The sequence below is a fragment of the Streptoverticillium reticulum genome (genome assembly GCF_047456005.1).
Taxonomy (GTDB): domain Bacteria; phylum Actinomycetota; class Actinomycetes; order Streptomycetales; family Streptomycetaceae; genus Streptomyces; species Streptomyces reticulum.
Genome location: NZ_CP179755.1, coordinates 4,391,682 through 4,447,834, shown reverse-complemented (window position 1 = coordinate 4,447,834; position 56,153 = coordinate 4,391,682). Strand labels below are relative to the sequence as shown.

51 protein-coding genes and 5 tRNA genes (2 of these 56 cut by a window edge) are annotated in these 56,153 nt (G+C 72.3%); 20 read left to right on the top strand and 36 right to left on the bottom strand.

Features of this window, described 5'->3' with window-relative positions; genetic code table 11:
• On the bottom strand, positions 1–242 hold the 5' portion of the coding sequence (gene purS / locus ACMATS_RS20250; protein WP_006604673.1) for a phosphoribosylformylglycinamidine synthase subunit PurS. 4 nt of this gene lie to the left of the window's left edge; only the first 242 of its 246 coding nucleotides appear in the window; the start codon lies at positions 240–242; its stop codon lies off the left edge, out of view.
• A gap of 329 nt (positions 243–571) precedes the next feature.
• On the opposite strand from purS, the gene ACMATS_RS20245 reads away from it, so the two are divergent.
• The 10 genes from ACMATS_RS20245 to ACMATS_RS20200 all read left to right on the top strand — a co-directional run bounded on the left by ACMATS_RS20245 (position 572) and on the right by ACMATS_RS20200 (position 5,368).
• Positions 572–889, top strand: coding sequence for a histone-like nucleoid-structuring protein Lsr2 (locus ACMATS_RS20245; protein ID WP_336410140.1), 318 nt, complete (start codon positions 572–574; stop codon positions 887–889).
• A gap of 137 nt (positions 890–1,026) precedes the next feature.
• A tRNA-Gly gene (locus tag ACMATS_RS20240) sits at positions 1,027–1,098 on the top strand.
• A 44-nt stretch (positions 1,099–1,142) separates the two neighbouring features.
• Positions 1,143–1,214, top strand: a tRNA-Gly gene (locus tag ACMATS_RS20235).
• A 44-nt stretch (positions 1,215–1,258) separates the two neighbouring features.
• Positions 1,259–1,330 (top strand) — tRNA-Gly (locus ACMATS_RS20230).
• Positions 1,331–1,423: 93 nt separating this feature from the next.
• Positions 1,424–1,496: transfer RNA gene (locus ACMATS_RS20225), tRNA-Gly, on the top strand.
• A 134-nt stretch (positions 1,497–1,630) separates the two neighbouring features.
• On the top strand, positions 1,631–2,584 hold the full coding sequence (locus ACMATS_RS20220) for an ABC transporter ATP-binding protein (RefSeq protein WP_414168646.1): 954 nt from the start codon (positions 1,631–1,633) through the stop codon (positions 2,582–2,584).
• The gene (locus ACMATS_RS20215; RefSeq protein WP_414168645.1) at positions 2,584–3,387 is read left to right on the top strand and encodes an ABC transporter permease; all 804 of its coding nucleotides are present in this window, start codon (positions 2,584–2,586) and stop codon (positions 3,385–3,387) included. The genes ACMATS_RS20220 and ACMATS_RS20215 overlap by 1 nt, the downstream gene beginning before the upstream one ends.
• Entirely contained in the window at positions 3,360–4,637 is a 1,278-nt protein-coding gene (locus ACMATS_RS20210) for a sensor histidine kinase (RefSeq protein ID WP_414168644.1), read from the top strand. Before ACMATS_RS20215 ends, ACMATS_RS20210 begins: the two co-directional genes overlap by 28 nt.
• Positions 4,634–5,260, top strand: coding sequence for a response regulator transcription factor (locus ACMATS_RS20205; RefSeq protein ID WP_390781353.1), 627 nt, complete (start codon positions 4,634–4,636; stop codon positions 5,258–5,260). Before ACMATS_RS20210 ends, ACMATS_RS20205 begins: the two co-directional genes overlap by 4 nt.
• Positions 5,261–5,295: 35 nt before the next feature.
• Positions 5,296–5,368, top strand: a tRNA-Gly gene (locus ACMATS_RS20200).
• 48 nt (positions 5,369–5,416) lie between these two features.
• Here the strand turns inward: ACMATS_RS20200 and ACMATS_RS20195 are convergent.
• The 6 genes from ACMATS_RS20195 to purD all read right to left on the bottom strand — a co-directional run bounded on the left by ACMATS_RS20195 (position 5,417) and on the right by purD (position 13,414).
• The gene (locus tag ACMATS_RS20195; protein WP_414168643.1) at positions 5,417–6,772 is read right to left on the bottom strand and encodes a sensor histidine kinase; all 1,356 of its coding nucleotides are present in this window, start codon (positions 6,770–6,772) and stop codon (positions 5,417–5,419) included.
• A complete protein-coding gene (locus ACMATS_RS20190) occupies positions 6,769–7,476 on the bottom strand; it encodes a response regulator transcription factor (RefSeq protein WP_390781351.1) in 708 nt (235 codons plus the stop codon). Before ACMATS_RS20190 ends, ACMATS_RS20195 begins: the two co-directional genes overlap by 4 nt.
• 129 nt (positions 7,477–7,605) lie before the next feature.
• Entirely contained in the window at positions 7,606–8,505 is a 900-nt protein-coding gene (locus tag ACMATS_RS20185) for a phosphoribosylaminoimidazolesuccinocarboxamide synthase (protein WP_414168642.1), read from the bottom strand.
• A gap of 71 nt (positions 8,506–8,576) precedes the next feature.
• On the bottom strand, positions 8,577–10,055 hold the full coding sequence (locus ACMATS_RS20180) for a N,N-dimethylformamidase beta subunit family domain-containing protein (protein WP_414168641.1): 1,479 nt from the start codon (positions 10,053–10,055) through the stop codon (positions 8,577–8,579).
• Positions 10,056–10,230: 175 nt separating this feature from the next.
• Complete coding sequence (locus tag ACMATS_RS20175) at positions 10,231–11,892, bottom strand: hypothetical protein (protein ID WP_391150485.1); 1,662 nt, start codon at positions 11,890–11,892, stop codon at positions 10,231–10,233.
• 274 nt (positions 11,893–12,166) lie between these two features.
• Positions 12,167–13,414, bottom strand: coding sequence for a phosphoribosylamine--glycine ligase (gene purD / locus ACMATS_RS20170; protein WP_390781347.1), 1,248 nt, complete (start codon positions 13,412–13,414; stop codon positions 12,167–12,169).
• A gap of 287 nt (positions 13,415–13,701) precedes the next feature.
• Here purD and ACMATS_RS20165 point away from each other — a divergent pair, with 287 nt between their 5' ends.
• On the top strand, positions 13,702–14,442 hold the full coding sequence (locus ACMATS_RS20165) for an SLATT domain-containing protein (RefSeq protein ID WP_336410151.1): 741 nt from the start codon (positions 13,702–13,704) through the stop codon (positions 14,440–14,442).
• 117 nt (positions 14,443–14,559) lie between these two features.
• Here ACMATS_RS20165 and ACMATS_RS20160 read toward each other — a convergent pair whose 3' ends face one another.
• From ACMATS_RS20160 to ACMATS_RS20145, 4 genes are all read right to left on the bottom strand, one after another.
• Positions 14,560–15,210: a hypothetical protein gene (locus ACMATS_RS20160; RefSeq protein ID WP_390781346.1), complete on the bottom strand. Its 651-nt coding sequence runs from the start codon at positions 15,208–15,210 to the stop codon at positions 14,560–14,562.
• Positions 15,211–15,283: 73 nt separating this feature from the next.
• The gene (locus ACMATS_RS20155; RefSeq protein ID WP_414168640.1) at positions 15,284–17,761 is read right to left on the bottom strand and encodes a dolichyl-phosphate beta-glucosyltransferase; all 2,478 of its coding nucleotides are present in this window, start codon (positions 17,759–17,761) and stop codon (positions 15,284–15,286) included.
• 57 nt (positions 17,762–17,818) lie between these two features.
• Positions 17,819–18,514, bottom strand: a complete 696-nt coding sequence (locus tag ACMATS_RS20150; RefSeq protein WP_390781344.1) for a GntR family transcriptional regulator — start codon at positions 18,512–18,514, stop codon at positions 17,819–17,821.
• A 92-nt stretch (positions 18,515–18,606) separates the two neighbouring features.
• Entirely contained in the window at positions 18,607–19,971 is a 1,365-nt protein-coding gene (locus ACMATS_RS20145) for an aspartate aminotransferase family protein (RefSeq protein WP_391150479.1), read from the bottom strand.
• 322 nt (positions 19,972–20,293) lie between these two features.
• Here ACMATS_RS20145 and ACMATS_RS20140 point away from each other — a divergent pair, with 322 nt between their 5' ends.
• Both ACMATS_RS20140 and ACMATS_RS20135 read left to right on the top strand, forming a co-directional pair.
• A complete protein-coding gene (locus ACMATS_RS20140; RefSeq protein ID WP_390781342.1) occupies positions 20,294–20,497 on the top strand; it encodes a cold-shock protein in 204 nt (67 codons plus the stop codon).
• A 147-nt stretch (positions 20,498–20,644) separates the two neighbouring features.
• Complete coding sequence (locus tag ACMATS_RS20135) at positions 20,645–22,303, top strand: serine/threonine-protein kinase (protein ID WP_414168639.1); 1,659 nt, start codon at positions 20,645–20,647, stop codon at positions 22,301–22,303.
• A gap of 68 nt (positions 22,304–22,371) precedes the next feature.
• Here the strand turns inward: ACMATS_RS20135 and ACMATS_RS20130 are convergent, their stop codons facing one another.
• Positions 22,372–23,658 carry an adenylosuccinate synthase gene (locus ACMATS_RS20130; RefSeq protein WP_390781340.1) on the bottom strand — a complete coding sequence of 429 codons (1,287 nt, stop codon included), beginning with the start codon at positions 23,656–23,658 and terminating at the stop codon, positions 22,372–22,374.
• 178 nt (positions 23,659–23,836) lie between these two features.
• Between ACMATS_RS20130 and ACMATS_RS20125 the strand changes: the two genes are divergently transcribed.
• Complete coding sequence (locus ACMATS_RS20125; RefSeq protein WP_390781339.1) at positions 23,837–24,673, top strand: diacylglycerol kinase; 837 nt, start codon at positions 23,837–23,839, stop codon at positions 24,671–24,673.
• A 98-nt stretch (positions 24,674–24,771) separates the two neighbouring features.
• Here the strand turns inward: ACMATS_RS20125 and ACMATS_RS20120 are convergent, their stop codons facing one another.
• From ACMATS_RS20120 to ACMATS_RS20065, 12 genes are all read right to left on the bottom strand, one after another.
• Entirely contained in the window at positions 24,772–25,434 is a 663-nt protein-coding gene (locus ACMATS_RS20120; protein WP_390781338.1) for a response regulator, read from the bottom strand.
• Positions 25,431–26,723, bottom strand: coding sequence for a sensor histidine kinase (locus ACMATS_RS20115; RefSeq protein ID WP_414168638.1), 1,293 nt, complete (start codon positions 26,721–26,723; stop codon positions 25,431–25,433). The genes ACMATS_RS20120 and ACMATS_RS20115 overlap by 4 nt, the downstream gene beginning before the upstream one ends.
• 144 nt (positions 26,724–26,867) lie before the next feature.
• A complete protein-coding gene (locus ACMATS_RS20110; protein WP_414168637.1) occupies positions 26,868–27,521 on the bottom strand; it encodes an alpha/beta hydrolase in 654 nt (217 codons plus the stop codon).
• Complete coding sequence (kynU, locus tag ACMATS_RS20105; protein ID WP_414168636.1) at positions 27,518–28,723, bottom strand: kynureninase; 1,206 nt, start codon at positions 28,721–28,723, stop codon at positions 27,518–27,520. Before kynU ends, ACMATS_RS20110 begins: the two co-directional genes overlap by 4 nt.
• Complete coding sequence (locus tag ACMATS_RS20100; protein ID WP_390781334.1) at positions 28,716–29,534, bottom strand: tryptophan 2,3-dioxygenase family protein; 819 nt, start codon at positions 29,532–29,534, stop codon at positions 28,716–28,718. The genes kynU and ACMATS_RS20100 overlap by 8 nt, the downstream gene beginning before the upstream one ends.
• A gap of 109 nt (positions 29,535–29,643) precedes the next feature.
• Positions 29,644–30,057 (bottom strand): DUF3151 domain-containing protein, encoded by a 414-nt coding sequence (locus ACMATS_RS20095; RefSeq protein WP_336410165.1) that lies wholly within the window; start codon positions 30,055–30,057, stop codon positions 29,644–29,646.
• Between the two features lie 231 nt (positions 30,058–30,288).
• Positions 30,289–31,773 carry a DHA2 family efflux MFS transporter permease subunit gene (locus tag ACMATS_RS20090; RefSeq protein WP_390781333.1) on the bottom strand — a complete coding sequence of 495 codons (1,485 nt, stop codon included), beginning with the start codon at positions 31,771–31,773 and terminating at the stop codon, positions 30,289–30,291.
• Positions 31,774–31,865: 92 nt separating this feature from the next.
• Positions 31,866–32,888, bottom strand: coding sequence for a class II fructose-bisphosphate aldolase (gene fbaA, locus ACMATS_RS20085; RefSeq protein WP_390781332.1), 1,023 nt, complete (start codon positions 32,886–32,888; stop codon positions 31,866–31,868).
• A 146-nt stretch (positions 32,889–33,034) separates the two neighbouring features.
• On the bottom strand, positions 33,035–33,580 hold the full coding sequence (pyrE, locus tag ACMATS_RS20080; RefSeq protein ID WP_414168635.1) for an orotate phosphoribosyltransferase: 546 nt from the start codon (positions 33,578–33,580) through the stop codon (positions 33,035–33,037).
• A gap of 4 nt (positions 33,581–33,584) precedes the next feature.
• Positions 33,585–34,385, bottom strand: a complete 801-nt coding sequence (locus tag ACMATS_RS20075) for an aldose 1-epimerase (RefSeq protein ID WP_414168634.1) — start codon at positions 34,383–34,385, stop codon at positions 33,585–33,587.
• A 174-nt stretch (positions 34,386–34,559) separates the two neighbouring features.
• Complete coding sequence (locus tag ACMATS_RS20070; protein WP_391150466.1) at positions 34,560–35,345, bottom strand: SRPBCC domain-containing protein; 786 nt, start codon at positions 35,343–35,345, stop codon at positions 34,560–34,562.
• Positions 35,346–35,443: 98 nt separating this feature from the next.
• The gene (locus tag ACMATS_RS20065; RefSeq protein ID WP_390781328.1) at positions 35,444–36,094 is read right to left on the bottom strand and encodes an NAD(P)-dependent oxidoreductase; all 651 of its coding nucleotides are present in this window, start codon (positions 36,092–36,094) and stop codon (positions 35,444–35,446) included.
• A 90-nt stretch (positions 36,095–36,184) separates the two neighbouring features.
• On the opposite strand from ACMATS_RS20065, the gene ACMATS_RS20060 reads away from it, so the two are divergent.
• Positions 36,185–37,159, top strand: a complete 975-nt coding sequence (locus ACMATS_RS20060; protein ID WP_390781327.1) for a helix-turn-helix domain-containing protein — start codon at positions 36,185–36,187, stop codon at positions 37,157–37,159.
• Here ACMATS_RS20060 and ACMATS_RS20055 read toward each other — a convergent pair.
• The 3 genes from ACMATS_RS20055 to ACMATS_RS20045 form a co-directional block, all read right to left on the bottom strand.
• A complete protein-coding gene (locus tag ACMATS_RS20055) occupies positions 37,074–38,630 on the bottom strand; it encodes a polyamine aminopropyltransferase (RefSeq protein ID WP_390781326.1) in 1,557 nt (518 codons plus the stop codon). The genes ACMATS_RS20060 and ACMATS_RS20055 overlap by 86 nt on opposite strands.
• Positions 38,631–38,785: 155 nt before the next feature.
• Positions 38,786–39,304, bottom strand: a complete 519-nt coding sequence (locus ACMATS_RS20050; RefSeq protein WP_390781325.1) for a DUF2617 family protein — start codon at positions 39,302–39,304, stop codon at positions 38,786–38,788.
• 319 nt (positions 39,305–39,623) lie between these two features.
• Positions 39,624–40,793 carry an aminotransferase class I/II-fold pyridoxal phosphate-dependent enzyme gene (locus ACMATS_RS20045; RefSeq protein WP_390781324.1) on the bottom strand — a complete coding sequence of 390 codons (1,170 nt, stop codon included), beginning with the start codon at positions 40,791–40,793 and terminating at the stop codon, positions 39,624–39,626.
• A gap of 195 nt (positions 40,794–40,988) precedes the next feature.
• On the opposite strand from ACMATS_RS20045, the gene ACMATS_RS20040 reads away from it, so the two are divergent.
• Complete coding sequence (locus ACMATS_RS20040) at positions 40,989–42,200, top strand: hypothetical protein (protein WP_414168633.1); 1,212 nt, start codon at positions 40,989–40,991, stop codon at positions 42,198–42,200.
• A 25-nt stretch (positions 42,201–42,225) separates the two neighbouring features.
• Here the strand turns inward: ACMATS_RS20040 and ACMATS_RS20035 are convergent, their stop codons facing one another.
• Both ACMATS_RS20035 and clpB read right to left on the bottom strand, forming a co-directional pair.
• Entirely contained in the window at positions 42,226–42,759 is a 534-nt protein-coding gene (locus tag ACMATS_RS20035) for a YbjN domain-containing protein (protein ID WP_390781322.1), read from the bottom strand.
• An 84-nt stretch (positions 42,760–42,843) separates the two neighbouring features.
• Positions 42,844–45,501, bottom strand: coding sequence for an ATP-dependent chaperone ClpB (gene clpB, locus ACMATS_RS20030; protein ID WP_414170753.1), 2,658 nt, complete (start codon positions 45,499–45,501; stop codon positions 42,844–42,846).
• A gap of 191 nt (positions 45,502–45,692) precedes the next feature.
• Between clpB and ACMATS_RS20025 the strand changes: the two genes are divergently transcribed.
• Together ACMATS_RS20025 and ACMATS_RS20020 are read left to right on the top strand one after the other, a co-directional pair.
• Complete coding sequence (locus tag ACMATS_RS20025) at positions 45,693–46,280, top strand: Uma2 family endonuclease (RefSeq protein WP_414168632.1); 588 nt, start codon at positions 45,693–45,695, stop codon at positions 46,278–46,280.
• Between the two features lie 28 nt (positions 46,281–46,308).
• Positions 46,309–46,713, top strand: a complete 405-nt coding sequence (locus ACMATS_RS20020; RefSeq protein WP_414168631.1) for a pyridoxamine 5'-phosphate oxidase family protein — start codon at positions 46,309–46,311, stop codon at positions 46,711–46,713.
• 87 nt (positions 46,714–46,800) lie between these two features.
• Here the strand turns inward: ACMATS_RS20020 and ACMATS_RS20015 are convergent, their stop codons facing one another.
• From ACMATS_RS20015 to dnaK, 4 genes are read right to left on the bottom strand one after another with little or no spacing between them, the layout of a single operon-like run.
• On the bottom strand, positions 46,801–47,241 hold the full coding sequence (locus tag ACMATS_RS20015) for a heat shock protein transcriptional repressor HspR (RefSeq protein WP_414168630.1): 441 nt from the start codon (positions 47,239–47,241) through the stop codon (positions 46,801–46,803).
• 1 nt (position 47,242) lies between these two features.
• Positions 47,243–48,418 (bottom strand): molecular chaperone DnaJ, encoded by a 1,176-nt coding sequence (dnaJ, locus tag ACMATS_RS20010; RefSeq protein ID WP_391150458.1) that lies wholly within the window; start codon positions 48,416–48,418, stop codon positions 47,243–47,245.
• A gap of 51 nt (positions 48,419–48,469) precedes the next feature.
• A complete protein-coding gene (grpE, locus tag ACMATS_RS20005) occupies positions 48,470–49,147 on the bottom strand; it encodes a nucleotide exchange factor GrpE (protein WP_414168629.1) in 678 nt (225 codons plus the stop codon).
• Positions 49,144–51,000: a molecular chaperone DnaK gene (gene dnaK, locus ACMATS_RS20000; RefSeq protein WP_390781312.1), complete on the bottom strand. Its 1,857-nt coding sequence runs from the start codon at positions 50,998–51,000 to the stop codon at positions 49,144–49,146. Before dnaK ends, grpE begins: the two co-directional genes overlap by 4 nt.
• A 276-nt stretch (positions 51,001–51,276) precedes the next feature.
• Here dnaK and ACMATS_RS19995 point away from each other — a divergent pair, with 276 nt between their 5' ends.
• Positions 51,277–53,553: a heterodisulfide reductase-related iron-sulfur binding cluster gene (locus ACMATS_RS19995; RefSeq protein WP_414168628.1), complete on the top strand. Its 2,277-nt coding sequence runs from the start codon at positions 51,277–51,279 to the stop codon at positions 53,551–53,553.
• A gap of 161 nt (positions 53,554–53,714) precedes the next feature.
• Positions 53,715–54,734, top strand: a complete 1,020-nt coding sequence (locus tag ACMATS_RS19990) for a Yip1 family protein (RefSeq protein WP_390781310.1) — start codon at positions 53,715–53,717, stop codon at positions 54,732–54,734.
• A gap of 96 nt (positions 54,735–54,830) precedes the next feature.
• Here the strand turns inward: ACMATS_RS19990 and ACMATS_RS19985 are convergent, their stop codons facing one another.
• The 3 genes from ACMATS_RS19985 to ACMATS_RS19975 form a co-directional block, all read right to left on the bottom strand.
• Positions 54,831–55,328 (bottom strand): phosphoribosyltransferase, encoded by a 498-nt coding sequence (locus ACMATS_RS19985; protein ID WP_336410185.1) that lies wholly within the window; start codon positions 55,326–55,328, stop codon positions 54,831–54,833.
• Positions 55,329–55,342: 14 nt separating this feature from the next.
• Positions 55,343–55,918, bottom strand: coding sequence for a dCTP deaminase (gene dcd / locus ACMATS_RS19980; RefSeq protein ID WP_390781309.1), 576 nt, complete (start codon positions 55,916–55,918; stop codon positions 55,343–55,345).
• An 80-nt stretch (positions 55,919–55,998) separates the two neighbouring features.
• A protein-coding gene (locus tag ACMATS_RS19975) for a hypothetical protein (RefSeq protein WP_390781308.1) crosses the window boundary here: on the bottom strand, positions 55,999–56,153 show its 3' portion. It continues 10 nt past the right edge of the window; 155 of the gene's 165 nt are visible here — the last part of the coding sequence; its start codon lies beyond the right edge, outside the window; the stop codon is at positions 55,999–56,001.

Genomic DNA, 56,153 nt, shown 5'->3' with positions numbered 1-56,153 from the left:
GAGTCGACCCGCACGGTGAAGTCCTCGATCACGGTGTTCGCGAGAAACGTTTCCGCCATCTCGTGGATACGGGCGAGGGCGGCGTCGTCGACCGGCCCCTCCACCTCGAGTTCAAAGCGCTTGCCCTGACGGACGTCGGCGATCCCCTCGAAGCCCAGGCGTGGCAGTGCGCGCTGCACCGCCTGCCCCTGCGGGTCGAGGATCTCCGGCTTGAGCATGACGTCGACTACGACGCGTGCCACTGGCACTCCCGGTGTGTGGTGCGTGAGCTGAAGCGGTGAGGCCCACAGTACCGCCCCGAAAAATCTACGCGCATAGATATGCTGGAACCGCCCGGCGTGTTTTCGCGTCACCACCGATGACGCCCGGGAAAAAATTCCGGAAAAATGCCGGGCGAACACCCGGTTCCCATTGCACCGGGCGGCCCGGACGGAATTAACTGGGCTTCACTCCGCAATGCCCTTTGCTGTACAAATGAATATGTATTGGCCGAGAACACGTCGGCAAACCATAGAAACCCCTGCATCGCCGCAGGTCACCGCGGCGATACCGGCCGAAAGGACCGATTTCCGTGGCGCAGCGCGTAGTGGTCACCCTCTCCGACGACATCGACGGCGGGGAAGCCGCGGAGACCGTCGCCTTCGGGCTCGACGGCAAGTCGTACGAGATCGACCTGAACACAGCCAATGCGAAGAAACTGCGAAAGCTGCTCGCGCCTTACGTGGCGGTCGGCCGCAAGAAGTCGCGGTCGGGGCGTGTCTACCACCGCACGGCCGTCTCCCCGGACCCGGCGGCGGTGCGCGCCTGGGCCCGCTCGCACGGCATGGACGTGCCGCCCCGCGGGCGCATCCCCAAGAAGGTCTACGAGGCGTTCAACGCCGGGGCCTGACGGGCCCCGGCCGCCGCGTCCCCGCCCGGCCGGCCCCGGCCGGGCACCGATTTGCCAAGCACCCCCGGTGATCAGCTAGAGTCTGGATCAACGCCGAGGGGCAAGTCCGGGAAACCGGGCGGCACTTCGGAGGTCACGCGGGTGTAGCTCAGTAGTAGAGCGCCCCCTTTCCAAGGGGGAGGCGCAGTGTGCGATTCCTGTCACCCGCTCTGACCGTTCACCGGCCGCATCCGCGGCCGCGCTGGACGGACGCGCGGGTGTAGCTCAGTAGTAGAGCGCCCTCTTTCCAAGAGGGAGGCGCAGTGTGCGATTCCTGTCACCCGCTCTGACCGTTCACCGGCCGCATCCGCGGCCGCGTCGGACGGACATGCGGGTGTAGCTCAGTAGTAGAGCGCCCCCTTTCCAAGGGGGAGGCGCAGTGTGCGATTCCTGTCACCCGCTCTCATCGCTTACCGACCACTCCCCGGAGTCCGGTACAGTGGTGTTCGCGCCGCCCGGTGGCCCCTCTTCTTGAGGAGCGTCGGTCGGAGGCATGCGGACGTAGCTCAGTTGGTAGAGCACCACCTTGCCAAGGTGGATGTCGCGAGTTCGAGTCTCGTCGTCCGCTCGGAGAATGAAGGCCCCGGTCACTGCGACCGGGGCCTTCGTCGTGTCCCGGGCCGGTCGCCGATGACATTCGTCATCCCAAGTCGTGACAGCTCGCACTGCCTCCCGCCCGGATCCACCGGGAGGCTTGGGGACATGAACCACGGGGACAGTGTGATCACGGCCTCAGGGCTGCGGCGGCGCTACGGGCCGGCCGGGGACAAGGGGTACGAGGCGGTACGGGACGTCTCCTTCGACGTCCGGCGCGGGGAGCTCTTCGCGCTGCTGGGGACGAACGGTGCGGGCAAGACCTCCACCGTCGAGCTGTTGGAGGGCCTCGCCCGGCCGTCGGGCGGCTCGGCGCGGGTGCTCGGCCACGATCCGTACGCCGAACGCAAGGTCGTGCGGCCGCGGATCGGGATGATGCTGCAGGACGGCGGCTTCCCGGCCGAGCTGACGACCGCGGAGACGGTGACGATGTGGGCGGGCTGCACGAGCGGCGCCCGGCCCGTCGACGAGGCGCTCGGCCTCGTCCGGCTCGGCGGGCGGCGCGACGTGCGCGTCAAGCAGCTCTCGGGCGGCGAGCGGCGGCGGCTGGACCTCGCGCTGGCCCTGCTCGGGAGGCCCGAGGTGCTCTTCCTCGACGAGCCCACGACCGGGCTGGACCCGGAGGCCCGGCACACCACCTGGGAACTCGTCCGGCAGCTGCGCGCGGAGGGCACCACGATCCTGCTCACCACGCACTACCTGGAGGAGGCCGAGGCCCTCGCCGACCAGCTGGCGATCATGCACCGGGGGCACATCGTGGCCTCCGGGACGCCGGGCGAGGTGATCGGCGCGTACCCGGCGCGGATCCGCTTCGCGATGCCGGACGGCTGGTTCGTCGGCGATCTGCCGCCGCTGGCCGAGCTGGGGGTGCTCCGGCACGAGGAGACGGGCGGACGGGTGGAGCTGCAGACCCGGGAGCTGCAGCGGACGCTGACCGGGCTGCTGCTGTGGGCCCGGGACAAGGACGTCGAGCTCGAGGGGCTCGACGCACGGACCGCCTCGCTGGAAGAGGCGTTCCTGGCGATAGCGGGTACGGCGGCGGAGTCCGGGAGGGACGCGTGATGGCGGTGGGCACGACGGGTACGGGGGTCTCGACGAGCACGACGACCGTCGCGGGACGGGCGCTGGCGCTCGGCCGGGCGGAGATGAAGCTGCTGGGACGCAACCGGGTGGCGCTGTACACGGCCCTGGTGATGCCGGTCCTCATGATCTACGCGCTGCGGTCGGCGACGAAGAACGTCGACCTGAGCCGGGCGGGGATGTCCCTGGCCGAGGTGACGATGACGGGCGCCTTCGGTTACGTCCTGATCTTCGTCGTCCACACCAGCCTCATCACCGTCTACACCGCGCGGCGCCAGGAGCTCGTGCTCAAGCGGCTGCGGACGGGCGAGGCGAACGATGCGGAGATCCTCGCGGGGACGGCGCTGCCCTCCGCGGCCATCGCCCTCGTGCAGTGCGTCCTGCTGGTGGTCGTGGGTTCGCTGTGGCTGCACATGCGGGCGCCGGTCCGGCCCGAACTGCTCGTGGCGGGCATGCTGTTGGGGATCGTGCTGCTCGCGGCGCTGGCCGCCGTTTCCACCCGGTTCACCAAGAACTCGGAGAGCGCCCAGCTCACGGCGATGCCGTTCGTCATGGTCTCGATGTTCTTCTCCGGGATGTTCTGGCCGCTGGAGGCCATGCCCAGTGGGCTGGCGACGTTCTGCGAGGTGCTGCCCATGACGCCGGTGCTCCAACTGGTGCGCACCGGCTGGCTCGGCGGTGCGGACACGGCCTCGGCGCTGGGGCACCTCGGGGCCGCGTTGGCCTGGACCGTGGTGGCCGTGTTTGCTGTACGCCGGTGGTTCCGCTGGGAACCGCGGCACTGAGCGAAGCAGCAGGGGGACGGTTCGTGGTCGGGTGGGTGCGGACGTTTCGCAGCCGGAACAAGGTCGGACAGATCGACCTGTACATACGCTGGGCGCTGAACGTCGTCCCGTGGTTCTCCTTCGCGGTCCAGGCGGTCGCCATCGTGGCCAGCGCGGACGGCAGCATGGCGGGCCGGACCGCCCTGGCACTGGCGGCCGGGACCGCAGCACAGTGCTGGATCGGCATGGGCCTGCTGCAACGGGCCCTCGACCGCTACCTCGGCAAGCCGGCCGAGCTGCGCCGGCGGATGGCCTGCTCATTGGTGCTGCTGGCGGTGACGACGGGCCTCATCATGGCGCTGCCCTCCCCGACGGAGCCGGGCGTGCACCCCGGACTCATGATGACGATGTCCACCGCCACGCCGCCCCTCGGCGCCTACTGCCTGCTCGTCCGCAAGCGCGTCTACGCAGCGGTGACCACGGTGGGCTCGGTCCTGACGGCGCTGTTGTTCGCCGCGACCGGGGCGACGGCGCCGGAGACGGTGGGCGACGCGGTCTTCCTGCTGTTCATCTGCGGATGGATCATGCTGGTGGTGCGCATGTCCGGCTGGATGCTCGCCATCGTCTGGGAGGTCGACGCCGCCCGCGAGATCCAGGCCCGGCTCGCCGTGGCCGAGGAACGGCTGCGGTTCTCGCGGGACATGCACGACGTGATGGGCCGCAACCTCGCGGTGATCGCGCTCAAGAGCGAGCTCGCGGTGCAGCTCGGGCGGCGCGGTTCGCCCGCCGCGCTGGAGCAGATGGCCGAGGTGCAGCGCATTGCGCAGGAGTCCCAGCGCGAGGTCCGCGAGGTCGTGCGCGGGTACCGGGAGGCCGATCTGCACACGGAACTGGAGGGCGCGCGCGGGGTGCTGAGCGCCGCCGGGATCGAGTGCCGCATCGACGGCTCGGGCAGCGACCGGCTGCCGGCCCCGGTGCAGTCGGCCCTGGGGTGGGTGGTGCGCGAGGCGACCACCAACGTGCTGCGGCACGCGGAGGCGACCCGCTGTGCGGTGCGGCTGCGCGTGGTGGACGCGGGGGCGCGGGCGGTGCTGGTCATAGAGAACGACGGCGTCCGGGACGGGGGCCCGGCGCCGGCCGGAAAGGGGGGCTCGGGGATCGCGGGGCTCCGGGAGCGGCTGGCGGTGCTGGGGGGCACGCTGGTGGCCGGGCCCGGGGACCGGGGTACGTTCCGGCTGACGGCGGAGATCGGGGAGGGGACGGCCGCATGACCGGGGAGCCTCAAGAACCACTGCGCGTACTGCTCGCCGACGACGAGCACCTGATCCGCGGCGCCCTCGCCGCCCTGCTGGGGCTCGAGGACGATCTGCAGGTCGTCGCCGAGGCCGCCTCGGGCCCGGAGGCGCTCGCCATGGCGCGGGTGCACCGGCCCGACGTGGCGGTGCTGGATCTTCAGATGCCGGGTGCCGACGGTGTGACGGTGGCCACATCCCTGCGGGCCGAACTGCCCTCGTGCCGCTCGATGATCGTGACGAGTCACGGCCGCCCCGGACACCTCAAGCGGGCCCTGGAGGCGGGGGTGCGCGCGTTCGTCCCGAAGACCGTCTCGGCCCAGCGGCTCGCCGAGATCATCCGCACCGTGCACGCCGGAAACCGCTACGTGGACCCGGAGTTGGCGGCCGACGCGATCAGCGCGGGCGACTCGCCGCTGACCGCGCGCGAGGCCGAACTGCTGGAACTGGCCGAGGACGGAGCCCCCGTCGCGGAGATCGCGGAGCGGGCCTCGCTGACGCCGGGAACGGTCCGCAACTACCTCTCCTCGGCCGCCGCGAAGCTGGGCGCGGAGAACCGTCACGCGGCAGCGCGCACAGCACGGGCTCAGGGTTGGCTATAGTGGTTCTCGCACCGCACGGAAGAGCGGCGCGAAATGCGGACGTAGCTCAGTTGGTAGAGCACCACCTTGCCAAGGTGGATGTCGCGAGTTCGAGTCTCGTCGTCCGCTCGGAAAGCGAAGGCCCCGGTCACTGCGACCGGGGCCTTCGTCGTGTCCTCAGCTTCCCGGGAAGCTGAGCCGGAAGCGCGCTCCCCCGCCCTCGGCCCGTTCCGCCGTGAGCTCCGCCCCGTGGGCCCGGGCGATCTGCCGGGCCATGGCCAGGCCCAGGCCGGAACCGGGCAGGGCACGGGCCTGGCGGGAGCGGTAGAAGCGGTCGAAGACGTACGGCAGGTCCTCCGCGGAGATGCCGGGGCCGTGGTCGCGAACGGTGAGGTCGGCGGCGCCGTCCGTACGGGCCAGGCGCACTTCCACCATCGCGCCGGCCGGGCTGAACTTGGCGGCGTTGTCGAGCAGGTTGGACAGCAGCCGGGCCAGCCGGGCCGGGACGCCGAGGATGGTGACCTCGGTCACGTCGACGGTGAAGACCGTGTGCGGCCAGTGGCCGCGGGCCTGGGCCACGCAGCGCTCGACGAGGCCGTCGAGGCGCACCTGCTCCACCAGCGGCTGCGGCTCCTCGTCGCGGGCCAGCTCGATCAGGTCGTTGACCATGCCCGTCACCTCGCGCATCTGGCGGCTCAGACTCTCGGCGGCACGGTCGCGCTGGGCGACGGAGAGCCGGTCGGCGCGGGCGAGGAGTTCGGCGTTGGTACGCAGCGCGGTGAGCGGGGTGCGCAGCTCGTGGGAGGCGTCGGCGACGAGGCGGCGCTGGGCGGCGACCGCCTCCTCCAGCTCGCCGAGCATGGTGTTGAAGCTGGTCGCGAGGCGGGTGATCTCGTCCTGGCGGCGCGCCTCGTACGGGAGCAGTTCGATGCGGTGGGCGGGGTCGCGGGTGGCGGCGATGCGCTCGGCGGTGGCCGTGAGACGGGTGACGGGGCGCAGGGACGTCCGGGACGTGGCATAGCCGAGGCCCGCCGCGAGCAGGACGCCGGCGCCGCCGACCGCGCCGAGCAGCAGGCCCGCCTGCCGGACGCCCTGGTCGACGGTGTCGGAACGGACGGCCACCTGGAGGGCGAGGTGACCCGGGTACTGCTGTGTGTACATGCGCAGGGCGCGGCCGTTGTGGCTGATGTTGCTGTAGTACGGGCCCAGGGTGCCGGCCGCGACGCGGCGGGTGGCACCGGTCACGGGCAGCACCAGGCCGCTCTGGCCGGGGGCCGTGGGGTCGGCGGGCACGAGCTGGGCGCAGGCGGGTGCGGCCAGCCAGGAGCACTCGCCGTAGAGCGCGCCGTGGGCGTTGCTGCCGCGGTTCTGCTGGGTGATCAGGGAGGCCTGCTGCTTGAGCTGGAGGTCCAGCTGGCGGCCGAGCTCGTAGCGGATGACGACGTACGCGGCGGCCAGGACGCCGAGCGCGACGAGGGCGACGGCCGCGGAGGTGACCAGGGCCAGGCGGCCGCGGAGGCGGAGGCGTCTCACCGGTCGCCCGGCTCGCTGAGGCGGTAGCCGACGCCGTGCACGGTGTGGATCAGGCGGGGCGCGCCGCCCGTCTCCAGCTTGCGGCGCAGGTAACCGATGTAGACCGCGAGGGAGTTGGACTCCGGGCCGAAGTCCGTTCCCCAGACCCGCTCCTGGATCACCTCGCGGGGCAGCACCTGCCCCGGGTGCCGCAGGAACACCTCCAGCAGGGCGAACTCGGTGCGGGTGAAGTCCAGTTCGGCGCTGCCGCGCACGCCGGTGCGGGTGACCGGGTCGACACGGAGGTCCGCGAAGGCGAGGTCGGTGCCCTCGGCTTCGAGGGTCTCCGGGGGTGCCGCACGGCGGAGGAGGGCCCGGAGGCGGGCCAGGAGCTCGTCCAGGGCGAAGGGTTTGACGAGGTAGTCGTCGGCTCCCGCGTCCAGGCCCGCGACCCGGTCGGAGACGGCGTCGCGGGCGGTGAGGACGAGCACGGGGGTGCGGTCGCCGAGCGAGCGGAGGCGGCGGCAGACGGCGAGGCCGTCGAGGACGGGCATGGCGAGGTCGAGGACGACGGCCGCCGGGGCCCTTTCGGCGATCGCCGAAAGGGCCTCCAGGCCGTCTGCTGCCGAGCGGACGTCGTAGCCCTCGACGGTGAGGCCGTCGACGACCGCTGCGCGGACGTCCGGGTCGTCGTCGACGACCAGGACGACTGGCGTCGTGGGCATGCGAGCCTCCGTGATCGTGCGGGCACCGCCCACTCTGGCACGCCGTGTCTGAGAGCACTCTTATCCGGTGCGGGCCGCCTGTGGCTTGTCGCGCAGCCGAAGAACGCACTGTCCGGCGGTGCCGGGCCGTCAGGCCCACTTGGTGCCCGTGAGGCGTTCGTACGCCTCCGCGTACTTGGCATGTGTGCGTTCCACGACCTCCGCCGGGAGCTCGGGCGGAGGGAGTTCGCCGTCGCGGTCCCAGCCGGATTCCGGGGACGTCAGCCAGTCGCGGACGAACTGCTTGTCGTAGGAGGGCTGCGCCCTCCCCGGCTGCCATTCCTCCGCCGGCCAGAAGCGGGAGGAGTCGGGGGTCAGGACCTCGTCCGCGAGGACCAGGTCCCGTCCCCCGAAGCCGAATTCGAACTTGGTGTCCGCGACGATGATGCCGCGGTCCCGGGCGATGTCCCGGGCGCGCCCGTAGACCGCCAGGGTCAGCTGCCGCAGCTGCGCCGCCGTCTCGGCGCCCACCCGGCGGGCGACCTCCTCGTACGGGACGTTCTCGTCGTGCTCGCCGACCTCCGCCTTGGTGGCGGGCGTGAAGATGGGGGACGGGAGTTCGGAGCCGTCCTCCAGGCCCTCGGGGAGGGCCAGTCCGCAGACCGTGCGGGTCTGCCGGTACTCGGCGAGGCCGGAGCCGGTCAGGTAGCCGCGGGCCACGCACTCGACGGGGAGCATGTCCAGGGAGCGGCAGACGAGCGTGCGGCCGGCCCAGTCCGCGGGGGCGCCGGCCGGGACGTCGGTGGAGATCACGTGGTTCGGGACGAGGTCCGTGAGGCGGTCGAACCACCACAGGGACAGCTGCGTGAGGATGCGGCCCTTGCCCGGGATCTCGGTGGGCAGCACCCAGTCGTATGCGGACATCCGGTCGCTGGCGACCATCACCAGATTGCCGTGCTCGTCGCGGTAGAGGTCGCGGACCTTGCCCGTGTGCAGGTGCACGAGCCCCGGCACCTCGACCGGTTCGGGCTTCTCGACGAATCCGGACACGCAATCCTCCTGGTGGTTTGTCCAAGCCCCTCGATTCTGCCGCATGGGTCCGGACGGCGGCGGGGCGGGGATCAGCAGCGTTTGCAGATGCGGTCCAGGAGGTTGGCCGTGGCCCGCTGGACGCGGGCGTCCGTGTGGCCGGGCCGGTCCAGGGCGGGGGACCAGGCGAAGGTGCCCGCGGCGAAGACCAGGGCGCCGCTCGGGGCCCGGTACAGCGAGGTCTCCTGGTGGCGCACGGCGCCCTCGCCGTCCTTGTAGGGCGAGTGCGCCAGGAGGATCCGGCGGGTGTGCTCGGGCAGGGCCGTCCGGGGGTAGTAGCGGTCGGCCTCGCCCGCGACGAGGCCGGGCAGCTCGTCGCCCTCGCCCGCGCCGGTGGCCTCCCACAGCCAGTGGTCGGCGTTGCGGACGACCAGGGGGGCGGGCTCCGGGACCCGGCCCGCGTACTGGATGCCGAGGAACTGCTGCTCAGGAGGAGAAACGTCCCTCCAGAGGGCCGAGCGCCCGGGCCCACGGCGCTTGCGGCAGCTGAGCAGGTGGTCGGGCCCGGCCGGCGAGGGGGCGAGCTCGACCTGCCAGTACATGGTGTTGGCGGAGAGGAAGACCAGCGACGTGCCGGCGTCCCGCGCGGCCTCCACGGCCTGCCGCATGGGCACCGACCAGTACTCGTCGTGCCCGGGGAAGACCATGCCCCGGTAGCGGGAGGGGTCGATGCGGCCCGCGTGCAGGTCGCGGGTGTCGGCGTAGGCGAGGCCGTAGCCGTAGCGCTCGGCCCAGCGGATGAAGTCGTAGGCGTGGCCCACGTGCAGCGGCAGGCCGGCGCCCGCGAAGGGGCGGTCGAAGGAGACCGTGGTGGCCGCGCCCTCCTCGCCGAGCAGCCGGCCGTCCGCGTCCCACGCGTGGTAGAGGCTGGCGCCCGTGTGGCCGTCCTCCGGGTAGAGGTTGTAGGCCTGCCAGGTGATGTCGGGCAGGACGAGCAGCAGGTCGGCGGGGGTGGCGTCGCGGATGAGGAAGGGGATGTGGCTGCGGTAGCCGTCGGCGGTGGTCAGGACGGCCACATGGGCGCCGGTGCTCCAGTAGCCGGGGATCTGCAGCCGCCAGGAGAGCCACCAGTGGTGGCAGGAGACCGTGCGCTCGACCGTGAGCGGCGGCGGCTGGACGATGCCGGAGAGCCGGGGGCTGCTGCTGATCTTCGCCGCGCCGTCGCCCCCGTAGTGGCCGATGCGGTAGATGTCCACGCCGAACTGCTGCGGGGGGTCGACGGTGATGCGGAAGTCCACGGCCTCGCCGGGCGCGACGGTGCTCGCGGTGGCGAAGCCCTTGATCTGGCGGTGGACGTCGTCGGCCGTGCGGGGGCCGGGGCGGCGGGGCGCGGGCACGCCCGGGCCGGCCCGGTCCGGGACCGGGTCCACGTACCAGGGGATGATCTGGCCGGTGTCGGCGAAGTAGTACTCGTCACCACGCAGCCAGGGCAGCGGGCCCTGGCCGAAGGGATCCGAGACGGCGTGCGCGAGCGCGCCGGACTCCCAGCGGCGGATCTGGTCCGTACCCATCTGCGCTCCCTCCCCTGTGCCCCCGTGGCGCCGGTTCCGTCCCGCCTCAGCCGTCCCAGCAGAGCACATGGACGGTCCGGCTCGTCACCGGTCGTCGCGAAATTCCCCGAAAGTGATGGTCCGAGCCCATACGCAGCGTCACATCGTCACATCAGCCAGGCCTGTTCGCCAGGGGTCAGACCAGCCGTACCGGCTTCTCCGACCGCACGCCGACCTCGCCGAGCCAGGCACGCAGCGGCTCGCCGTCCCCCTCCTCGACCAGACTCAGCACCGTACGGACCAGGTCCGCGCGGCGGGCGCCGCCGACCAGCAGGGCCGGGCCGTCCAGCCAGTCCAGGCCGGGGACGGCGCCGGCGGTGTCCACGGCGGCGCAGCACACCATGGCCGTCACGTGGTCGGTGAGCAGCTCGCGGCCGCTGCGCGGCGGCTGGAGCGGGAACAGCGGGGCCAGGCCGTCGCACCGGGGGTCGCCCGCGGGGACGGCCGCGCCGGGGTACTCCGGGCGCTCCTCCAGGGCGGCCTCGCGGGCCACTTCGGCGCTCAGCCGCACCCCCAGCTCCTCGCCGAGGCCGCTGCCCGCCGGGCCGCTGAGGCGCTCCAGGACGCGGGCCACGGTGGGTGCCGCGGGGGTGGCGTCGGGGCCGGGGCCGGTCAGGGCGCCGGCGGCGCCGTAGGAGGCCAGGTCGTCGACAACGTCGAGAACACGGTGCAGCCGGGCGGCCTCCAGCCGCCACTTGCGGTCCACGACCTCCTCCGGGTACTGGCTCCAGGCGACCGGGGACCAACCGGGGCCGGGCTCCTGCGGGCCGCCGTGGAAGAGCCGGGCGGCCAGCAGCGAGGCGGCCTCGTCGATGACGCCGGGCTCCTCCAGCAGATCGCACGCGGGCCGCTCGCCCAGCCGGGAGGCGAAGCCCTCCGCCAGCCGGTCGCGGCGGGAGAGCTCGGTGAGCGCGGAGACCACGCCCGCGTCCAGCCGGGAGGGCCAGCGGCCCATCCGCCAGGCGGGCAGGGCGACCCGGTTCAGCAGCCGGTCCCAGCCGGCGTAGGCGAGGCCGACCTGCTCCTGGGCGACGATGCGCAGCCCGTAGTCCACGGTCTGGGCGCGCTCGGAGGCGGCTGCGGCCACACCGCGCTCCATCTCGGCGGCGTGGCCGCGGCAGGAGCGCAGCAGCAGCCGGGCGGCCCAGCCCACGAAGGCGAGGGCGGGCCGCCCGGCCGCGACCGCCACCGCGGCGTCCAGCCCGCGGACGAAACGGCGCGCGGCCGCTATGTCGGGGTGGGCGGAGGGGCCCGTGCCCGCCACCACGGGGGCGAGCAGGGCGCGCAGTTCGGCGACCCGCATCCACCAGAGGAACGGGGAGCCGATCACCAGCACGGGGGCCGCGCAGGCCCGCCCGCGGGACGGCAGGACGCCGCGCGCGGAGGCGTGCGCGGGATGCGTGCGGTCCTCCAGCCAGCTGTCGCAGTCGGGGGTGAGGGCTATCGCGGAGGGCGCCGGGACGTCCAGCCGGTCGGCGAGGTCGCGGACCAGGCGGTAGAGGTCGGGGGCGGTCTCCTCGGGGATCGGGACGGTGGGGCTGAGGGCCGGTCTCGCCCGGGCGACCACGGCGGCCACGGCGGCCGCCAGCAGCAGCACGGCGACGGCGAGGACGCCCACCGCCCCGCGGAGCGTCTCCCAGCCGGAGCCGTCCGGGATGTGGCCGGTGAGCCGGCCCGTGAGCAGCACGACCGCCGCCGCCGCGGGCAGCAGGGCGACGGCCAGCGCGGCGCTGCGCACGCGCAGCACGGCGAGGGCTCGGGTGCGCGCGGCGTGCGCGCCGGTTTCGGGAACTGCCACGGGACCTGATCACCCCCAGTTGCCGGTAGTGCTCCGCCGAGGTGTGCGGCGCGGGCCCGACGGGGCCCGTGCCGCAGTCCTTTGCCTGTCTCCCCCACTGTGGCACCGGCCTCCGACATCGCAATGCCGGTGGGCCAGTTGGGCCGCCCCGTCAGTCGGACGGCAGGCGGCCTCCGCCGACCCTAGATTGCGGGCACGGCATCCGTCAGCCGGTTGGGGGATCGGTCACCCGATCGAATGGCTTTGGGCAGAGGTTGTACGGCACCGGTCCCGTTCAGCCCCGCGCGGCCTGCTCCGCGATGTCCGTGCGGTGGTGCGAACCCTCCAGCCGGATCCGGGACACCGCCGCGTACGCCCGGTCCCGGGCGGTGGCCAGGTCGGCGCCGGTCGCGGTCACGGACAGGACCCGGCCGCCCGCGCTGACGACGCGGCCCTCGGCGTCCCGGGCGGTGCCGGCGTGGAGCACGTACGCCTCGTCCTTCTCCGCGGTCTCCGGCAGCCCCTCGATCACGTCGCCCGTGCGCGGGGTGCCCGGGTAGTTGTGCGAGGCGATCACGACGGTGACGGCCGCGCCGTCGCTCCAGCGCAGCGGCGGCACCTCGGCCAGGCCGCCCGTCGCGGCGGCCAGCAGCAGTCCGGCCAGCGGGGTCTTCAGGCGGGCGAGCACGACCTGGGTCTCCGGGTCGCCGAAGCGCGCGTTGAACTCGATCACCCGCACCCCGCGCGAGGTGAGCGCCAGGCCCGCGTAGAGCAGCCCGGAGAAGGGCGTGCCCCGGCGGCGCAGTTCGTCCACGGTGGGCTGCAGCACGCTCTCCAGCACCTCGTCGACGAGCTTCGGCGACGCCCACGGCAGCGGCGAATAGGCGCCCATGCCACCGGTGTTGGGGCCCTCGTCCCCGTCGAGGGCGCGCTTGAAGTCCTGCGCGGGCTGCAGCGGGACGACCGTCTCGCCGTCCGTGAGCGCGAAGAGCGAGACCTCGGGCCCGTCCAGGAACTCCTCGATCACCACGCGGTCACAGGCCAGCGCATGCTCGCGCGCGGCCTTCAGATCGGCCGTGACCACGACGCCCTTGCCCGCCGCGAGGCCGTCGTCCTTGACGACGTACGGGGCGCCGAAGGCGTCCAGGGCCTCGTCGACCTCCTCCGGGGTGGTGCACACGTAGCTGCGGGCCGTGGGGACGTTCGCGGCGGCCATGACGTCCTTGGCGAAGGCCTTCGAGCCCTCCAGCCGCGCCGCCTCGGCCGACGGGCCGAAGACGGGGAAGCCGCGCTCCCGGAGCGCGTCGGCCACGCCCGCCACCAGGGGGGCTTCCGGGCCGACCACCACGAGGTCCGCGCCCAGCGCCGCGGCGAGCTCCGCCACGGCGGCGCCGTCGAGGGCGTCCACCGGGTGCAGCTCGGCGACGTCGGCGATCCCGGCGTTGCCGGGGGCGCAGTGCAGCGCGCTGACGTCGGGATCGAGGGAGAGAGCGCGGCACAGGGCATGTTCGCGGGCGCCGCCGCCGATGACGAGGACCTTCACAGGGGTCACCCTACGGCCTGCCCTGTCGATCACTACGACGCGGGCCCCGGGCCCTGCTCGTAGGAACCTCCGTGGGAGCTCCGTCACCTCTCCGGCCCACTCTTTCGAGTGAGGGTGCGAGCGCCCTATACCCGATTCCCCTGCACTTACGGACGGAAAAGGCCGGATCTTGCCTCCAACGCCAACCGTTCGGCGGTAGGAAGGAAGCTGCGCACAGCTATGACGCCATGGCGGCAACGCGACAAGGCGACAAATCAAGACGGACGACAGATCAAGGGAGAGCAGGGGTGAGCCAGCCTGAGATGCAGCCCGAGGGGCCTCCGCGGGAGCAGGGAGGCCAGGGAGGGCAGCACCGGGGCGACCTGCGCGGCCGGACCTTTCCCCAGGGGGACTGGGGCGAACCCGCCGTGCGGCTCGACGAGCTCTACCGGTGGGTGGAGAGCGGCGCACTGTATCTGGCCGACTGGTACCTCGCCGACCGTGCCTGGAAGCGCCGTTGGGCCCGTGCGCTGCGGCTCGCGGCGGCCGTGTGCGCCGTGATCGGGGCCGCGCTGCCGGTGCTGGAGCTGACGAAGGCGCTGCGCGGGGGCACGGCCTGGGCGTTCCTCTTCCTGCTGGGCGCGGTGGCGTGCGTGGCCTGCGACCGCTACTTCGGGCTGACGACGGGCTGGATGCGGGCCGTCGCGACGGCGCAGGCGGTGCAACGGCGCCTGGAGGCCCTGCAGTTCGACTGGGCGTCGGAGTGCGTGCGCGAGGTTCTCGGGCCGACGGAGGGCACGGCCAGCGAGGCCGCCGAGCGGTGTCTGACCGTGCTGCGGCGCTTCTCGGAGGACGTGTCCGAGCTGGTACGGGCCGAGACGGCGGACTGGATGGTGGAGTTCCGGGCCGGGCCGGCGCCGCTGCTGACGCAGTCGCTGGTGGCGTGGTCGCCTCGTGGTGATGCCGGGGGGGCAATCGGTCGGTTCCCATTGCCCCCTGGGACGCGGCCCAATATGCCGCGGCAGCGGCCGCCGGAGTCGCCGCGCTAGCGCGCCGCGGGGCCCCTGGGGGGCAGTTCTTCGGCTGCGGGCCGGTGGGGGCTGGTCGCGCCCACGCGGCGGAGCCGCAAATCGAAACAGCCCCGCGCCCCTTCGGCGCACGCCCCCTCAGCTGAACACGATCATCGACCCCTGCCCCAGACTCCTCGTCGCCGCCGCGTGCAGGCCCAGCCATACGTGGCGTTCCCTCGCGAACGGGCTGTCGTCCTCCGGGGCGGGGGCCACGCGTTCGTCCAGGCGGGTGGGGCGGCCGGGGGACGCCGGCGCGGGCGGGGGGTTGTCGGGGTCGATGCCCAGCGCCGGTGCCACCGTGCGGAGTTCGCGCAGCAGGCCGTGGCTGGAGCCCAGCGGGCCGCCGCCTTCGAGGAGTTCGTCGGTGGACAGCGGGTGCGCGAAGTCCACGGGGACGTACGCCCCCGCGTGGTCGTAGTGCCAGACCAGGTGCGACTGCTGCGCCGTGGCCTCGAAGATCTCCAGCAACTGCTCGTAGTCCCCGCCCAGTTCATCCACCGGAGTGACCTCCAGGCCGCACAGGTTGAGCAGATGTGCGCGCCGCAGGAAGTGCAGGGCGTCGTAGTCGAAGCCCGCGACCGGTGCCACGTCGCCCGACAGGCCCGGCATGTAGCCGAAGACCGGGACGGGCGGCAGGCCCGCCTCGCCCAGGGCCTTGTCGTACGCGGCGATCTCCTCCGCGAAGGGGTTGTCGGGGCTGTGGCAGAGCACGTCGACGAGGGGCACTAGCCAGAGGTCACAGGCCACGCGAGCTCGCTCTCGTAGGTGGGCGTCGAGCCAGAGTAGTGCCGCTCAGCCGGTTGTCATACCGCGCCGGGGGTCAATCCTCGGCCATCGCGTGGACGTCCCACACCCACGTGTCACCCGTCCACTGCGGTTGCCGTCCCGTCAGCCGGGTGACCGTCTCGCGCAACGGCAGTTCGTGGTCCTGGGGCGCGAGGACGAAGGCGTCCGCGCGCCAGAAGGCGAGGTCCTTGCGGAAGGCGCTGCGCTCCTGGTCGCCGATGGCCGGCGCCTTGCCCGTCTCCTTCACCTTGCTCAGCAGGTCGGCGGTGGGGCGCCGCTCGGGCCCGTAGATGCCGATGTGCTCCGGGCCCCACGGGCCCATGAAGTAGCCGCCGGGGAAGGCGAATCCGAGGCCGGCCTGCACCTGCCAGCCCAGGGCGGTGGTGTCCTCCGGGCTCGGCACGGGGACGGGCACCAGGGTGTGGCCGGGGCGTACGTACTGGCGCCAGGTGCCGTCCGCGACGAACGCGGGTGCCGGGGCGTGGCCCGCCGTCGGGTACGGGGTGGGGACGAGCGGGACGACGGCCGCGGCGAGGGCCGCCCAGCCGAGCAGCCGGTGCGAGGTCTCGCGCTCGCTGCGCAGGCGCTTGGCGGCGAGCCGGTCGCAGGCGAGGGCGAGCAGGATGCCGAGGGGGGCCACGCAGACCATGGCGACGCGGGACTCGATGACCGACTCGTAGAACGGCATCCCGGCCAGCAGGCGCCAGGGGCCCGGCAGCGTCTTGTCGGTGCCCAGCAGCGGGATGTTCTGACCGAGCGAGAGCACGGCGGCGGCGAGGGCGGTGAAGCCGAGGGCGCGGACGCGCGGCTGGTCGCGCAGGCGGACGACGATGGCGACGGCCACGACGACCAGCGGCCAGCCGAAGAAGGCGTTCTCCTCGGTCCGGTTGAGCGACAGGGAGGCGGCGACCTTCGGGTCGCCGGCCAGCGAGCGGGTGGCGAACTCCAGCAGGGCCATGGGGTTGTTGCCCACCTGCCCGTGCAGCACGCTGTGGTAGCTCTGTGCGCCGTGGAACTGCCGGAGCAGCGGGTAGGCCACGAGCGGCACGCAGACGAGGGCGGCGACGCCGAGTCCGCGCAGCAGCGGCCGGGCCACGGCCCGGGCGACGTCGGGGGAGGCCACGGCGTAGCCGAGGGCGAAGAGGCCGCAGCCGGTCATGGCCAGCAGCAGGGCCTCCTCGCCGAGGAAGAGCTGGTAGGCGAGGAAGAGACCGAGGACGGCGCCGTCCCGTCCGGTGCGGCGGCCCTCGCAGAGCCGCAGCATCCGGTCGACGATGAGCGGCATCATGAACAGCACCGCGAAGTTGGGGTGTGCGGTGCCGTGGGAGACCATCGGCGGGGCGAAGGCGCAGAAGGCGCCGCCCAGGGCGGCCGCCCAGCGGGAGCGGACGAACCACTTGGCCATCAGCCAGTACCAGGACAGTGCGGTGGCGGCCAGGCCGCCGGTGAGCACGACCGCCCAGGTGACCTGCGGCCCGAAGGCGAGCGTGACCGGGGCGAGGGGCACGGAGAGGCCCAGCATGGCGGTGTTCGCCATGAGGTTCACGCCGAGCGGGAAGTTCTGCAGGTCGGTGAAGAGCGGGTCGCGGAAGTGGGCGACGTTGTCGGCCGTGACCGCGAAGAACCACTCCCACTGGCGCTGGTCGGAGCCCGAGTCGGTGAGGTAGCCGCCGCCGGGGGCGTCCCCCCACAGGCCGCCGTAGAGGACGAACGCGAAGCCGAGGTAGAGGAGTCCGACGAGCAGGGTCGACGGGCGGACGGAGCGGGCCCGCAGGCGCAGGACGTCGGCGAGGACGGCGGGATAGGCCAGCGGCCGGACCTTGGAGCCGGGTTGGTGGGCCCAGCGCACGGGCACTTCGGCGACCTCCCAGTCCTGCTGGTGGAAGTGGCGCAGTATCTCCACGTCGTAACTCCAGCCGTCCAGGCGGGAGTCGGCGAAGGCGGCGCGCACCTTGTCGCCGTCGAACAGCTTGAACCCGCACTGGGTGTCCCGTATGCCGGGCACGGCCGCCGCGCGTATCAGCCCGGAGCCGAGCCGGCCGAGGGCGACGCGCAGCGGGTTCTGGCGCACGGAGATCCGGGAGCCGGGCAGGGCGCGGGAGCCCACGGCGGCCGCGGCGCCCGCGTCGAGGCGGCGCTGCAGCAGGGCCAGTTCCTCGATGGGCGTGGCCAGGTCGGCGTCGGTGACCAGAACCCGGCGGCCGCGCGAGGCGAGCACTCCGGTGCGCACGGCGTGGCCCTTGCCGCGGTTGGCGGGCGTGCGCAGCAGCCGGATGCGGGGCTCCTCGGCGGCGGCGGCCTCGATGACGGCCGCGGTGCCGTCGGCCGAGCCGTCGTCGACGACGATCAGTTCCCAGTCGTCCGCAGGGCCCTCGTCAAGGGAGTCGAGGTGGGCGCGGATGGCGTCGAGACTGGGGGCGAGCCGCTGCTCCTCGTTGTAGGCGGGGACGACCACCGTCAGGCCGACGGCCGTTCCTCCGGGCGTCATGGCCGCCGGCGTCGCGGGCGTCATGGGCACTGTCACTCGGCATCACATTCGGCATCTCGACGACCATGGATGCATTCGACCCTATTCGATCGGAGTTCGGCCGAAGCCCGTCGCGATCGCTCTGATCAAGTCGAGTGAGTGCTCGTTGTACGCGGCGACGAGCTGCTGCGCCCGCTGCCCGTCCCGGCGGGCCACGGCCTCCACCAGTTCGGCGTGGCCGTGCCACAGGCGTCCGCGCAGGTCGTCGAGGCGGCGCAGCAGGGGAACGGTGAAGGCCCAGCTCTGGATGCGCACACGGTCGAGGAAGTCCGATATGTACGGATTGCCCACCAGGCCGGCCAACTCCCGCCAGAAGCGCAGGTCGTAGCCGATCAGGATGTCCAGGTCCCCCGCGAGCGCCGCGCGCCCGGCCTCCTCGGCCCGCCGCCGCACCGAGGCCAGCGCCTCCGGGGTGGCCGCCTGCAGGGCCCGCTCCGCGGACCGGCGGAAGACGCCCTCGACGATCAGCGTGCGGGCCTCGATCATGTCGAGGAAGTCGGCGTACGAGAACTCCCGCACCCGGTAGCCCTTGTGCAGCTCCACGTCGAGCAGTCCCTGCGCGCACAGGTCGAGCAGCGCCTCGCGGACCGGGGTCGCCGAGACGCCGTAGCTCTCGGCGATCTCCTTGACGGTGAACTGCCGCCCCGCCGGGAGCCGCCCCGCGATGACCTCGTCGCGCAGGGCGTCGGCGATCTGCGAGCGCAGCGTCGTGCGCTTCACAGCGTCGCTGCCGGGCATGGTCGTGCGTCTCCCCTTCCGTGGCCGCGCGCTGGCATCGCGCGGCGGGAAGCGACGCTACACGCCGGGGGGCCGGCAGCGGCAGTCCGGGGTCAGACCGTGTGCGCGTCCGCCACGGTCAGCGCCTCGTCCAGGGCGGCCAGTCCCTCCTTCGCCTCGGCCTCGGTGACGGTGCACGGCGGGACCACGTGGGTGCGGTTCATATTGACGAACGGCCACAGCCCGGCCGCCTTGCAGGCGGCGGCGAAGGCGGCCATCGGGGCGTTGGCCTCGCCCGCCGCGTTGTACGGCACCAGCGGCTCCCGGGTGGCGCGGTCGCGGACGAGCTCGACGGCCCAGAACACGCCGAGCCCGCGGACCTCGCCCACCGAGGGGTGCCGCTCCGCGAGCTCGCGGAGCCCCGGGCCGAGGACGGTCTCGCCGATGTGCGCGGCGTTCTCCACGATGCCCTCCTCGGCCATCGCGTTGATCGTCGCGACGGCGGAGGCACAGGCCAGCGGGTGGCCGGAGTAGGTGAGCCCGCCGGGGTACGGGCGCTTGTCGAAGGTCGCGGCGATCTCCGCGGAGATGGCCACGCCGCCGAGCGGCACATAGCCGGAGTTGACGCCCTTGGCGAAGGTCAGCAGGTCGGGCGTGACGCCGAAGCGGTCGGCGGCGAACCAGTGGCCGGTCCGGCCGAAGCCGGCCATGACCTCGTCCAGGACGAACACGATCCCGTACCGGTCGCACAACTCCCGGACGCCCGCGAGGTAGCCGGGCGGCGGAACCATGATCCCGGCGGTGCCGGGGACGGTCTCCAGGACGATCGCGGCGATCGTCTGCGGCCCCTCGAAGGCGATGGTGTCGTGGAGGTGCTGCAGCGCGCGCTCGCACTCCTGCTGCTCGTTCTCCGCGTGGAAGGGCGAGCGGTAGAGGAAGGGCGCCCAGAAGTGCACCACTCCGGCGGCGCCGGAGTCGGACGGCCAACGGCGCGGGTCCCCGGTCAGGTTGATCGCCGCGGCGGTCGCGCCGTGGTACGAGCGGTAGGCGCCGAGCACCTTGGGACGGCCGGTGTGCAGCCGGGCCATGCGCACGGCGTTCTCCACCGCCTCCGCCCCGCCGTTGGTGAAGAAGATCTTGTCGAGGTCGCCGGGCGTCCGCTCGGCGATCAGCCGCGCCGCCTCGGACCGCACGTCCACCGCGAAGCCCGGCGCGATCGTGCACAGCCGGCCGGCCTGCTCCTGGACCGCGGCCACGACCTTGGGGTGCTGGTGGCCGATGTTGGTGTTGACGAGCTGGGAGGAGAAGTCGAGGTAGCGGTTGCCGTCGTAGTCCCAGAAGTACGAGCCCCGGGCCCCGGCGACGGCGAGCGGGTCGATGAGGCCCTGCGCGGACCAGGAGTGGAAGACGTGGGCGCGGTCCGCCGCCTTGACGGCTGCGCCGGCTTCGGGGCGGGCGGTGGGCTGCTGCGGGCTCATGGCGGGACCTCGGGGCTCGGCGGGCGGCTGTCCGTCCGAGCCTAGGGAGTACGGGCGGGCACGGGGCACCGGCACTGTGTACGGCCGTTGCGCCGGAGGCGGACACCCTGCCGGGTCCGGCGGGGCCGAGGACTGTGCCCCTCTGGAGAATCGCCGAACCGGAAATACCGATTCGCCACCCTTTTGCGTGCTACGGTCCCTCGCGGTTGCAGTAATTCGTACCCATTTGACGTGCGCGCCCGAGCACCGAGTCCCGGGCGCTCTTGTATTTCCACCCTGGAATACGGAATTCCGTCTCGAAACCTCTCTCGAGGAGATCGTCTTGGCCACCGGCATCGTGAAGTGGTTCAACTCCGAAAAGGGCTTCGGCTTCATCCAGCAGGACAGCGGCGGCCCGGACGTCTTCGCCCACTACTCGAACATCTCCGCTCAGGGATACCGCGAACTCAACGAAGGCCAGAAGGTGACCTTCGACATCGCGCAGAGCCACAAGGGCCCCCAGGCGGAGAACATCGTCCCGGGCTGAGCGGCCCCGGGCACCGGCCCGGCCGACCGGCCGACCGGCAGAAAAGGGCCGGGACCGCGCACTTTCACCGTGCGGGGTCCCGGCCCTTTGCCGTGCCGCTATTCTCCGCAAGTGAACGAGGGGAAACTGGGGGAGGGAGTACCCGGCATGGAAGCCCTGACGCCGGAGGACCCGCGCACGCTCGGCGCCTACCGATTGCTCGCCCGGCTCGGCTCGGGCGGCATGGGCCGGGTGTATCTGGCCCGCTCGGACCGCGGCCGGACGGTCGCGGTCAAGCTGGTCCACCCGGAGCTGGCGACGCAGGAGGAGTTCCGCAGCCGCTTCCGGCAGGAGGTCCGGTCGGCCCTGCGGGTCGGCGGGGAGTGGACCGCGCCCGTCCTCGACGCCGACACCGAGGCCGCCGTCCCCTGGGTCGCGACCGGCTACATCGCGGGCCCCTCGCTGCGCCAGGTGGTCGGCCAGGACTTCGGGCCGCTGCCCGAGCGCTCCGTCCGCATCCTCGGCGCCGGTCTCGCCCGCGCCCTGCAGGCCGTGCACGCCGCGGGCATCGTCCACCGGGACCTCAAGCCGTCCAACGTGCTGATCACCCTCGACGGTCCGCGCGTCATCGACTTCGGCATCGCCCGCGCCCTGGAGACCATCACCGACGGCGGCCTCACCCGCACCGGGGCGGCCGTCGGCTCGCCCGGCTTCATGTCCCCCGAGCAGGTGCGCGGCGCCCAGGTGACGCCCGCCAGCGACGTCTTCTGCCTCGGCTCGGTGCTGGCCTACGCGGCCACCGGCCGGATGCCCTTCGGCACCGCGGACAGCGGCGTCCACGCGCTGATGTACCGCATCGCGGAGGAGGAGCCGGACCTCGCCGCGGTGCCGGAGGGCCTGCGCCCGCTGATCGCCGCGTTCCTCGTCAAGGACCCCGCCGCACGGCCCACGCCCGAGGAGGCCCTGGAGCGCACGGGCGCGGCCGGCCTGCTGACGGACCTGCGCTCGGGCGAACCCTGGCTGCCCGGCGGCCTGGTCGCCCAGCTCGGACGGCACGCGGTGCAGCTGCTCGACGTGGAGGACCCCACGGCGGCGGCCCCCGCCCCGGGGGCGTCCATACCCGCGGAACCGCCCACCCAGGTGGTGCCCCCGGCGGACCCGCCGACCGTCACCGCCCCGCCCGCGCCCGGGTACGGATACGGGTACCCGCCGCCGCCCCCTCCCCCGCCCCGCTCGAAGACGCCGTACCTGCTGGCCGCGATCGTGGTCGCCGGGCTGCTCGCGGGCGGCGGAACCGTCTACCTGCTCCGGCACCAGGAGAGCGGGAACGGCTCAGGCAGCAGCGCGGCGGCATCGTCCCCCGCTCCCCCGGCCACGACGCCGGCCACCACGCCCCCGCCCGCCACGAGCCCCGCCGGGCCGTCGTCCCCGGCAGTGCCGCCCGCCACCGCCCCGGCGACCGTCGGCGGGGCGCAGGCGTACGCCGGGACCTGGCAGTCGGGCTTCGACTCCGGCGGCGGCCGCAACACCCGCGTCCTCACCGTCCGGCCGGGAGCCGGCGGCACCGGCACGGCCGAGATCCGGGGCGGCGGCTACCTCGACGACGGCACCGCCTACACCTGCACCTGGGACGCGTCCGTCTCCGGCGGCGGCGACGGCACCCCGCTGCACCTCGGCCCCTCCAGCGTCGTCCAGGCGCAGCCCACCTCGGCCTGCCAGCCGGGCTCGCCCTCCGACCTGGTCCTGCTCCCGGACGGCCGGATGCGCCGCGACTTCACCGACTCGGGCACAAAGGACGCGTCGCTGGTCTACAGCAGGACGGGGTGACACGACGCAGAAGCGCCCCGACCGCCGAGCGGTCGGGGCGCTTCTGCGTGCAACACGCCTCAAGAGCCTTACGAAAGGAAGGAGTTGATCTCGATCGTCTCGTCACGGCCCGGGCCGACGCCGATCGCGGAGATCGGGGCGCCCGACATCTCCTCCAGCGCCTTCACGTACGCCTGGGCGTTCTTCGGCAGTTCGGAGAACGTCTTGGCCTTGGAGATGTCCTCGGTCCAGCCCGGCAGCATCTCGTAGATCGGCTTCGCGTGGTGGAAGTCGGTCTGGCTGTAGGGCAGTTCCTCGACGCGCTTGCCGTCGATCTCGTACGCGACGCAGACCGGGATCTGCTCCCAGCCGGTGAGCACGTCGAGCTTGGTGAGGAAGAAGTCCGTCAGGCCGTTGACGCGGGTCGCGTAGCGGGCGATGACGGCGTCGAACCAGCCGCAGCGGCGGTCGCGGCCGGTGGTCACACCGCGCTCGCCGCCGATGGTGCGCAGCGCCTCGCCGTCCTTGTCGAACAGCTCGGTCGGGAACGGACCGGCGCCGACACGGGTGGTGTACGCCTTCAGGATGCCGATGACCCGGTTGATCTTCGTGGGGCCGACGCCCGCACCCGTGCAGGCGCCGCCCGCGGTCGGGTTGGAGGAGGTCACGAAGGGGTACGTGCCGTGGTCCACGTCCAGCAGGGTGCCCTGGCCGCCCTCGAAGAGGACGACCTTGCCCTCGTCGATGGCGTTGTTCAGGATCAGCGTGGTGTCGGCGACGAAGGGCTTGATCTGGTCGGCGTAGGCCAGCATCTCGTCGACGATCTTCGCCGGGTCGATCGCGCGGCGGTTGTAGAGCTTCGCCAGGATCTGGTTCTTGAAGTCGAGGGCAGCCTCGACCTTCTGCGTCAGGATCGACTCGTCGTAGAGGTCCTGGACGCGGATGCCCACGCGGTTGATCTTGTCCGCGTAGGTCGGGCCGATGCCGCGGCCGGTGGTGCCGATCTTCCGCTTGCCGAGGAAGCGTTCCGTCACCTTGTCGACCGTCGTGTGGTACGGCGTGATCAGGTGCGCGTTACCGCTGACCAGCAGCTTCGACGTGTCGACGCCGCGCTCGTTCAGCCCGCTCAGCTCGGAGAGCAGGACCGCCGGGTCGACGACGACACCGTTGCCGATGACCGGGGTGCACCCCGGCGAGAGGATCCCGGAAGGGAGGAGGTGGAGCGCATATTTCTGGTCACCGACGACGACCGTGTGGCCGGCGTTGTTGCCACCTTGGTAGCGCACCACGTAGTCCACGGAGCCACCGAGCAGATCGGTGGCCTTTCCCTTGCCCTCGTCACCCCACTGAGCACCGAGCAGCACAAGTGCGGGCACAGGCGTACACCCCTTCCGGGCGGGGCATGTCCAACGTGCGTGGGTGGCCTTACGCCCGCCTTGGTCAGGGCGTACGCCACCGCTAGAGCCGTCGAACCGGTGCCCCGGATAGACGAAGCCCCTGGCGCAACAGCGACAGGGGCTCTTGCACCGAGAGGTTACCTGAGGAAGGACGAACGTGTCGGCTGCAGACCCGACCGGACAGCGGCTGCTCGTCGTCGTCGACCCCGTCGCCCGCCGTGTGGACGGCGAGTCCGTGCGGATCGCGAGGGACGTGCTGTGTGCCGGATCGGTGGCGAAAATCTGTCTTCCGGAGGGCCCCGAGGAGGTGGCGCGGGCCGTCGGGCGGCGGGGCCGCCGGCGGACGGTGGTGATCGGCGACGACCGCGCGCTGCTGCGGGTCGTCGCCCAGCTGCACCGCCAGCGGGAGCTGGCCGCGGCACCGCTGGCGTGGGTCCCCGTCGGCTCGCTGCCGTCCGTGTCGGTGGCGCGGGTCCTCGGCGTTCCGCTGGGGGCCGTGGCGGCCGCACGGGCCGTCCTGGACGGCGTGGAGCGGCGGCTCGGCCTGCTGGCCGACGACAGCGACGGCATCGTCGTGGGCGGCCTCTGGGTGCCCGCGGGCGATGCCGGGCGCCGCTACGCGGCGGTACGGGGGGCGCCGGCCGTGTCGGCGCGCAGCGCCCTCGCCCTGCTGGCCCGGACCGGGCCCCGGCGGGGGCCGCGCCCCGCCGGGGCGCGGCTGCGGGTCGAGGCGGACGGGGTACTGCTGGCCAACGTGGACCGGCCGGTGGGGCGCGTCGCCGTGTCCGCTCCCGCGGACGGGGGCTCCGCCCTGGCGGAAGTGGTGGTGCACGCGCGCGCGGGGCACCATCCGGTGCAGGCGCGGGCCCGCACGATCACGGTGTCCGGGCCGGACTTCCGCTACCGCGCCGACAACCGCATCCGGGGTCCGGTCCGGGTCCGGACGTGGACGGCGCTGGCGGAGGGGTGGCGATTGACGGTGCCGCGCTCGTGACCTGGGCGGCTGCGGGCCGTCTGTGGCTGGTCGCGCAGTTCCTCCCCCAGCTACCGCTGGGGGTACCCCCAGCGCCCCTGCGGGGCGCGGTTCCGCACTCAGCCCCCCGGTGTCACCAGCCCCGTCTCGTACGCAAAAACGGCAGCCTGCGTGCGGTCGCGCAGGCCCAGCTTCACCAGGACCCGGCTCACGTGCGTCTTCACGGTCGACTCCGCCACGACCAGGTGCGCCGCGATCTCCGAGTTCGAGCGCCCCTGGGCGACCAGGACCAGGACCTCCGTCTCCCGTTCCGTGAGGTCCCCGATGCGCTCCTGCGTGGGCGCCGCCTTCGGCGCGCCCAGCCGGGAGAACTCCTGGATCAGCCGCTTCGTGACCGTCGGCGCGAGCAGCGCCTCGCCGTCGGCGACCACCCGCACGCCGTCCGCCAGCTGCCGCGCCGACGCGTCCTTGAGCAGGAAGCCGCTCGCTCCCGCGCGCAGCGCCTGGTAGACGTACTCGTCCAGGTCGAAGGTCGTCAGCACGAGCACCTTGGCCTCGCCGTCCGCCGCGACGATCTCGCGGGTGGCCTCCAGCCCGTTCATGCCGGGCATGCGGATGTCCATGAGCACGACGTCCGGCCGCAGCTCGGCCACCTTCTCGACCGCCTGCCGCCCGTCGACGGCCTCTCCGATCACCTCGATGTCGGGCTGCGCGTTCAGCAGCACGGAGAAGCCCTCGCGGACCATCATCTGGTCGTCCACGATCAGTACCCGGATGGTCATGCCGCGGCCTCCCCCGGCATCGCGACCGGGATGAAGGCGGCGACCTCGTAGCCGCCGTCCTCCGTCGCCTCCGCCGTCATCCCGCCGCCGAGCATGCCGACGCGCTCGCGCATGCCCAGCACCCCGTGCCCGGCGCCCGGCGAGGGTTTGGCCAGGCGGTCGGCCGGGCCGTTGACGATGCGCAGGCCGAGCCCGCCGAGGACGTACGAGACCTCCACGCGCGCCGTGGCACCCGGCGCATGGCGCAGGACGTTGCTGAGCGCCTCCTGCACGATCCGGTACGCCGACAGCTCGACGCCCTGCGGCAGCGGCCGCACCGCGCCCGTGGTCACGTGCTCGACCTCCAGACCGGCCGAGCGCACGTTGCCCAGGAGCAGGCCGAGGTCGGCCAGCGTGGGCTGCGGCGCCTCGGGCGCGGCGTCCTCCTCGGACCGTACGACGCCGAGCACCCGGCGCAGCTCGGTGAGGGCCGCCACGGCGTTCTCCCGGATGGTCTGGAACGCGGCCGCCAGCTCGGGCGGGGTGTCCTGCACCCGGTACGGCGCGGCCTCGGCCTGGATGGCGACCACGGACATGTGGTGGGCCACCACGTCGTGCAGCTCCCGGGCGATGGTGGTGCGCTCCTCCAGCAGCGTCCGCCGCGACCGCTCGACCTGTGTGACGGCCGCCTGGGCCTCGACCTGCTGCTTGCCCTCGCGCAGGCCGCGCACGGCGACGACGGCGAAGAGCACGAAGCCGGAGAAGGCCAGCATCTGGAACAGCTCCCCGCCGTAGGGCGCCCCGTACGACCGGAAGACCCCGAGGAACACCGCCAGCGCCCCGGTCAGCAGCCACATCCCGGCCGCGACGCGCGGCCGGGTGCGCAGCGCCACCAGGACCATCACGGCGAGGTGCGGCAGGAAGCCGCCCGGCGACCACGGCGAGACGCTGGAGCCGAAGGGCAGCACCATGCCGGTGAGGAACATCACACCGAACGACAGCCACCACGCGCCGACGGGCCGGACCAGGGTCGTCATGATCGGCACACCGACGAACAGCGCCGGGACGATGCCCACGTGCTCGACGGTGGCCAGCATGATCATGAGGGCGAAGCCCACGACGACGGCGTGCGGCAGCCACCGCGTGTACCGGGCGGCCCGGCGCGGCAGCGCCCGCACAAGCCGGTGGTCGTCGCGGAGCGGCGGCAGCGGCCGGAAGGCGAAGGCATCGGTGACGAGGTCCTCCCGGAGGCGGTGGAGGAAGGTCCTCGCTACGCGCAGCTCCTCGCTGCTCTGGAATGTGTCGGTCACACGTTCCACGCTAAGCGGGCGGGCCTGCGGCCGGCGTCCGTACGAGTGGGGATTTCCGGGGGTCCGCCTCAAGTACTACGCGGGCGCGACCACGCGGCGGAGCCGCATATCGACACAGCCCCGCGCCCCTATCGGGGCGCCCCCTTACGGGGCGCAGCCCACCGCCTCCAGGACCGTCCCGCACGCCTCCGTCCCCGGGGTCACGGGGTCGAAATGGTCGACCCCGTCCAACTCCCGCAGCACCGCGCCCGGCACGGCACGCGCGTATCTCCGCGACAGTTCCACCGGAACGTCCGTATCCGCCGTGCCGTGCACCAGCGTCACCGCAGCCGTCGGCGCCGGCAGCCGCACCGGGTCGGCCTCCGGGCGGTAGCGGCCGCCCAGGAGTTCGTCCACGGCGCCGTCGCTCAGCGCGAGCTCCCGCGCCCGGGCCAGGTCCGCCACCGGCGCGACGGCGACCACGTGGTCCACGCCCGGCATCCGTGCCGCCGCCCACAGCGCGAGGTGGCCGCCCGCGGAGTGTCCGACCAGGACGTGGCGGGTCGCGGATGCGGGGCCCACGACCTGCGCGACGTCGTCGAACGTCTCCGGCCAGCCCCCTCCCCCGCCCACCCGGCGGTACTCCGCGAGCGCCACCCGCGCGCCGAGCCCGGCGAGCGTCCGGGCCAGCGGCAGCAGGTACGTACGGTCGTAGCGCTCGCGCCAGTAGCCGCCGTGCAGCAGCGTCACCCGGACCGGCGCGTCCGCGGGACCGTGGAGGTCCACCACCTGGCTGGGGTGCGGGCCGTACGCGATCACGCGCCCACCGCCTCGGCCAGCAGCCGCGCCGCGCGTTCCGTGTCGGCGAAGCCGACGTAGAGCGGCGCGAAGCCGAAGCGCAGGAGGTCGGGCGGGCGGAAGTCGCCCACCACGCCCCGCCGGACGAGCTCCGCCACGGTCTCCCGCCCGTCCCCCGAAGCCGTCCGCAGCGACACCTGGCTGCCCCGCTCCCCGTGCGCCGCCGGCGTCACCGGTGTCACCGCGCCCGGCGCGTACGCCGCCACGCAGCGCAGGAAGAAGTCCGTCAGGGCCAGGCTCTTCGCCCGGACCGCGGCGAGGTCCACGCCGTCCCAGACGTCCAGCGCCGCGTCGAGCGCCAGCAGGGAGAGGATCTCCGGCGTGCCGACCCGGCCCCGGACCGCGCCGTCCGCGGGACGGTAGGCGGGGGACATGCCGAAGGGGTCGGCGTGGGAGTTCCAGCCGGGCAGCGGCGAGTCGAAGCGGGGCTGGAGGTCCCGGCGCACATAGAGGAAGGCGGGCGCGCCGGGGCCGCCGTTGAGGTACTTGTACGTGCAGCCGACCGCGAAGTCCACGCCGTGCGCGTCGAGTTCGACGGGCAGCGCGCCCGCGCTGTGGCACAGGTCCCACACCACGCGGGCCCCGGCCGCCCGCACCGCGGCCGTCGTGCCGGGCAGGTCGTGCAACCGCCCGGTGCGGTAGTCGACATGGTTGACCAGTGCGACGGCCGTGTGCGGCCCGGCGGCGCCCGCCAGTTCCGCGGCGGGCACGGCCCGGATCCGGCAGCCCGTCATCCGGGCCGCGGACTCCGCGATGTACCCGTCCGTCGGGAACGTCGCCGCGTCGACGAGCACCTCGTCCCGGTCACGGCCGCCACCGGGAACGGACCGCACCGCCGCCACAACCGCCTTGAAGACGTTGACGCTTGTCGAGTCGCCGACCACCACCTGCCCGGGCGCCGCCCCGATCAGCCGGCCGATCCGGTCGCCGACCCGCTCGGGCGCGGTCCACCAGGCGGACTCGTCCCAGGAGCGGATGCGCAGCCGCCCCCACTCCCGCTCGACGACGTCCGACAGGCGCGCGGGGACGGCCCGGGGCAGGGCGCCCAGCGAGTTGCCGTCGAGGTAGACGGCGTCGTCCAGCACGAACTCGGCGCGCTTGGCGCGCAGTTCGTCGGCGGCGTCGAGGGCGGCCGCCTCGCCCGCCAATGCGGACTCAGACACGGCTGCGCGCCGTCCACAGCTCGGGAAAGACGCTCTTCGCGGCCCGCTTCTCCAGCCAGGCCACCCCCGGCGAACCCCCGGTGCCCGTCTTCGCCCCCATCGCTCTTCTCGTGGCGACGAGATGGTCGTTGCGCCAGCGCCAGACCAGTTCCGCGACCTCCGTCAGCGCCTCGCCCAGGCGGCACTCGTCGCTGTTCTGGTCACCGGCGTAGATGCGCTGCCAGACCCGCTCCACGGCGGGATCGCCCGCATACCGCTCGGCGACGTCCCGGCCGAGCACGGACACGGGTATCGCGTACCCCCGGCGGGCGAGGTACCGCAGCACCTCGTCGTAGAGGCTCGGCGCGTGCAACGCGCGCTCCAGCTCGGCGTGGACGTGCGGGGCGCCGCGGTGCGGGAGGAGCAGGGAGGCCGACTTGTCGCCGAGCAGGAACTCCATGCGCCGGTGCATCGCCGACTGGAACCCGGAGGCCTCGCCCAGCGCGGAGCGGTAGGAGTTGAACTGGGCCGGCGTCAGGTGCGCCACCGGCTCCCAGGACGCGTTGAGGGAGGCGAGTTCGTAGGTGGAGCGCTTGAGCGCCGCCATCGCCACGGGAAGCTCGTCGCGGCGCAGCGCGCGCGAGGCGGTCTCCCACTCGTGGACGAGGACGGTGAACCACAGCTCCATGACCTGGGTCGTCACGAGGAAGACCATTTCCCCGGGGTCGTCGGAGAGGGGCTCCTGGAGCCGGCTGAGCACGGAGGCCCGTACGTAGTCCTCGTACGGGGTGGTGCCGGCGAAGTCGAGGTTGGGGGTGCGGTTCTGGGTCACGACGCCCTCCACTGGCGGGGGTTCACCGGGTGGTCACGCCGGGATCATCCGTGCCGGTGAAGCCCTGCGGCAAGGGGCCGTACGCGGCCCCTTGCCGGCGGAGGGCGGCTCAGCCGAGGGTGTTGGCGGCCGTCGGGGAGCTGTCCCGCAGGAACGTCGAGCAGCGCTCGTACTCCTCCTGCTCGCCGATCGCCTGCGCGGCGCGCGCGAGGGCGTGCAGGGCGCGCAGGAAGCCGCGGTTGGGCTCGTGCTCGAACGGCACCGGGCCGTGGCCCTTCCAGCCGCTGCGGCGCAGCGCGTCGAGGCCGCGGTGGTAGCCGGTGCGGGCGTACGCGTACGACTCGACGGTGCGGCCGGCCTCGAACGCGTCGTCCGCGAGCTGCGCCCAGGCGAGCGAGGACGCCGGGTACTTGGCGGCGACCTCGGCGGGCGCGGCCCCGGAGGCGAGCAGCTCACGCGGCTCGGGATCGTCGGGCAGATGGGTCGGGGGCGGTCCCCCGAGCAGGTTCTCGTGAATGGCCATGACCTCCAGTCTGCCGCAGGGGTACCGCACCCCGTAGACCCGCGCCCCGTAGACCGCGCCTCGAAGGGGCGCGGGGCTGTGCTCATCATGCGGCTCCGCCGCGTGGGCGCGACCGACCACGGACGACCTGCACCCGACAGACGGTGCCGCGCCCCGTCAGGGGCGCTGGGGGTACCCCCAGCGGTAGCTGGGGGAGGAACTGCGCGATCAGCCACAACCGGCCCGCAGCCGTCACACGTCCCCAGGATCCAGCGGCGGCGAGGCCACCCCGCAGTGATACGTGCACTCCGGGTGACACGGCGCCCTCTCCTCCGCAACCGCCGGAGGCACCCGCACCGTGGCCCAGGCGAGAACGGCGGCCAGCACCAGCGACCCCGCGCACAACACCATGGCGGTCTCGAACGCCCCCGAGAACGCCGCCGGGTCCCGGTACGTGTCCGCCCCCATCCCCGCGGCAAGCGGCAGGGCCGCCACCGCGATCAGCCCCGCGGCCCGCGCCGCCGCGTTGTTGATGCCGCTGGCCAGCCCGGCCCGCGCCACGTCCACCGAGGCCAGCACGGTGGACGTCAGCGGCGCGACCAGCACCACCATGCCCAGCCCGAGCACGACGAGCGCCGGCAGCACGTCCCGCCAGTACACGGCCCCCGCCCCGGCCCGCGTCATCAGCAGCATTCCCGCCGCGCACAGCAGCGGCCCCACCGTCAGCGGGATGCGCGGGCCGATGTCCTGCGCGACCTTCCCGGACCGTGCGGACAGCAGCAGCATCAGCACGGTCGTGGGCAGCAGCGCCGTGCCCGCCGCGAGGGCGGACCAGCCGGCGACCACCTGGAGCTGGAGCACGGCGAGGAAGAAGAAGCCGCTGAAGGCCGCGTAGACGAACACGGTGACGCCGTTGACGGCCGAGAACATCCGGACCGAGAAGATCCCGGGCGGCAGCATCGGATCGGCCCGCCGGGACTCCACGTACACGAACGCGGCGGCGAGCAGCAGCCCGCCCACCGCGGGGACGACGACCTGCGGCGACGCGCCCTTCTCCGGCGCCGCGATCAGCGCGTACGTGACCGCGCCCAGCGCTAGCGCCCCCAGCACCGCACCGAGCACGTCGAACCGCCCGCGGGCCCCGGGGGCCCGCGTCTCGGGCACGTACCGCAGGGCGACCGGCACGCACACGGCCGCCACCGGCAGGTTGATCAGGAACACCCAGCGCCAGCCCGGCCCGTCCACCAGCCAGCCGCCGACGAACGGCCCGACCGCCGCGGCCACCCCGCCCAGCCCGGACCAGGCGCCCACGGCCGCGGCCCGGTCGTCCTCGTGGAAGACCGCCTGGATCAGCGCCAGCGACCCCGGCGTGAGCAGCGCCCCGCCGATGCCCTGCAGCGCCCGCGCCGCGATCAGCACCCCGGCGTCCGGCGCGATCCCGCACAGCAGCGAGGCGAGCGCGAACCACACCACGCCGACGACGAACACCCGCCGCCGCCCGAACCGGTCCCCCAGCGCCCCGCCCAGCAGGATCAGCCCGGCGAGGGTGAGCATGTAGGCGTTGACGGTCCACTGCAGCACGGCGAGGCTCGCGTGCAGGTCCCGCCCGATGTGCGGCAGCGCCACGTTGACCACGGTGCTGTCGAGCATGGCCATGCCGGAGCCGAGCACGGTGGTCAGCACGACGGCACGCCCCACGCGGGTGCCGAGCCGGACGGCGGGGAGCGGATCGCTCATGCCCGGATCATCCCGCGCCCGGCCCCGGACGGCCACGCGAAGGGGCCCGGTACGCCGTCGGCGTACCGGGCCCCTCACGGAACGGCTGTGGGCTACTTCAGCTTGGTGCCGGTCGAACGCAGGTTGGCGCAGGCCTCGGTGACGCGCGCGGCCATGCCCGCCTCGGCCAGCTTGCCCCAGGTGCGCGGGTCGTAGGACTTCTTGTTGCCGACCTCGCCGTCGACCTTCAGGACGCCGTCGTAGTTGGCGAACATGTGGGCCGCGACCGGGCGGGTGAAGGCGTACTGGGTGTCGGTGTCGAGGTTCATCTTCACGACGCCGTTCTCCAGCGCGGTGCGGATCTCCTCCTCGGTGGAGCCGGAGCCGCCGTGGAAGACGAAGTCGAACGGGTCCTGCTTGCCGAAGCGCTCGGCGACGCCCTGCTGCAGGTCCTTGAGCAGCTCGGGGCGGAGGACCACGTTGCCCGGCTTGTAGACGCCGTGGACGTTGCCGAAGGAGGCGGCCAGCAGGTAGCGGCCCTTCTCGCCCAGGCCCAGGGCCTCGGCGGTGCGGATGGCGTCCTCGACGGAGGTGTAGAGCTCGTCGTTGATCTCGTGGCTGACGCCGTCCTCCTCGCCGCCGGTCGGGGTGATCTCGACCTCAAGGATGATCTTGGCGGCGGCGGCCTTGGCGAGCAGCTCCTGGCCGATGGCCAGGTTGTCGGCGAGCGTCTCGGCCGAGCCGTCCCACATGTGCGACTGGAAGAGCGGGTTCTCGCCCTTGGCCACGCGCTCCGCGGAGAGGTCGATCAGCGGGCGGACATAGCCGTCCAGCTTGTCCTTGGGGCAGTGGTCGGTGTGCAGCGCGATGTTCACCGGGTACTTCTTGGCGACGACGTGCGCGAACTCGGCAAGCGCAACGGCACCCGAGACCATGTCCTTGCTGTACTGGCCACCCAGGAACTCGGCACCGCCGGTGGACATCTGGATGATGCCGTCGCTCTCCGCCTCGGCGAAACCGCGCAGGGCGGCGTGCAGAGTCTGCGTCGAGGTCACGTTGATGGCCGGGTAGGCGAACTTGCCGGCCTTCGCCCGGTCGAGCATCTCGTTGTAGACCTCGGGGGTTGCGATGGGCATCTGTCCGCTCCTTGGGGGTGTTACGGGTAAGGGGGCGACGGTCATCGTCGCCCCCATCTTCCCAGACTCCTCGAATTACTCCACATGAACCCCACCCTGCTCATATGAGCAGGGTGGGGTTTCACGTGAAACATCGCGGTGAAATGTCAGGAGAGGTCCAGATCGCCCAGCGAGTAACCGGTGATGTAGCGCAGCCCGGCACCCTCGATCGCGGACGCGGCACCGCGGTCGACGATCGTCGCCACGGCCACGACCTCGGCACCGGCCTCGCGGGCCGCCTCGACGGCGGTCAGCGGGGAGCCGCCGGTGGTCGAGGTGTCCTCGACCACCAGGACGCGGCGGCCCTTGACGTCCGGGCCCTCGATGCGGCGCTGCATGCCGTGCGTCTTCTGCGCCTTGCGCACGACGAAGGCGTCCAGCGTGCGGCCGCGGGCGGCGGCGGCGTGCAGCATCGCGGTGGCGACCGGGTCCGCGCCGAGCGTGAGCCCGCCGACCGCGTCGAACTCCAGGTCGGCGGTGGCGTCCAGCATCACCTGGCCGACCAGGGGCGCGGCCTCGGCGTCCAGGGTGATCCGGCGCAGGTCGATGTAGTAGTCGGCCTCCTTGCCGGAGGAGAGAGTCACCTTGCCGTGGACGACGGCCTTGTCCTTGATCTGCTGCAGCAGGGCGTCACGCGCGTTGGTCATGGCCATGAGCTTAGGCCAGGCTCCGCCAGGTCCACGTGGTGGAGACCTCGAGGGGGTCGATCGGGGTGACCAGGCGCGGCAGGGTGTTGAGCCCGTTCGGCGGCCCGCTCTGCGGCTCCACGCAGACGGCCTCGGACTGCTCGTCGTAGACCACGACCCACTCGGCACGGCTGGTGACCTTCAGCTCCAGCGCGCCGGGCCAGGTGAGGGTGACGTCGACGCCGTCCGGCATCCCGAAACAGTCGTCCCAGGGCCCCGGGAGCGGGTCGATGCGCTCGCCGGTGGGCAGGTGGTCCGCACCGCGCTCCTCCTGCCAGGAGGGCCGGAAGTCGATCTCCACGTCCTTGCCGGTGCCGAGGTTGCGCCGGAACCAGGGGTGCCAGCCGGCCTGCGCCGGGAACGAGTCGGCGGCGGCCTCGACGCCCATGGTGAGGGTCAGGGAATCCTCACCGAGCTCCACCAGCTGGGTGACGCGGCCGGGGTACGGCCAGGGGTCCGCGAGGTCGAAGGTGAACGCCGCGGACGTCCCGTCGGCACGGGCGGTGGTCCAGGCGGTGTCCCGCCCGGTGCCGTGGATGGCGTGCGGCGGGGAGTTGACCGGCATCTGGTGGAGGTCGCCGCCGTTGCGGAAGCGGCCTTCGGCGATGCGGCCGCACCAGGGCACCATCGGGAAGGCGCCGTAGCGTTCGCCTTCCCGGAGCAGTTCGGTACCGCCGATGCGCAGGCTCGAGAGCCTGCAGCCGTTTTCGGGGTCGACGGTCACTTCGGCGTTGCCGTGCGAGAGGCGCACGGTCTGCTCGTTGCTTGTCACAACCCGACGATACGGCTGATCTTCGCGCCCCGGAGGGGCGCGGGGAACTGCGCGATCAGCCACCGCCGGCCCGCAGCCGACGCAGCAGCCCAGGGGGCCGGGGCGAAGCCGCGGGAACCTCGACTGCGGGTGCATCGTGGCTGGTCGCGCAGTTCCCCGCGCCCCTTCGGGGCCCTACCGCCGGCGCCGCAGCACCCGGCCCACCGCCACCGCCGACGCGAGGGCCACCGCGGCAGCGGGGACGGCCCAGCGGAGGGCTGCCGTGCCCGTGGTGGTCTCGGGTGCGGGGACCGGCGCATAGCGGCCCCGCGGCGGCGCGTGGTCGACCTCCTCCGCGCTGCGGCCGATCATCGTGCGGCGCGCGTGCGCCGCCTCGGCCGCCGGCTCGCCGCCCTCCAGCGCGTCCTCGATGACCGCCTCCAGGGCCGCGCCCTCCAGCTCCTCGGCGTCGAGCCCCTCGTCCGCGTCCGCCGCCGGGTCCAGCGAGGACGGCGGGACCTCCGCCTCGAACACGGTGGTGCCGGCGTCCTCGCGCAGCTCCTCCGCCAGTGCGGCGGCGAAGCGGTCCAGCAGCCGGCGCCCCGCGGACTCCGCGGTCCTCGGGTCGAAGTCGGCCAGCCGCCCGGCCCCGCCGACGGTGCCGGTGCACGTCAGCCGGGTGCCGCCTGGCGTCTCCTCGGGCACCGCGCTCAGCGCGAGCGTCACCGTTCCGGAGCCCCGCGCCTCCGTGCCCTCTCCCGACAGTTCGTAGGTGCCGTCGTGCTCGGTGAGCCGCAGCGCGCCCCGGTAGGTGATGGTGGAGCCGCCGATGCGCAGCCGCAGCCGCCCGGCGAGAGGCGTTCCGGAGGCGTCCGCCGCGTCCTGTTGCAGGCCCGGGATGCAGCGGGCCACGCGCGCGGGGTCGGAGAGGGCCCGCCGGACCGCACCGACGGGAAACGGAACGAACACCTCGTGCTCCATAACCAGCGAGCCTACCCACCGGACCCGTCAGTGGTGCCTTCCCGGTCGAATCCTGTCGAACTTTCCGTCAGAAACCGACCAACCACCGGCCCGGAGTCTCACGCTCCGACCGTGAAACGCTCACCGATGTGGTTCGCCTCCTCGATCTCGTCGACGAGGGCCACCGCGTAGTCCTCGGCGGAGATCCGGCTGGTGCCGTCGGCGTCGACGATCAGGTCGTCGAGGGCGGTGCGGTAGGTGCCGGTGCGCTCACCGGGCGCGATCTGCGCGGCGGGGCTGAGGTTGGTCCAGCGGACGTCGTCGACGGACCGGTAGAAGTCCAGCGCGTCGCCGTGCGCGTGCATGATCTGCAGCAGGAACTCGGGCAGCCCCTCGGCGTCCCACACCTGCTTGCCGTCGGGCGTGCGCAGCGACCCGGCGCCGCCGACGGCGATCAGCCGCGGGGCCTTCTCGCCGAGCGGGCGCAGGCCCGCCACCAGGGACTTGGCGGCCGGCGCGATGGTGGCGACGTGACCGGGGCCGTCGCCGCCGCCGACGGCGCTGACGACGACGTCCTGGCCCTCGGCGACGGCCGTCACCGAGGCGGGGTCGAGGACGTCGCCGGTGGCGACCGTGAGGTTCGGGTGCTGCTCGGTGAGCTTCTTGGGGTCACGGACCACGGCCGTGACGTGGTGGCCACGGTCCAGGGCCTCGCGCAGCACACGACTGCCGATGGTGCCGGTGGCGCCGAAGAGTGCGATCTTGGCCATGAGGAGTCTCCTCCAGGGGGACGGGAGTTGTCGGTGAGAACCACGCTACGAGCGGGGTCCCGACCCGGCCAGGTAGGCTCGCGTCCCGCCATGGTGAAAAAGCGACACGACGCCCCGGAGATCCTGGACCTCGTCTACCAGGCGCCGCCGGGCACCCCGGCCGGCGTCGAGGTCCTCACGCTCGCCGAGCTGCGCGCCCGCGCGCCGGAGGGCATGCTGCCCCTGCCCCAGCGGCTGGACTTCCACCAGATCATCGCCGTCGACTCCGGGTCCACCGTGCACACCGTGGACTTCACCGGCCACCGCCTGCGGGCGGGCTCGGTGCTGTGGGTACGTCCGGGTCAGGTGCAGCAGCACGGCGACGTATCGGCCATCGAGGGCACGGTGATCCTCGTCCAGCCGGGCTTCCTGCCGCCCGGCACCGCGGTCGCGGCGGTCGCCGACGACCCCTTCCGCCCCGTGCTGCTCCGCCCGCAGGGCGACGACCGCGAGGCCGTGTTCTGCGCGGTGCGGCACCTGGCCGCCGACTACCGCACCGGGGCCGGGCTGCCCGCCGGCGTGCACGGCGAGATCCTGCGGCACCTGCTGTCCGCCCTGGTGCTGCGGCTGGACGGGATCGCCGCCCCGGAGGGCGGTGCCGCTCCCGCGCCCGCCGACGCCTTCGTGCGCTTCCGGGCAGCGGTGGAGCGCGACTTCGCGCACAGCCACCGCGTCGCCGACTACGCGCAGGCGCTCGGCTACTCCCCCCGCACCCTCGCCCGGGCGACGCTGGCCGCGGCCGGGGTGGGGGCCAAGGAGTTCGTCGACCGGCGCGTGATGCTGGAGGCCAAGCGGCTGCTCGCGCACAGCGGGCTGCCCGCGGTGCGGATCGCCGGGCGGCTGGGCTTCGACGACGCCGCCAACTTCGCCAAGTTCTTCCAGCACCGCGAGGGCCTCGCCCCGGGCGCCTTCCGCGCGGCGCTGCGCGGCCCCGGGCCCGTCATTCCCCGTAGCGCGGATGCATCAGGGTCGACGGCAGCAGCCCCTCCTCCTTCCTGCGCGCCTCGGCGCTCCCGTCCGCGCTGAGCAGCTCCGGCGTCAGCGAGCGCAGGTACGGCCGGACGTCCGGCAGCCGCAGCCGGACCGGGGAGCGGGAGGCGAGCACGAAGCCCCAGTCCTCGCTGCGGCCGCCGTGCCGGGGCCCGGCGGCGACCCGGAAGGGCACGGTCCGCAGGCCCACGGACCGGACCGTGGCGTCCACGGTCCGAAAGGTGTGCGGGCGCGCCTCGGGGGCGCCCCCGTGGACCACGAGCCGCCCGTCGGGCGCGAGGGCGCGCGCCACGAGCCCGTAGAACTCCTGGGAGTACAGCTTGGCGTTGGGCGTGACGTCGGGATCCGGCAGGTCGGAGACGACGACGTCGTACGGCACGTCGGAGTCGCGCCGGGCGCGCAGCCAGTCGAAGGCGTCGGCGGCCTCGACCCGGACCCGCGGGTCGCGGTAGGCGCCCTGGTTGAGGGCGACGAGGCCGGGATCGGTGCGGGCCAGCCGGAGTTCGGCCGTGTCGGGCTCGACGACCGTCACGTCCTCCACGTCCGGATAGCGCAGCACCTCGCGCAGGGCGAGCCCGTCGCCGCCGCCGAGGACCAGAACGCTGCGGTGCGGCCCCTCCATGGCGGGGTGGACGAGGGCCTCCTGGTAGCGGGAGGCCTCGCCCCCTCCGGCCCGCAGCCGCCCGTCCAGGAAGAGCGCGGCCGGCTGCCCGCCGGGTCCGCCGCCGGTGAGCACCACGTCCTGCACGCCGGTGTGCACGGCGACCCGGACGTCCGCGCCGTACACGGCCTGCAGGGCGGCCTTCTCGAACGGGCCGGTGAGCACCGAGCCGGCCGCGAGCAGCAGCAGGACCAGGACGTTGGCGGCGATGAGCGACCAGCGCGCCCGCGCGGTGAGGTCGCCGCGGAAGAGCCACAGCACCAGCGCCCCGCCGGCCACCGCGTTGACGGCACCGGTCAGCAGCGCGCCCGACAGCTGGCCCAGGACCGGCAGCAGCAGGAAGGGGAAGGCGAGCCCGCCGACCAGCGCGCCCACGTAGTCCGCGGCGAACAGGTCGGCGACCGCACCGCCCGCGTCCTGGCGACGGATCCGCTGGATGAGCGTCATCAGCAGCGGCACCTCGGCGCCGATCAGCACCCCGATGGTCAGCGAGAAGCCCACCAGGGCGGGTTTCGCCTGCCCGTACCAGGCGAAGCAGGCGTGCAGGGCCATCGCCGAGAGGCCGCCCGTCAGGGCGAGCCCCGCCTCCACGGCGCCGAAGCCGAAGGCCGCGCGGCAGCGCAGCCGTTTGGCGAGCAGGGAGCCGATCCCCATGGCGAAGACCATCACCGACAGCACTACGGAGGCCTGGGTGACGGTGTCGCCGGTCAAGTACGAGGCCAGGGCGACCAGTTCCAGCTCGTACACCAGCCCGCAGGCCGCGCAGACGAAGACCGTGGACAGGACGAGGAAACGGCCGAGCCCGGCCGGTACGGGCAGCCGCGCTGGTACCGGGCGGTAGATCATGCGGGAACGCTACGTCACGGGCGGGCGCCTCCCTGTCACCCACACGGGTTCAATCGTGGGATGCCGGGTTTCCCCGGGAACCACACCCAGGGGGCAACGGCGCCACACCCAGGGGGCAATGAGGGGCAAAGCACCGGCAGCGGAGTGCGCCGCCGTCACAGCGGGGCGGGCAGCCGCACGCCCACCCGGGTGCGGGTGGCCACCAGCCGCCCCTCCTGCGGATAGGCGTGCCAGGTGCGCCAGCTGACCTGGCCGTCGCGGCGCTGGGCGAGCAGCGCCGTGAAGGCGTGGGGGCTGCCGGGAAACGTTCCCGCCAGCCCCTGGGGATGCTCGGCGACCAGCGCCAGCAGTTCTTGTGCGCGTCCTGCGAAGGAACAGCGCGAGAGCGTCTCGACGCGCGCCGCGAATTCGTACTCCCACGCCCCCACCCGCTTGGCGACGCCGAGCGGCAGCGGGGTGCTGCTGCCGGCTATGCAGGCCACCGTCTCCGAGCAGATGCCGCCCTCCTCCTCCAGCAGGACCTGGTGGGAGGCGCCGAGCAGCCGCAACTGCACGAAGGATGCTTCGAGTTGGAGGTCGAGCACCGCCAGCGCCGGGAGGGGATCCTTCCCCAGGCACCAGGCGAGATCGGCGGCTCGGGTGTCGGTATAGGTGGTCTTGAGCGTCGTGAGCATGGGGTCGGCTCCGCGAGCGAGCAGTGAGGGTGGGCCGGCCCGCCCCGAGGAGGACCAGATTCCTTTTCGGTGCACCGGCTCATGCCCACAGGGGGTCCTTGGCCCGGGCCTTCGATTCCGGTGGCACCGTGAATCCGGCCCGGGAGGGAGAGGCAATCATGAATGACCGGCGCCCACAGCCTTTTTACCCATCATCTGCATCTTTCCATACCCGGGAGGGCCGGATAGTTCACTTGTTCAACAGCCCGGCGCCCGGCGGATGTTCGAGTTCCGCCGGGCGCATATGCGGGCAGCCACGGGCCGCTTGCACATCCACGAATCAGACGGCGCGGACCAGCTTCTCCACCGCATCCCGCACCGAGTTCTCCAGCTTGCAGAAGGAGAAACGCACCAGATAGGGCGGGGCGTCGGGGCGTACGTGGAAGGCGGAAGTGGGAATGGCCACCACCCCGGCGCGCGAAGGGAGTTCACGACAGAAACGCACGCCGTCCGAGTGCCCCCATGCGCGGATGTCCGCCTGCACGAAATACCCGGCGTCCGCGCGATAGGGGCGCAGCCCGGCGCGTTCGAGTCCTTCGCTCAGCAGGTCCCGGTTGCGCCGCAGCGTGAGCCGCAGCCCGGCCGCCCACGCCTCCACGCCCCCCAGCGCCCGCGCGAGCGCCTCCTGGTAGGGCGTTCCGGAGGCGTAGGTCAGGAACTGCTTCGCCGCGGCGACCGCCGCCACCAGAGGGGCCGGTCCGCAGACCCAGCCGACCTTCCAGCCCGTGACGTTGAAGGTCTTGCCGGCGGAGGAGATGACCAGCGTCCGCTCGCGCATGTCCGGCAGCGCGGCGATCGTCCGGTGCCCGAGCGCCTCGTCGTACACCAGGTGTTCGTAGACCTCGTCCGTCACCACCGTCAGATCGTGCTCCCGGCACACCTCGGCGACGGCCGCCAGCTCCTCATCGGTGAACACCTTGCCCGTGGGGTTGTGCGGGGTGTTGAGGATCAGCACCCGGGTGCGCGGGGTGACGGCGGCGCGCAGCGCATCCGCGTCCAGCGCAAAGGACTTGCCGTCCTCCGCGAGCGGCACCCCCACCAGCGTCGCCCCCGCGAACCGGACGACCGCCGGGTAGGCGTCGTAGCAGGGGTCGAAGGCCAGCACCTCGTCGCCGGGGTCGCACAGGCCCAGCAGCGCCGCGGCGATCGCCTCGGTGGCCCCGGTGGTCACCAGCACCTCGTCCTGCGGGTCGTACGCGACCCCGTGGCGGCGCAGCCGGTGCGCGGCCACCGCCTCGCGCAGGACGGGGAAGCCGTGCGCGGGCGGGTACTGGTTGCGGCCCGCGAGCACCGCCGCCGCCACCTCGTCCAGCAGCCCCTGCGGCCCGGCCAGCTCGGGCACCCCCTGGCCCAGATTGACCGCTCCCGTGCTGCGCGCCAGCTCCGTCATCTCCGTGAAGACGGAGGTCCCGAGCCCCCGCACCCGCGCCGCCGGATTCCAGTTGTCCATGCGCCCTCCCTCGACGTGATCAACCCACCTTAGGGCGGACGCGCCCTGAAGGGGCGCCCCGCGCGAGGTGCGCCCGAGCGGGTGGAAGCAGCACGGCTGCACGGGCGTACCTGCCCACCCGCGCGAAGCGCACCCCGCAAGGCCGGGGATGGTCGCTACGCCCGTATGCCTTTCACCCGCACCGGAGGTGTGCCCGTGTTCGCCGACACCGCCGCCGTGCCCGTACGCGCCCCCGAGCCGCGCCGCGCCCCCGGCGCCCGGCCGGACCGGCGGGTGGAGCGGGTGCGCGAGGCGCTGCGCAGGGCCCTGCCCGCGCTCGGGCTCTACGCGGCCGCCCGGCTGACCGGGATGACGGTGATGGCCGCCTGGGCCTGGTGGATCGGCAAGCACCCGCGCACGCTGCTCGGGCACCTGTGGGACGGCATCTGGTACGCGGGCATCGCCCGCCACGGCTACGGGACGGTCGTACCGTCCCCCACCTCCCCCGGCGTGATCTTCAACGACCTGGCCTTCTTCCCGCTCTTCCCCGGCCTGGTCAAGGCCCTCACCACGGTCCTGCCGCTCACCGTCGTCACCGCCGGGCTGCTGGTCGCCTGGGCCTCCGCGGGCGCCGCGGCCTGGGGCGTCTACGCGGTCGGCGAGCGGCTGCACGGGCGCCGCACGGCCACCCTGCTGGTGCTCCTGTGGGGCCTGCAGCCGCACGCGATCGTGCAGACCATGGCGTACACCGAGTCGCTGATGACCGCGCTGTGCGCCTGGGCCCTCTACGCCGTGGTCACCGGACGCCGGGTGTGGGCCGGGGCGCTGGCCCTGCTGGCCGGGCTGTCCCGGCCCAACGCCATCGCGGTCGCCGCCGCCGTCTGCTGCTCGGCGGCCGTCGCCCTGTGCCGGGACCGCCGCGCCCGCACCGACTGGCGCGTCTGGGCGGGCGCCGCGCTGGCACCGCTGGGCTGGGGCGGCTACGTGCTGTGGGCCGGGGTGCACTCGGGGCGCGGGCCGCTCGGCTACTTCGAGGTGCAGCGACTGTGGGGGTCGCGCTTCGACTTCGGGCGCAATGCGCTGGGGTTCGTCCGCCACCTGATCGTCGGCCGCGACTGCCTGGCCTACTACATGGCCCTGGCCACCCTGGTGATCGCGCTGGCGGCGCTGGTCTACCTGGTCGTCGACCGCCCGCCGGCCGCCCTGCTGGTCTACGTCCTCGTGCTCGCCGTGATCGCGGTCGGCGGCTCCAGCTACTTCGCCTCCAAGCCGCGCTTCCTGCTGCCGGCCTTCCCGCTGCTGCTCCCGGCGGCCCTGGCCATGACGAGAGCCCGGCGGCGCACCGTCGTCGTGACGGCGGGTGCGCTGGCCGGGCTCTCACTCTTCTACGGGACCTACCTGCTGACCGTGGCCCGCATCCCCATGTGAGCGGGAACGGGCCGCGGGACGGGTGTCAGGCCTCGTCGTCGGGCTTCTCGCCGTCGCCGGACTCGGCGTCGGCCTCCAGGCCGAGCTGCTCGACGAGCCAGCGGTCGAACTCGATGGAGGCCCGCACCCAGCTGACCGTGCTGGAGACGAAGTGCTCCAGCGAGACGCCGACGCCGATCAGCATCTGCGCCTCGCCGATGAGACGGACGGTGCCGTCGTCATTGGTGTGGGTGTAGACCTTCGGCCACAGGGTGCGGCGGTTCCAGTCGTCGATGGCCTCGAGGAGACGGCCCTTCTCCTCGATGGCGTGCGGCCGGTCGTAGAACGTCCGCACGGAGAAGACCTGCTGCTCCTCCTCGCCGCGGAACATGAAGTACGTGCGGAAGAGCTCCCACGGCGCGGCAAGGTCACCCTCGTCGTCGACGACGTACTTCAGCTCCATCTGCTCCAGGAGCTGCTTGACCAGGTCCTGGTCGGGGATGACGGGGCCTGCCGGGCCCGTCTCGTGCGGTTCGGGCTGGCCCCCGAAATTCGGAATCGAGGACGGGTCGATGCTCACCGTGTATTTCCCTTCATGCGGATAAGACTCATCCTCCCCCATGCCCGGCGGTCGCTGGCAACCCCTGGGGGCGCCGCCGGGGGCTCACGCCCCCTGGGGCACCCGCTCGGCGGCCGTCACCGACAGGCCCTCGGGCCGGCCGGGCACCCGGTCGACGACGACGGTGTCGCCGTCGCGGACCTCACCTCCCAGGATCGCGCGCGCGAGCTGGTCGCCGATGGCGGTCTGGACCAGGCGGCGCAGCGGCCGGGCTCCGTAGCCGAGGTCGGGCGCCCCGGCGCCCTCGGCCTCGTCCCCCTTGCCCAGGGTGGCCAGCCAGTGCAGGGCCGCGTCCGTGACGTCGAGGGTGAGCCGGCGGTCGGCGAGGCGGCGCTGCAGGTGTGCGATCTGGATCCGGGCGATGCTCTCCAGCTGGTCGGTGCCCAGCGGGTGGAAGACGACGATGTCGTCGAGCCGGTTGAGGAACTCGGGCCGGAAGGAGGCACGGACGGTCTCCAGGACCTTCTCCTTCTTCTGCTCCTCCTTCAGCAGGGGGTCGACGAGGAAGGGGGAGCCGAGGTTGGAGGTCAGGATGAGGATGGTGTTGCGGAAGTCCACCGTCCGCCCCTGGCCGTCGGTGAGCCGCCCGTCGTCCAGGACCTGGAGCAGGATGTCGAAGACCTCGTGGTGGGCCTTCTCCACCTCGTCCAGCAGCACCACGGTGTACGGGCGCCGGCGCACCGCCTCGGTGAGCTGGCCACCCTCCTCGTAGCCGACGTAGCCGGGGGGCGCGCCGACGAGGCGGGCGACGGAGTGCTTCTCGCTGTACTCGGACATGTCGATGCGGACCATGGCCCGCTCGTCGTCGAAGAGGAAGTCGGCCAGGGTCTTGGCCAGTTCGGTCTTGCCGACGCCGGTGGGGCCGAGGAAGAGGAAGGAGCCGGTGGGGCGGTCGGGGTCGGCGATGCCGGCGCGGGAGCGGCGCACGGCGTCGGAGACGGAGCGCACGGCCTCGGTCTGCCCGATCAGGCGCTTGCCGAGCTCGTCCTCCATGCGCAGCAGCTTCTGCGTCTCGCCTTCCAGAAGGCGGCCGGCGGGGATGCCGGTCCAGGAGGCGACGACGTCGGCGATGTCGTCCGGGCCGACCTCCTCCTTGACCATGAGGTCCTTGGCGGCGGCCTCCTGCTCGGCCTCCGCCTCGGCCTTCGCGGCCTCCTCCAGCTCCCGCTCCACGGCCGGGATCTCGCCGTACAGCAGCTTGGAGGCGGCGTCGAAGTCGCCGTCGCGCTGGGCCCGTTCGGCCTGGACGCGCAGCTCGTCGAGCTTCTCCTTCAGCTCGCCGACCCGGTTGAGGGACTGCTTCTCCTTCTCCCAGCGGGCGGTGAGCCCGCGCAACTCCTCTTCCTTGTCGGCCAGATCGCGGCGGAGCTTCGCCAGCCGCTCCTTGCTGGCCTCGTCCGTCTCGTTCTTGAGGGCCAGCTCCTCCATCTTCAGCCGGTCGACGGCGCGCTGGAGCTCGTCGATCTCGACGGGCGAGGAGTCGATCTCCATGCGCAGCCGGGAGGCGGCCTCGTCGACGAGGTCGATGGCCTTGTCGGGCAGGAAGCGGGAGGTGATGTAGCGGTCGGACAGGGTCGCGGCGGCGACCAGCGCCGAGTCGGCGATCTGCACCTTGTGGTGCGCCTCGTAACGCCCCTTGAGCCCGCGCAGGATCGCGATCGAGTCCTCCACCGACGGCTCGGCCACCAGCACCTGCTGGAAGCGGCGCTCCAGCGCCGGGTCCTTCTCGATGCGCTCGCGGTACTCGTCCAGCGTCGTCGCACCGACCATGCGCAGCTCGCCGCGCGCCAGCATCGGCTTGAGCATGTTCCCGGCGTCCATCGCCGAATCCCCGCCGGCGCCGGCACCCACGACGGTGTGCAGCTCGTCGATGAAGGTGATGATCTGGCCCTCGCTGGACTTGATCTCGGCCAGGACCGTCTTCAGCCGCTCCTCGAACTCACCGCGGTACTTCGCACCCGCGACCATCGCCCCCAGGTCGAGCGCGACCAGCCGCTTGTTCTTCAGCGACTCCGGGACGTCGCCCTTCACTATCCGCTGCGCGAGCCCCTCGACGACGGCCGTCTTGCCGACGCCGGGCTCGCCGATCAGCACCGGGTTGTTCTTCGTGCGCCGCGACAGCACCTGCACCACGCGCCGGATCTCGTGATCCCGGCCGATGACGGGGTCGAGCCTGCCCTCCCGCGCGGCGGCCGTGAAGTCCGTGCCGAACTTCTCCAGCGCCTTGTACGTGCCCTCCGGGTCCGCCGACGTCACGCGCTGCCCGCCGCGCGCCTTCCCGAAGGCGTCCAGCAGCTTCTTCGCGGAGGCGCCCTGCTCGGCGAGCAGCTCGCCGGTGCGGCCGCCCTTGGCGGCGAGGCCGATCAGCAGGTGCTCGGTCGAGATGAACTCGTCCCCCAGGTCCCGCGCGCGCTCGGCAGCGTCCGCGATCACGGCCAGCAGCTCCCGGTTCGGCTGCGGCGGCGAGACGGTGGACCCCTGCACGCTGGGCAGCCCGGCGAGCAGCCGCTCGGCGCCGCCGCGCAGGGCGGCAGCGTCCGCGTCCACGGCGGCCAGCAGGTCGAGCAGATTCTCGTTGTCCCGGCCGGAGAGCAGGGCCAGCAGCAGATGCGCGGGCGTCAGATCGGCATGCCCGGCCGACACGGCCCGCTCCTGGGCGGCGCTGAGCGCCTCACGGCTCTTGTTGGTCAGCTCGGCATCCACGGTGTCGGAACCCTCCTTGCTCATACCTGCGTGCAGTAAGTTGAGTGTAGTCGACTCAACCTAGATTCGGGAGGGTCGGCTTGCGTGGACCATGGTCCGTTTGGCCCCTCTTGAGAGTGAAGCGGTACGAAGAAACGCCCGCCACTTGGGGCGGGCGGTCATGCTGGCGTTCGACCACAAGGGGGTGCAGCATGACGGCTATGGCGATCGAGCAGCCGCGCACGCAGGGAGAGGCCCTCGAGGATTACTTCCTCGTCCTGGAGACCGAGACTCCTGAAGGTTTCCGGGCCGAGCTCATCGAGGGGGAGATCGTTGTGTCACCGGCTCCGGACGGCGATCACGAGGACGCCATCGAGCTGATCGTTGCGCAGATGTACGACCACTCGAGAACTCGCATGCAGTGCTCGGGCAACAAGGGGTTGAAGCTGCCGCGGGGCGGACTGTGCTCCAAGAATTACGCCATCCCGGACGCCACTTTCGCCCCTCGCGAGCGGCGTCTCTTCCGCGGAGCACCGCCTTGGATGCCTCCTGACGGCGTGACCCTGGTTGCCGAGGTAACCAGTACGAACCCCGATCGCGACCGCGCTGCCAAGCGGCACTGCTACGCCCGCGCGAGCATCCCCTTCTATCTCCTCGTGGACCGCAAAGACAGCACGGTGACCCTCTTCAGTGAGCCCAGGAAGGACGACTACACCGAGATCCACACCGTCGCCTTCGGCACTTCCCTCCCCCTCCCCGCCCCCTTCGGCTTCGACCTCGACACCGCCGACTTCCTCTGAGCCCGCGCCCGCCGACTACGCTGCCCACATGGCCCAGGACCTCCGCACCCCCGACCCCGCCTACCTCGACTTCTGGCGCGAGCGGCACGTGTGCACCCTCACCACGCCCCGACCGGACGGCTCCCCGCACGTCGTCCCCGTCGGCGTGACCTTCGATCCGGAGACCCTGACCGCCCGCGTCATCTGCGACAAAAACAGCCGCAAGGTCGCCAACGTCCAGGCCGCGGGCCCCGACGGCGCCCGGGTCGCCGTCTGCCAGATGGAGGGCCGGCGCTGGGCCACCCTGGAGGGCCGCGCCGTCGTCCGCGCCGAGACCGACACCGTGGCCGACGCGGTCGCCCGCTACGCGGTGCGCTACGGCCGCGACCCGCGCCCCAACCCGGACCGTGTGGTGATCGAGATCGCGGTGACGAGGGCCCTGGGCCGAGGCTGACGGAAAACAGAAATCCCCGCGCCCCGAAGGGGCGCGGGGAACTGCGCGACCAGCCACAACGGACCCGCAGCCGACAAACGAGCCGGCTCAATCCTTCCGCTTCGGCCGCCACACCACCAACGCGGTCTGCTGCGCCTCCGCATACGGCACCAGATCCCGCCGGTACGACGCATGGACCTGCGCCTCCCGCTGCTGCATCGCGGCAGCGGCCCCGTCGACGACGGCCTGCAGCTCCGCCACCCGGGCGCTCAGCGCAGCGACCTGGTTCTCCAGCTCGATGATGCGCTTGATGCCGGCCAGGTTGATGCCCTCGTCCTGGCTCAGCTGCTGCACCTGACGGAGCAGCTCGATGTCGCGCGCCGAGTAGCGGCGGCCGCGCCCGGCCGTGCGGTCCGGCGAGACCAGACCGAGGCGGTCGTACTGGCGCAGGGTCTGCGGATGCAGACCCGACAGCTGAGCCGCGACCGAGATGACGTAGACCGGCGACTCGTCGGTCAGCTCGTAAGGATTGCGTCGGCGGCCTTCCATCTCAAGCTCCCTTCGCTGCCTGGAAGAGCTCGGCCCGGGGGTCCTCGCCCGCGGTGGCCTGGCGGTACTGCTCCAGTGCCGCGCGGGCCTTGTCGTCGAGCGCGGTCGGCACGGCCACCTCGACGGTGACCAGGAGGTCGCCGCGGGTGCCGTCCGCGCGCACCGCGCCCTTGCCGCGGGCGCGCATCGTGCGGCCGTTGGGGGTGCCGGGGGGCAGCTTGAGGGTGACCGGCGGGCCGCCCAGCGTCGGCACCTTCACCTCGCCGCCGAGCGCCGCCTCCACGAAGGAGACCGGCACGGTGACGGTCAGGTTGTCGTCCTTGCGCCCGAAGACCGGGTGGTCGCCGACGTGCACCACGACGTAGAGGTCGCCGCTGGGGCCGCCGCGCTCGCCCGGGGCGCCCTTGCCGCGCAGCCGGATCCGCTGGCCGTCGGAGACGCCCGCCGGGATCCGCACCTGCATGGTGCGGGAGGACTTCGCGCGCCCGCTGCCGTGGCAGACGTCGCAGGGGTTCTCGGGGATCAGCCCGCGGCCCTTGCAGTCGGGGCAGGGGTCGGTCAGCGAGAAGCCGCCGCCCGAGCCGCGCGAGACCTGGCCGGTGCCCACACAGGTCGGGCAGACCCTGGGCGTACCGTTTTTGTCGCCCGTGCCGGAGCAGGCCTTGCAGGCCGCCGCGGAGGACATCCGCAGCGGGACCGTGGCCCCCTCCACCGCCTCGGTGAAGCTGAGCGTCACCTCGGACTCGATGTCCTGGCCGCGACGCGGCTGGGTGCGCGTACCGGCACCGCCGCCACCGCGGTTGAAGAGGCCGCCGAAGACGTCGCCCAGACCGCCCCCGAAACCGCCGCCCCCGCCCTGGGCGCCCCCGAAGAGGTCACCCAGGTCGAAGTTGAAGGAGCCGCCGGCGCCGCCCGGCCCGGGACGGAATCCACCGTTCCCGAACAGGGCGCGCGCCTCGTCGTACTCCTTGCGGCGCTTGGGGTCGGCGAGGACGTCGTTCGCCTCGGAGATCTCCTTGAAGCGCTCCTCGGCCGAGGCGTCGCCCTTGTTGGCGTCCGGGTGGAACTCGCGGGCGAGCTTCCGGTACGCCTTCTTGATCTCCGCCTCGGTGGCGTCCTTGGGGACGCCGAGAATTTTATACAGATCCTTTTCCAACAGATCCCTGCTCAGGCTCATCCCCGACGTCCCTCCTTCCTCATGTGCTGCATGTGCGGCTGTGCGTCAGCCTCAGCCCTCGTCCGGGCCACCGCTCGCCTCGTCCGGTGCGTCCGCTGCGTTCGGTGCCTCGCCGTCCTTGCCGGACGGCTGTGCGCCCGGCTGCGGCTCGGCCACGGCGACCCGCGCGGGGCGGATCGTCCGCTCGCCGATCCGGTACCCCGGCTGCAGGATCTGCACGCACGTGGTCTCGGTGACGTCCGGCGCGTAGCTGTGCATCAGGGCCTCGTGCACCAGCGGGTCGAAGGGCTCGCCCTCCTTGCCGAACTGCTGCAGGCCCATCTTGGCGACGACCGTCTCCAGCGACTCGGCGACGGACTTGAAGCCGCCGACCAGCTCGCCGTGTTCACGGGCGCGGCCGATGTCGTCGAGCGTGGGGAGCAGCTCGGACAGGAGGTTCGCCACGGCGACCTCCTTGACCGCGACGCGGTCCCGCTCCACCCGGCGACGGTAGTTCTGGTACTCGGCCTGGAGCCGCTGGAGGTCCGCGGTGCGCTCGCCGAGCGCGGCCTGGGACTGGTCCAGCTGTGCCTGGAGGCCAACCTCGACGAGTTCCTCGCCCGTGGGGGCCGGGCCGGCCGGGCCCGCCTTGTCGGCGGACCCGGCGGCCTTCGCCGCGTCGTCGGGTGCGGTGGCGTCGGAGGGGCCTTCAGACTTCTCGTTGTCGAAGCCCGGGGTCTCCTCCGTCACGCCGACGCACCGCCCTTCGGCTTCTCGTCGTCCACGATCTCGGCGTCGACCACGTCGTCCTCGGCCTTGGCCTGCTGGCCGGCACCGGCGCCCGCGGCACCGGCGGCGCCCTGCGCGGCCTGGGCGTCGGCGTACATGGCCTGGCCGAGCTTCTGGCTGACCGCGGCGACCTTCTCGGTCGCAGTGCGGATCTCGGCCGTGTCCTCGCCCTTGAGCTTCTCCTTCAGCTCGGCGACGGCGGTCTCGACCTCGGTCTTCACCTCGGCGGGAACCTTGTCCTCGTTGTCCTTGAGGAACTTCTCCGTCTGGTAGACGAGCTGCTCGCCCTGGTTGCGGGACTCGGCGGCCTCGCGGCGACGGTGGTCGTCCTCCGCGTACTTCTCGGCCTCCTCGCGCATGCGGTCGACCTCGTCCTTCGGCAGCGAGGAGCCGCCGGTGACGGTCATCTTCTGCTCCTTGCCCGTGCCCAGGTCCTTGGCGGTCACGTGCATGATGCCGTTGGCGTCGATGTCGAAGGCGACCTCGATCTGCGGGACGCCGCGCGGGGCCGGCGGCAGGCCCGTCAGTTCGAACATGCCGAGCTTCTTGTTGTACGCCGCGATCTCGCGCTCGCCCTGGTAGACCTGGATCTGCACGGACGGCTGGTTGTCCTCGGCCGTCGTGAAGATCTCGGAGCGCTTGGTCGGGATCGTGGTGTTGCGCTCGATCAGCTTGGTCATGATGCCGCCCTTGGTCTCGATACCGAGGGACAGCGGGGTCACGTCGAGGAGCAGGACGTCCTTGACCTCACCCTTGAGCACACCGGCCTGCAGGGCGGCGCCGATGGCGACGACCTCGTCCGGGTTGACACCCTTGTTGGCCTCCTGGCCGCCGGTCAGCTCCTTGACGAGCTCGGCGACGGCGGGCATACGGGTGGAGCCGCCGACCAGGACCACGTGGTCGATCTCGGACAGGGCGATGCCCGCGTCCTTGATGACGTTGTGGAACGGGGTCTTGCAGCGCTCCAGCAGGTCCGCGGTCAGCTGCTGGAACTGGGCGCGGGTGAGCTTCTCGTCCAGGTGCAGCGGGCCCTCGGCGGACGCCGTGATGTAGGGCAGGTTGATCGTGGTCTCGGTGGACGAGGAGAGCTCGATCTTCGCCTTCTCGGCGGCCTCGCGCAGGCGCTGCAGCGCCATCTTGTCCTTGGACAGGTCGACGCCGTGGCCGTTGGCGAACTGCTTGACCAGGAAGTCGACGACGCGCTGGTCCCAGTCGTCACCACCGAGGTGGTTGTCGCCGTTCGTGGCCTTGACCTCGACGACGCCGTCGCCGATCTCGAGCAGCGAGACGTCGAAGGTGCCACCACCGAGGTCGAAGACCAGAATGGTCTGGTCGTCCTTGTCGAGACCGTAGGCCAGGGCGGCCGCGGTGGGCTCGTTGACGATGCGCAGGACGTTCAGACCCGCGATCTCGCCGGCCTCCTTGGTCGCCTGACGCTCGGAGTCGTTGAAGTACGCCGGCACGGTGATGACCGCGTCGGTGACCTTCTCGCCCAGGTAGGCCTCGGCGTCCCGCTTCAGCTTCTGCAGGATGAAGGCAGAGATCTGCTGGGGGTTGAAGTCCTTGCCGTCCAGGTTGATCTTCCAGTCGGTGCCCATGTGGCGCTTGACCGACCGGATGGTCCTGTCGACGTTGGTGACGGCCTGGCGCTTGGCGACCTCGCCGACCAGCACCTCACCGTTCTTCGCGAAGGCGACAACGGACGGCGTGGTCCTGGCGCCCTCGGCGTTGGTGATGACGGTGGGCTCACCGCCTTCGAGAACACTGACGACGGAGTTCGTCGTACCCAGGTCGATGCCGACCGCACGTGCCATGTCGATTCCTCCAGCTGACTTGAGTGGAACAGACTCAAGAGTGCAACACGAAAGTCATGGTGTCAACGGAGCTGAGTCGAGTGGGCTCAACTTTTATATCGGTCTTACGATCATTCACCGCGACAGGGGCCCAGCAGGGGCCGTCCGGGCGACGCAGATCACCGGCGCTGCGGGTATGGCACGCGCGCGAGAGTGAGTAGTCTCGTACGGACTGGATAAGTTACTGATTGGTAATCCCGCTCTACTCCCGCTCTCGCAGGTTCGAGGAGCCTCCCCATGCAACTCGCCGCGATCATCGTGGTGCTGGCCCTCAGCGCGGTCGGTGTTGCGCTGCTCGGCCGGGCCGTCGCGCAGTTCGTCCGCTTCTTCCGGCTCGGCGCACCCGTACCGGCCGGCACCCGTACCGACGACCCGGCACGCCGCACGGTCACCGTGGCCAAGGAGTTCGTCGGCCACACCCGCATGAACAAGTGGGGCGTCATCGGCGTCGCCCACTGGTTCGTCGCCGTCGGCTTCCTCACGCTCGGGCTGACGATCGTCAACGCCTACGGCCAGCTGTTCAAGGCCGACTGGACGCTGCCCATCATCGGCACGTGGCTGCCGTACGAGCTCTACATCGAGTTCATCGGCACCACGACCACGCTGGGCATCCTCGCGCTCATCGTGATCCGGCTGATGAACCTGCCCTCCCGGGCCGGCCGCAAGTCCCGCTTCGCGGGCTCGACCGCCTGGCAGGCGTACTTCGTCGAGTACGTGATCCTGGTGATCGGCCTGGCCATCATGGTCCTGCGCGGGCTCGAGGGCGCGCTGCACGGCGCCGACCACTACGAGGCCGCCTACTTCGTCTCGTACCCCCTGGTCGCCGCCTTCAAGGGGCTGAGCGTCGGGACGCTGCAGAACCTGGTCTACGTGACCGCGATGATCAAGCTCGGCGTCACCATGATCTGGATGATCACGGTCAGCCTGAACATCGACATGAGTGTCGCCTGGCACCGCTTCCTCGCCTTCCCGAACATCTGGTTCAAGCGCGAGTCCAGCGGTGACGTGGCACTGGGCGCGCTGCAGCCGATGACGAGCGGCGGCGAGCCGATCGACTTCGAGGACCCGGCCGAGGACGCCCAGTTCGGCGTCTCGCAGATCGAGCACTTCTCCTGGAAGGGCCTGCTCGACTTCTCCACCTGCACCGAGTGCGGCCGCTGCCAGTCGCAGTGCCCCGCCTGGAACACCGGCAAGCCGCTGTCCCCGAAGATGCTCGTCCTCGCGCTGCGCGACCACTCGCACGCCAAGGCGCCCTACCTGCTCGCAGGCGGCGGCAAGGACATGGAAGGCGAGGAGAAGGCGACCGAGGAGCAGCTGAAGGACGTTCCCGCGGCCGCCCTGGCCGAGGCCGAGCGCCCGCTGATCGGCACCCTGGAGGAGAACGGCGTCATCGACCCGGACGTCCTCTGGTCCTGCACCACCTGCGGCGCCTGCGTCGAGCAGTGCCCGGTCGACATCGAGCACGTCGACCACATCGTCGACATGCGCCGCTACCAGGTGATGATCGAGAGCTCCTTCCCGTCCGAGGCGGGCACGATGCTCAAGAACCTGGAGAAGAAGGGCAATCCCTGGGGCCTCGCCAAGAAGCAGCGGCTGCAGTGGACCCAGGAGCTTCAGCGGGAAACAGGCTTCGAGGTCCCGGTCGTCGGCAAGGACGTCGAGGACCTCACCGAGGTCGACTACCTCTACTGGGTCGGCTGCGCAGGCGCGTTGGAGGACCGGGCCAAGAAGACCACCAAGGCCTTCGCGGAGCTGCTGCACATCGCGGGCGTCAAGTTCGCCATCATGGGCGGCGAGGAGAACTGCACCGGCGACTCGGCCCGCCGACTGGGCAACGAGTTCCTCTTCCAGCAGCTCGGCCAGCAGAACGTCGAGATGCTCAACATGGCGTTCGGTGAGGATGCCGAGGACGGCGTCAAGGTCGAGAAGGCGAAGAAGAAGATCGTCGCGACCTGCCCGCACTGCTTCAACACCATCGCCAACGAGTACCCGCAGCTCGGCGGCGAGTACGAGGTCATCCACCACACGCAGCTGCTGCAGCACCTGATCGACGAGGGGAAGCTGATCCCGGTCACCCCCGTCGAGGGTCTGATCACCTATCACGACCCCTGCTACCTCGGCCGCCACAACAAGGTCTACACACCGCCGCGCGAGATCATCGCCAAGGTGCCGGGCCTGCGCAACGAGGAGATGCACCGTCACAAGGAGCGCGGCTTCTGCTGCGGCGCCGGCGGCGCGCGCATGTGGATGGAGGAGCGCATCGGCAAGCGCATCAACAACGAGCGCGTGGACGAGGCCCTGTCGCTCAACCCCGACATCGTCTCGACGGCCTGCCCGTTCTGCCTCGTCATGCTGACGGACTCGGTCAACGGCAAGAAGAACGACGGTCAGGCGAAGGAGTCCATCCAGGTCGTGGACGTGGCCCAGCTGCTGCTGGAGTCCGTGAAGACGCCCGCCGCGCCGGAGGGCGACGGCGAGACGGCGGACCAGCCCGAGCCCGAGCCGGTGAAGTAGCCCCTCGGAGCGGCCTCCTGCGGCCGGTGCCTTGGCGGTACCTCCCAGCGGTAGCTGGGGGAGTGTCGCGGGGCACCGGCCGTCGCCGTTTCCGCATTCCTGGGATTCCGGCGTGAAAACCTCTTACGGGATGGCCGGTTCCCGGAGCTTTCCCCTAGGGGATGTCACAGCTCGGCCGCAAAGCCGGGCCCGTTCCCCTTTGCCCGGGTCCGGGGGCTCTCCGGAGCGGGTACGTTCGAAGCGTGGCTGGATTCAGGATGGGACGCGGACGGGACGACCGGCACCCGAACCCCGCACCGCAAGGACAACAGCAGTGGCAGCAGCCCGGCGGGTACGACGAGCCGGAGTACTTCGGCGGTGCGACGGCGCCCCAGCCGGGCTACGGGCAGCAGCAGCCCCCGGTGCAGCACGGCTATGCCCAGGGCGGGCAGGGCGCGCAGGGCGGGCCGTACCAGGACCCGTACTACGGCGGCCCGCCGCCCGGCGACCCCGGGCGCACCCAGCAGTTCGCCTTCGGCGAGGCCCCCGACGCCTACGGCTCCCAGGGCCCCGGCCAGGGCGGCCCGGACCCGTACGCCGGCTACGGCACCGGCAGCACCTACGGCCCCGGGCAGCCCGCCGCCCCCGCGCCGCCCCCCGGGCCGCGGCTGCACTGGAAGGAGCTGCTGAGCGGCATCGTGCTGCGCCCCTCGGCCACCTTCTGGCAGATGCGCGACCACGCGATGTGGGGCCCGGCCCTGATCGTGACCTTCGTCTACGGCCTGCTGGCGGTCTTCGGCTTCGACAAGGCCCGCCAGGACGTGCTGCACGCCACGCTCGCCGACAGCATCCCCTGGGTGCTGGCCACCAGCGTCATCGTGCTGATGGCCGGGCTGATACTCGGGGCCGTCACGCACACCCTCGCCCGCCAGCTCGGCGGCGACGGCATGTGGCAGCCGACGGTCGGCCTGTCGATGCTGATCATGTCGCTCACGGACGCCCCGCGGCTGCTGTTCGCGATGTTCCTCGGCGGCGACAGCCCCCTGGTGCAGGTCCTCGGCTGGGCGACCTGGCTGGCCGGCGGCGTGCTGCTGACGTCGATGGTGAGCAAGTCGCACGACCTGCCCTGGCCGAAGGCGCTCGGGGCCTCGGCGATCCAGCTGGTGGCCCTGCTGTCCCTGATGAAGCTGGGCACGCTGTAACCGCACCGGAACCGCCCCCGGCCACGCGGAAGCCCGGGCCCCCGCCACTGCGGGGGCCCGGGCTTCCGGCTGTTCGCTGCGCTGCGTGCTACGCGCTCACGCGTCGAGGACCTGGCCCTCGCGCCGCACGACCGGCGGCTCGACGGACCACGGGAAGTTGATCCAGTCCTCCGTGCGCTTCCAGACGTACTCGCACTTCACGAGGGAGTGGGACTTCTCGTAGATCACCGCGGAGCGGACCTCGGCGACGTGGTCGAGGCAGAAGTCGTGCACGAGCTTGAGCGTCTTGCCGGTGTCGGCGACGTCGTCCGCGATCAGGACCTTCTTGTTGGAGAAGTCGATCGCGTTGGGGACCGGCGCCAGCATGACCGGCATCTCCAGGGTCTGGCCGACCCCGGAGTAGAACTCCACGTTGACCAGGTGGATGTTCTTGCAGTCCAGGGCGTAGGCCAGGCCGCCCGCGACGAAGACGCCGCCGCGCGCGATGGACAGGATGATGTCCGGCTCGTAGCCGTCGTCCGCAATGGTCTGGGCCAGTTCACGGATGGCCTGCCCGAAGATCGGGTAGGTCAGGTTTTCGCGGTTGTCACTCACTGTTGTTGCTGCTCTCAGACCTGCGTGCGATGGAAATTCTGGAAGGAGCGCGAGGGCGTAGGCCCGCGCTGGCCCTGGTAGCGGGAGCCGTGCTTCGCGGACCCGTACGGGTGCTCGACGGGGGAGGTCAGCCGGAACATGCACAGCTGCCCGATCTTCATCCCCGGCCACAGCTTGATCGGCAGGGTGGCCATGTTCGACAGCTCCAGCGTCACGTGACCCGAGAAGCCCGGGTCGATGAAGCCGGCCGTGGAGTGCGTCAGCAGGCCGAGGCGGCCGAGGCTGGACTTGCCCTCCAGGCGGGAGGCGATGTCGCTGGGGAGCGTGATGACCTCGTACGTCGAGGCGAGCACGAACTCACCGGGGTGCAGGATGAAGGCCTCGTCACCGTCCGGCACGACCTCACGGGTGAGGTCGTGCTGCTCGACGGCGGGGTCGATGTGGGGGTACCGGTGGTTCTCGAACACCCGGAAGTAGCGGTCGAGGCGCACGTCGATGCTCGACGGCTGCACCATCGATTCGTCGTACGGGTCGATCCGCACCCGGCCAGCGTCGATCTCGGTCCGGATGTCCTTGTCTGAGAGAAGCACGGGTCGAGGATACGCAAGAAGCCGGACAACCGGAGAATGCGAGCGGGCCCGGTCCTCGATCGGACCGGGCCCGCGTGCACTCAGCGCTTCTCGGACGCCACCGGCACGGAGTGCCGCAGCCGGGCGCAGCGGGGACAGCGCAGCAGCCGTCCCGGGCCGATCCGGCCGGCTCCGAGGTGCTGCATCGGGAACGAAGCGGTGCTGAACACGTGCCCTTCGGCACAACGGACGATGG

What these genes read in the sequence shown, in the direction of transcription:
- ACMATS_RS20220 (WP_414168646.1), top strand. Translation starts at nt 1,631, where the DNA reads ATGAACCACGGGGACAGTGTGATCACGGCCTCAGGGCTGCGGCGGCGC.
- ACMATS_RS20215 (WP_414168645.1), top strand. Translation starts at nt 2,584, where the DNA reads ATGGCGGTGGGCACGACGGGTACGGGGGTCTCGACGAGCACGACGACC.
- ACMATS_RS20205 (WP_390781353.1), top strand. Translation starts at nt 4,634, where the DNA reads ATGACCGGGGAGCCTCAAGAACCACTGCGCGTACTGCTCGCCGACGAC.
- ACMATS_RS20190 (WP_390781351.1), bottom strand. Translation starts at nt 7,476, where the DNA reads ATGCCCACGACGCCAGTCGTCCTGGTCGTCGACGACGACCCGGACGTC.
- ACMATS_RS20180 (WP_414168641.1), bottom strand. Translation starts at nt 10,055, where the DNA reads ATGGGTACGGACCAGATCCGCCGCTGGGAGTCCGGCGCGCTCGCGCAC.
- ACMATS_RS20155 (WP_414168640.1), bottom strand. Translation starts at nt 17,761, where the DNA reads ATGACGCCCGCGACGCCGGCGGCCATGACGCCCGGAGGAACGGCCGTC.
- ACMATS_RS20150 (WP_390781344.1), bottom strand. Translation starts at nt 18,514, where the DNA reads ATGCCCGGCAGCGACGCTGTGAAGCGCACGACGCTGCGCTCGCAGATC.
- ACMATS_RS20145 (WP_391150479.1), bottom strand. Translation starts at nt 19,971, where the DNA reads ATGAGCCCGCAGCAGCCCACCGCCCGCCCCGAAGCCGGCGCAGCCGTC.
- ACMATS_RS20135 (WP_414168639.1), top strand. Translation starts at nt 20,645, where the DNA reads ATGGAAGCCCTGACGCCGGAGGACCCGCGCACGCTCGGCGCCTACCGA.
- ACMATS_RS20120 (WP_390781338.1), bottom strand. Translation starts at nt 25,434, where the DNA reads ATGACCATCCGGGTACTGATCGTGGACGACCAGATGATGGTCCGCGAG.
- ACMATS_RS20095 (WP_336410165.1), bottom strand. Translation starts at nt 30,057, where the DNA reads ATGGCCATTCACGAGAACCTGCTCGGGGGACCGCCCCCGACCCATCTG.
- ACMATS_RS20090 (WP_390781333.1), bottom strand. Translation starts at nt 31,773, where the DNA reads ATGAGCGATCCGCTCCCCGCCGTCCGGCTCGGCACCCGCGTGGGGCGT.
- fbaA (WP_390781332.1), bottom strand. Translation starts at nt 32,888, where the DNA reads ATGCCCATCGCAACCCCCGAGGTCTACAACGAGATGCTCGACCGGGCG.
- pyrE (WP_414168635.1), bottom strand. Translation starts at nt 33,580, where the DNA reads ATGGCCATGACCAACGCGCGTGACGCCCTGCTGCAGCAGATCAAGGAC.
- ACMATS_RS20070 (WP_391150466.1), bottom strand. Translation starts at nt 35,345, where the DNA reads ATGGAGCACGAGGTGTTCGTTCCGTTTCCCGTCGGTGCGGTCCGGCGG.
- ACMATS_RS20065 (WP_390781328.1), bottom strand. Translation starts at nt 36,094, where the DNA reads ATGGCCAAGATCGCACTCTTCGGCGCCACCGGCACCATCGGCAGTCGT.
- ACMATS_RS20060 (WP_390781327.1), top strand. Translation starts at nt 36,185, where the DNA reads ATGGTGAAAAAGCGACACGACGCCCCGGAGATCCTGGACCTCGTCTAC.
- ACMATS_RS20055 (WP_390781326.1), bottom strand. Translation starts at nt 38,630, where the DNA reads ATGATCTACCGCCCGGTACCAGCGCGGCTGCCCGTACCGGCCGGGCTC.
- ACMATS_RS20050 (WP_390781325.1), bottom strand. Translation starts at nt 39,304, where the DNA reads ATGCTCACGACGCTCAAGACCACCTATACCGACACCCGAGCCGCCGAT.
- ACMATS_RS20045 (WP_390781324.1), bottom strand. Translation starts at nt 40,793, where the DNA reads ATGGACAACTGGAATCCGGCGGCGCGGGTGCGGGGGCTCGGGACCTCC.
- ACMATS_RS20025 (WP_414168632.1), top strand. Translation starts at nt 45,693, where the DNA reads ATGACGGCTATGGCGATCGAGCAGCCGCGCACGCAGGGAGAGGCCCTC.
- ACMATS_RS20020 (WP_414168631.1), top strand. Translation starts at nt 46,309, where the DNA reads ATGGCCCAGGACCTCCGCACCCCCGACCCCGCCTACCTCGACTTCTGG.
- ACMATS_RS20015 (WP_414168630.1), bottom strand. Translation starts at nt 47,241, where the DNA reads ATGGAAGGCCGCCGACGCAATCCTTACGAGCTGACCGACGAGTCGCCG.
- dnaJ (WP_391150458.1), bottom strand. Translation starts at nt 48,418, where the DNA reads ATGAGCCTGAGCAGGGATCTGTTGGAAAAGGATCTGTATAAAATTCTC.
- dnaK (WP_390781312.1), bottom strand. Translation starts at nt 51,000, where the DNA reads ATGGCACGTGCGGTCGGCATCGACCTGGGTACGACGAACTCCGTCGTC.
- ACMATS_RS19995 (WP_414168628.1), top strand. Translation starts at nt 51,277, where the DNA reads ATGCAACTCGCCGCGATCATCGTGGTGCTGGCCCTCAGCGCGGTCGGT.
- ACMATS_RS19990 (WP_390781310.1), top strand. Translation starts at nt 53,715, where the DNA reads ATGTCACAGCTCGGCCGCAAAGCCGGGCCCGTTCCCCTTTGCCCGGGT.